45 protein-coding genes, 1 pseudogene and 1 riboswitch (1 of these 47 running past the window's edge) are annotated in these 57671 nt (G+C 49.7%); of the genes and pseudogenes, 13 read left to right on the forward strand and 33 right to left on the reverse strand.

Translation table 11 applies throughout. The annotated features are described in order from the left end of the window. Positions 1–1432: 1432 nt before the first annotated feature. Positions 1433–2785, reverse strand: coding sequence for a nucleobase:cation symporter-2 family protein (locus ACXX53_RS14345; protein WP_458569344.1), 1353 nt, complete (start codon positions 2783–2785; stop codon positions 1433–1435). A 254-nt stretch (positions 2786–3039) separates the two neighbouring features. Between ACXX53_RS14345 and ACXX53_RS14350 the strand changes: the two are divergent. Beyond that, positions 3040–4021 (forward strand): annotated as a pseudogene (locus ACXX53_RS14350) (Rieske 2Fe-2S domain-containing protein). A 142-nt stretch (positions 4022–4163) separates the two neighbouring features. Then, on the forward strand, positions 4164–4583 hold the full coding sequence (locus ACXX53_RS14355) for a hypothetical protein (RefSeq protein WP_458569345.1): 420 nt from the start codon (positions 4164–4166) through the stop codon (positions 4581–4583). A gap of 95 nt (positions 4584–4678) precedes the next feature. Here ACXX53_RS14355 and ACXX53_RS14360 read toward each other — a convergent pair whose 3' ends face one another. The 4 genes from ACXX53_RS14360 to ACXX53_RS14375 all read right to left on the reverse strand — a co-directional run bounded on the left by ACXX53_RS14360 (position 4679) and on the right by ACXX53_RS14375 (position 10149). After that, the gene (locus ACXX53_RS14360) at positions 4679–5167 is read right to left on the reverse strand and encodes a CcdC family protein (protein WP_458569346.1); all 489 of its coding nucleotides are present in this window, start codon (positions 5165–5167) and stop codon (positions 4679–4681) included. 282 nt (positions 5168–5449) lie between these two features. Continuing rightward, positions 5450–8011: an ATP-dependent helicase HrpB gene (gene hrpB / locus ACXX53_RS14365; protein WP_458569611.1), complete on the reverse strand. Its 2562-nt coding sequence runs from the start codon at positions 8009–8011 to the stop codon at positions 5450–5452. An 89-nt stretch (positions 8012–8100) separates the two neighbouring features. After that, the gene (locus ACXX53_RS14370; RefSeq protein WP_458569347.1) at positions 8101–8259 is read right to left on the reverse strand and encodes a hypothetical protein; all 159 of its coding nucleotides are present in this window, start codon (positions 8257–8259) and stop codon (positions 8101–8103) included. A gap of 96 nt (positions 8260–8355) precedes the next feature. Continuing rightward, positions 8356–10149, reverse strand: a complete 1794-nt coding sequence (locus ACXX53_RS14375; protein WP_458569348.1) for a prolyl oligopeptidase family serine peptidase — start codon at positions 10147–10149, stop codon at positions 8356–8358. Between the two features lie 292 nt (positions 10150–10441). Between ACXX53_RS14375 and ACXX53_RS14380 the strand changes: the two genes are divergently transcribed. Continuing rightward, positions 10442–11320, forward strand: a complete 879-nt coding sequence (locus tag ACXX53_RS14380; RefSeq protein WP_458569349.1) for an NAD-dependent epimerase/dehydratase family protein — start codon at positions 10442–10444, stop codon at positions 11318–11320. 22 nt (positions 11321–11342) lie between these two features. Here the strand turns inward: ACXX53_RS14380 and ACXX53_RS14385 are convergent, their stop codons facing one another. From ACXX53_RS14385 to ACXX53_RS14420, 8 genes are all read right to left on the reverse strand, one after another. Continuing rightward, on the reverse strand, positions 11343–11852 hold the full coding sequence (locus ACXX53_RS14385) for a VanZ family protein (RefSeq protein ID WP_458569350.1): 510 nt from the start codon (positions 11850–11852) through the stop codon (positions 11343–11345). A gap of 137 nt (positions 11853–11989) precedes the next feature. Continuing rightward, on the reverse strand, positions 11990–12340 hold the full coding sequence (locus ACXX53_RS14390) for a GIY-YIG nuclease family protein (RefSeq protein WP_458569351.1): 351 nt from the start codon (positions 12338–12340) through the stop codon (positions 11990–11992). 17 nt (positions 12341–12357) lie between these two features. Then, positions 12358–13119, reverse strand: a complete 762-nt coding sequence (locus tag ACXX53_RS14395; protein WP_458569612.1) for a DUF2087 domain-containing protein — start codon at positions 13117–13119, stop codon at positions 12358–12360. Between the two features lie 186 nt (positions 13120–13305). Continuing rightward, a complete protein-coding gene (locus ACXX53_RS14400; protein ID WP_458569352.1) occupies positions 13306–14736 on the reverse strand; it encodes an amino acid permease in 1431 nt (476 codons plus the stop codon). Between the two features lie 190 nt (positions 14737–14926). Further along, positions 14927–15505, reverse strand: a complete 579-nt coding sequence (locus ACXX53_RS14405; protein WP_458569353.1) for a GNAT family N-acetyltransferase — start codon at positions 15503–15505, stop codon at positions 14927–14929. 36 nt (positions 15506–15541) lie between these two features. Beyond that, on the reverse strand, positions 15542–16240 hold the full coding sequence (locus tag ACXX53_RS14410) for a DUF4166 domain-containing protein (protein ID WP_458569354.1): 699 nt from the start codon (positions 16238–16240) through the stop codon (positions 15542–15544). Beyond that, a complete protein-coding gene (locus ACXX53_RS14415; RefSeq protein WP_458569355.1) occupies positions 16237–17172 on the reverse strand; it encodes a DoxX-like family protein in 936 nt (311 codons plus the stop codon). The genes ACXX53_RS14410 and ACXX53_RS14415 overlap by 4 nt, the downstream gene beginning before the upstream one ends. A 1008-nt stretch (positions 17173–18180) precedes the next feature. Then, the gene (locus ACXX53_RS14420; RefSeq protein ID WP_458569356.1) at positions 18181–21390 is read right to left on the reverse strand and encodes an efflux RND transporter permease subunit; all 3210 of its coding nucleotides are present in this window, start codon (positions 21388–21390) and stop codon (positions 18181–18183) included. A gap of 172 nt (positions 21391–21562) precedes the next feature. Between ACXX53_RS14420 and ACXX53_RS14425 the strand changes: the two genes are divergently transcribed. Further along, entirely contained in the window at positions 21563–22438 is an 876-nt protein-coding gene (locus ACXX53_RS14425; RefSeq protein WP_458569357.1) for a TetR/AcrR family transcriptional regulator, read from the forward strand. 119 nt (positions 22439–22557) lie between these two features. Further along, positions 22558–22659: riboswitch (purine riboswitch) on the forward strand. 65 nt (positions 22660–22724) lie between these two features. Then, positions 22725–24491, forward strand: a complete 1767-nt coding sequence (ade, locus tag ACXX53_RS14430; RefSeq protein ID WP_458569358.1) for an adenine deaminase — start codon at positions 22725–22727, stop codon at positions 24489–24491. 137 nt (positions 24492–24628) lie between these two features. On the opposite strand, the gene ACXX53_RS14435 is transcribed toward ade, so the two are convergent. From ACXX53_RS14435 to ACXX53_RS14450, 4 genes are all read right to left on the reverse strand, one after another. Continuing rightward, complete coding sequence (locus ACXX53_RS14435) at positions 24629–25483, reverse strand: polysaccharide deacetylase family protein (RefSeq protein WP_458569359.1); 855 nt, start codon at positions 25481–25483, stop codon at positions 24629–24631. A 196-nt stretch (positions 25484–25679) separates the two neighbouring features. Beyond that, entirely contained in the window at positions 25680–27548 is a 1869-nt protein-coding gene (locus ACXX53_RS14440; RefSeq protein WP_458569360.1) for an ABC transporter ATP-binding protein, read from the reverse strand. Beyond that, complete coding sequence (locus ACXX53_RS14445) at positions 27545–29272, reverse strand: ABC transporter ATP-binding protein (protein WP_458569361.1); 1728 nt, start codon at positions 29270–29272, stop codon at positions 27545–27547. The genes ACXX53_RS14440 and ACXX53_RS14445 overlap by 4 nt, the downstream gene beginning before the upstream one ends. Beyond that, the gene (locus tag ACXX53_RS14450) at positions 29269–29757 is read right to left on the reverse strand and encodes a MarR family winged helix-turn-helix transcriptional regulator (protein ID WP_458569362.1); all 489 of its coding nucleotides are present in this window, start codon (positions 29755–29757) and stop codon (positions 29269–29271) included. The genes ACXX53_RS14445 and ACXX53_RS14450 overlap by 4 nt, the downstream gene beginning before the upstream one ends. A gap of 362 nt (positions 29758–30119) precedes the next feature. On the opposite strand from ACXX53_RS14450, the gene ACXX53_RS14455 reads away from it, so the two are divergent. Further along, complete coding sequence (locus ACXX53_RS14455; RefSeq protein WP_458569363.1) at positions 30120–31409, forward strand: MFS transporter; 1290 nt, start codon at positions 30120–30122, stop codon at positions 31407–31409. A 95-nt stretch (positions 31410–31504) separates the two neighbouring features. On the opposite strand, the gene ACXX53_RS14460 is transcribed toward ACXX53_RS14455, so the two are convergent. The 11 genes from ACXX53_RS14460 to ACXX53_RS14510 form a co-directional block, all read right to left on the reverse strand. Next, complete coding sequence (locus ACXX53_RS14460; protein WP_458569364.1) at positions 31505–31723, reverse strand: hypothetical protein; 219 nt, start codon at positions 31721–31723, stop codon at positions 31505–31507. A 100-nt stretch (positions 31724–31823) separates the two neighbouring features. Next, entirely contained in the window at positions 31824–32492 is a 669-nt protein-coding gene (locus ACXX53_RS14465) for a DUF2642 domain-containing protein (RefSeq protein WP_458569365.1), read from the reverse strand. 186 nt (positions 32493–32678) lie between these two features. After that, entirely contained in the window at positions 32679–33725 is a 1047-nt protein-coding gene (locus ACXX53_RS14470) for a hypothetical protein (protein WP_458569366.1), read from the reverse strand. Between the two features lie 177 nt (positions 33726–33902). Next, positions 33903–34478 (reverse strand): spore coat protein, encoded by a 576-nt coding sequence (locus tag ACXX53_RS14475; RefSeq protein WP_458569367.1) that lies wholly within the window; start codon positions 34476–34478, stop codon positions 33903–33905. A 256-nt stretch (positions 34479–34734) separates the two neighbouring features. Beyond that, entirely contained in the window at positions 34735–35196 is a 462-nt protein-coding gene (locus ACXX53_RS14480; protein ID WP_458569368.1) for a zinc-ribbon domain-containing protein, read from the reverse strand. 66 nt (positions 35197–35262) lie between these two features. Then, positions 35263–37137, reverse strand: a complete 1875-nt coding sequence (locus ACXX53_RS14485) for an ABC transporter ATP-binding protein (RefSeq protein ID WP_458569369.1) — start codon at positions 37135–37137, stop codon at positions 35263–35265. After that, complete coding sequence (locus ACXX53_RS14490; protein ID WP_458569370.1) at positions 37112–38863, reverse strand: ABC transporter ATP-binding protein; 1752 nt, start codon at positions 38861–38863, stop codon at positions 37112–37114. Before ACXX53_RS14490 ends, ACXX53_RS14485 begins: the two co-directional genes overlap by 26 nt. Positions 38864–39736: 873 nt before the next feature. Beyond that, positions 39737–41488 (reverse strand): thiol reductant ABC exporter subunit CydC, encoded by a 1752-nt coding sequence (cydC, locus tag ACXX53_RS14495; RefSeq protein ID WP_458569371.1) that lies wholly within the window; start codon positions 41486–41488, stop codon positions 39737–39739. Then, positions 41485–43212 carry a thiol reductant ABC exporter subunit CydD gene (gene cydD, locus ACXX53_RS14500; protein ID WP_458569372.1) on the reverse strand — a complete coding sequence of 576 codons (1728 nt, stop codon included), beginning with the start codon at positions 43210–43212 and terminating at the stop codon, positions 41485–41487. The genes cydC and cydD overlap by 4 nt, the downstream gene beginning before the upstream one ends. Next, positions 43212–44231 (reverse strand): cytochrome d ubiquinol oxidase subunit II, encoded by a 1020-nt coding sequence (gene cydB, locus ACXX53_RS14505; protein WP_458569373.1) that lies wholly within the window; start codon positions 44229–44231, stop codon positions 43212–43214. Before cydB ends, cydD begins: the two co-directional genes overlap by 1 nt. After that, on the reverse strand, positions 44224–45636 hold the full coding sequence (locus ACXX53_RS14510; RefSeq protein WP_458569374.1) for a cytochrome ubiquinol oxidase subunit I: 1413 nt from the start codon (positions 45634–45636) through the stop codon (positions 44224–44226). Before ACXX53_RS14510 ends, cydB begins: the two co-directional genes overlap by 8 nt. Before the next feature lie 745 nt (positions 45637–46381). Here ACXX53_RS14510 and ACXX53_RS14515 point away from each other — a divergent pair. The 3 genes from ACXX53_RS14515 to ACXX53_RS14525 all read left to right on the forward strand — a co-directional run bounded on the left by ACXX53_RS14515 (position 46382) and on the right by ACXX53_RS14525 (position 49911). Continuing rightward, the gene (locus ACXX53_RS14515) at positions 46382–47590 is read left to right on the forward strand and encodes an MGDG synthase family glycosyltransferase (RefSeq protein ID WP_458569375.1); all 1209 of its coding nucleotides are present in this window, start codon (positions 46382–46384) and stop codon (positions 47588–47590) included. A gap of 322 nt (positions 47591–47912) precedes the next feature. Further along, positions 47913–49178, forward strand: a complete 1266-nt coding sequence (locus tag ACXX53_RS14520; protein WP_458569376.1) for a Glu/Leu/Phe/Val family dehydrogenase — start codon at positions 47913–47915, stop codon at positions 49176–49178. A 187-nt stretch (positions 49179–49365) separates the two neighbouring features. Beyond that, positions 49366–49911 carry a GNAT family N-acetyltransferase gene (locus ACXX53_RS14525; protein ID WP_458569377.1) on the forward strand — a complete coding sequence of 182 codons (546 nt, stop codon included), beginning with the start codon at positions 49366–49368 and terminating at the stop codon, positions 49909–49911. A gap of 62 nt (positions 49912–49973) precedes the next feature. On the opposite strand, the gene ACXX53_RS14530 is transcribed toward ACXX53_RS14525, so the two are convergent. Together ACXX53_RS14530 and ACXX53_RS14535 are read right to left on the reverse strand one after the other, a co-directional pair. Further along, positions 49974–50492, reverse strand: coding sequence for a putative ABC transporter permease (locus tag ACXX53_RS14530; protein WP_458569378.1), 519 nt, complete (start codon positions 50490–50492; stop codon positions 49974–49976). Between the two features lie 122 nt (positions 50493–50614). Continuing rightward, positions 50615–51562: a 1,4-dihydroxy-2-naphthoate polyprenyltransferase gene (locus ACXX53_RS14535; protein WP_458569379.1), complete on the reverse strand. Its 948-nt coding sequence runs from the start codon at positions 51560–51562 to the stop codon at positions 50615–50617. Between the two features lie 211 nt (positions 51563–51773). Here ACXX53_RS14535 and ACXX53_RS14540 point away from each other — a divergent pair, with 211 nt between their 5' ends. After that, positions 51774–51905 (forward strand): DUF4023 domain-containing protein, encoded by a 132-nt coding sequence (locus tag ACXX53_RS14540; protein ID WP_458569380.1) that lies wholly within the window; start codon positions 51774–51776, stop codon positions 51903–51905. A 62-nt stretch (positions 51906–51967) separates the two neighbouring features. Here ACXX53_RS14540 and ACXX53_RS14545 read toward each other — a convergent pair whose 3' ends face one another. Then, on the reverse strand, positions 51968–53158 hold the full coding sequence (locus ACXX53_RS14545) for an MFS transporter (RefSeq protein ID WP_458569381.1): 1191 nt from the start codon (positions 53156–53158) through the stop codon (positions 51968–51970). A 309-nt stretch (positions 53159–53467) separates the two neighbouring features. Here ACXX53_RS14545 and ACXX53_RS14550 point away from each other — a divergent pair, with 309 nt between their 5' ends. Together ACXX53_RS14550 and ACXX53_RS14555 are read left to right on the forward strand one after the other, a co-directional pair. After that, positions 53468–54760 (forward strand): MFS transporter, encoded by a 1293-nt coding sequence (locus ACXX53_RS14550; protein WP_458569382.1) that lies wholly within the window; start codon positions 53468–53470, stop codon positions 54758–54760. Positions 54761–55471: 711 nt separating this feature from the next. Continuing rightward, on the forward strand, positions 55472–56389 hold the full coding sequence (locus ACXX53_RS14555) for a lipoate--protein ligase family protein (RefSeq protein ID WP_458569383.1): 918 nt from the start codon (positions 55472–55474) through the stop codon (positions 56387–56389). 60 nt (positions 56390–56449) lie between these two features. On the opposite strand, the gene ACXX53_RS14560 is transcribed toward ACXX53_RS14555, so the two are convergent. Then, positions 56450–56881 (reverse strand): EamA family transporter, encoded by a 432-nt coding sequence (locus ACXX53_RS14560; RefSeq protein WP_458569384.1) that lies wholly within the window; start codon positions 56879–56881, stop codon positions 56450–56452. Between the two features lie 112 nt (positions 56882–56993). On the opposite strand from ACXX53_RS14560, the gene ACXX53_RS14565 reads away from it, so the two are divergent. Next, positions 56994–57440, forward strand: coding sequence for a hypothetical protein (locus tag ACXX53_RS14565; protein ID WP_458569385.1), 447 nt, complete (start codon positions 56994–56996; stop codon positions 57438–57440). Between the two features lie 85 nt (positions 57441–57525). Here the strand turns inward: ACXX53_RS14565 and ACXX53_RS14570 are convergent, their stop codons facing one another. After that, a protein-coding gene (locus ACXX53_RS14570; RefSeq protein ID WP_458569386.1) for a cold-shock protein crosses the window boundary here: on the reverse strand, positions 57526–57671 show its 3' portion. 73 nt of this gene lie beyond the right edge of the window; 146 of the gene's 219 nt are visible here — the last part of the coding sequence; its start codon lies off the right edge, out of view — the gene reads right to left on this strand; its stop codon occupies positions 57526–57528.

A 57671-nucleotide genomic window follows, 5' to 3' on the forward strand; every position in this document is an offset into this window, starting at 1 on the left:
CCCTTTCGCTCAGGTTGGATTTCTTCGCTCCGGCTTCTTGTCGTTCAATGCGCTTCCTGTTTACTTACCTCTCCGCAGTCCGTTTCACTATTCTCCCTTTCGCTCAGGTTGGATTTCTTCGCTCCGGCTTCTTGTCGTTCAATGCGCTTCCTGTTTACTTACCTCTCCGCAGTCCGTTTCACTATTCTCCCTTTCGCTCAGGTTGAGTTACTCTTTCTCATGAAATTTAGATTCTTACAAAAGGCATGCTTAGTTCAAAGTGATAAAATGCGATTCGTGTAATTCTCTTATATATCTGAAGTAATGTAGTGCTATTTATGAAGTTATAAAATTATTAATGCAATAGAGGAAATATTCATGAATATCGATGAGAAGAAGCTCTAACTACTAATACATTGCCTACCTGACTTTAGGGGATAGTACGCAAATGGACTCTGGGACAGATACTGCACTAACTTGAGTGAGAATATTCTATATTGCAATTGCTACTTTACTAGAGGATCGATCAGATCTTCCTGAACACAGGGGATAATACTCAGATGGACTCTGGGACAGATACTGTGCTGGCTTGGGTGAGGATAATTTATATAGCGACTGCTACTTTACTAGAGGCTCGATCTCATCTTCCTGACCACAGGGGATAATACTCAAATGGACTCTGGGGCAGATACTGCGTTGGCTTGAGTGAGGATGTTCTATATAGCAACTGCTACTTTAATAGAGGATCGATCTTAGCTTCCTGACCACAGGGGATAATACTCAGAAGGACTCTGGGATAGATACGGTGCTGGCTTGGGTGAGGATATTTTATATAGAAACTGCTACTATACTAGAGGTTCGATCTTAGCTTCCTGACCACAGGGGATATTACTCAGATGGACTCTGGGACAGATACTGTGCTGGTTTGGGTGAGGATATTTTATATAGCAACTGCTACTTTAATAGAGGATCGATCTTAGCTTCCTGACCACAGGGGATATTACTCAGATGGACTCTGGGACAGATACTGCGCTGGCTTGGGTGAGGATATTTTATATAGCAACTGCTACTTTAATAGAGGATCGATCTTATCTTCCTGTCCACAGGGGATAATACTCAGATGGACTCTGGGACAGATACTGTGCTGGCTTGGGTGAGGATATTTTATATAGTAACTGCTACTTTACTAGAGGATCGATCTTATCTTCCTGACCATAGGGGATAGTACTCAGATGGACTCTGGGACAGATACTGCGCTGGCTTGAGTGAGGATATTTTATATAGCAATTGCTACTTTACTAGAGGATCGATCATTTCTACCTGAACTTAGGGGATAATACGCGGATGGGCTTGGAAACAGGTGTTGAGGATGACAGTAAGATGATAGAGAGATGGTAGACGCAGAAAGGGCGTTCCGCGGTCAGTATGACCTATAGGAACGCCCCAACCCTATTTACGCTGATAATTGTTCGGCTTTGGCCTTAGCCTTAGCGTTGGCAGCAGATTTGTCTGGGATGATCAGATTCAGAAGCAGTGCAGATAATGCGCCGATCGTGATACCCGAGGACAGCAGGTAGGATACGAAAGTTGGCACGCTCTTCAATGCATCCGCCGGCAATACTGTAACTGCCATGGTAAGCAAAATAGGAACGCCGATAATCATCATGGCGCGTTCGTTCAGCTGTACGAGCTGTATGACCTTCATGCCGTTAATAAAGATGGCCACGCACACGACACCGAAGATACCGTTAATGACCGGCTCTGGAATACAAGTTATTGCTGTAGAGAGCTTAGGAAACAGACCAAGCATTACTAACAGAACTCCGCCCGCCATAATCGCCATGCGGCTGCCTACACCCGTAATTGCAACCAAGCCCGCGTTAGAGGAGTAGCCCGTCATTGGGGTACCACCAAACAATGCCCCCACGAAGCATCCCAGTCCTTCACCCATAGCCGCGCGATTCAGACGATCATCCGATAATTCCTCGCCTGTTACTGATGAAACTACGAACCAAGTACCGGTTGTTTCAATCAAGATAATAAAGTATATAAACACCATCGTCAGGATGGCACCCCAGTCGAACACGGGCGCTCCAAACGGGAAAAATGATGGCAGTGAAAAGATAGGCGCAGCTGCCACTGGCGAAAAATCTACTGTGCCGAAGTAAGAAGCTACAGCTGTACCAACGACAATCGCTACTAATACGGAGATGAGGCGCGACATCGTGCCAAGACGACCACCTTTGCTGCCGAGCAGCATACAGAGGATAAGCACTCCAGCAGAAACAGCCGCTATCATCACATTCGTCCAGAGATCTCCTTCAGAACGGTATATGTTGCCCATACCGACTGGCATAAGTGAAATGCCCACGATCATAATAACTGTTCCGCCAACTAACGGCGGGATGAATCGACGAACTGCCTTTGCGAATATTTTCAGAGGAACGCCAAGTAATGCAATCAATAAAGCTCCTGGAAGAAGCGCACCTGTCATCGCGCCGAGACCAAGCTTGCCACCAATCGCACCAATCGCGCCTATTGGAACATATGATGGTCCTTGTACAACAGGCAAACGCAAGCCAAAGCCTGTCTGAATCAGTGTTGCCAGTCCGGTACCTAGGAAGCACATTTGAATAAAGAAGGATGTGTCCTCTATACTCAGAGACAATATACCCGCAATAATAATAGGTGCAATATACAAGTCCATTGCCAATACATGCTGCAATCCAAGCAGAAACGCCTTACCTACGCTAATCTTCTCATTAACACCGACTACAAGACCATTGGACTTAGGTGAATGTTCCATTGGTGTAAAGTTCCTCCCCTGTTCATCTCTCACTGTGATGCATCTCACACTCGATTATAGTGAGCAGCACCTGATTTGTACACCCTATTTTACGAATAATTCAAAATTATTTCATTTTAATGTTCGTATTTAGCCTTGACTATCGCGGTATTGTTTCCTAAAATTAGCCTTGTCGATGCGAAATGTACGAAAAATGAATTCTCATCATTTCTAAAAATTTACATTGTTATATGAAAAAGGAGACTGCACAGCTCATGGTTATTAACGACTCTGTATTGCGTCAAGAATGGATTGTTGCTTGTCTAGCTTCAGAACTGACTGATCAACCAAAGCAAGTTTATATAATGGGTAAACGTGTGGTTTTGTTCCGCACGGAGGAAGGCGTGCATGCTTTTTATAGATTTGTGCGTGCACCGTGGAGCAGCTCTATCACTTGGATGTGTAAAGAATGGGCAACTTGTATGCCCTTATCATGCATGGGAGTACGAGCCTTCAGGAGCATGCACGAAGATTCCGCAGCTGCCTGCGAATCAAGCTATCCCTACGAAAGCACAGGCAACTGTCTATGGCTGCAAGGAACAGTATGGCCTCATTTGGGTTAATCTCGAAGGTGGTGAACATACACCAATGTTTCCACTGCCGGAATATGAGGATGACAGCTTCCATAAGGTCATGTGGGGACCTCAGGTCGTAGCTGCGAAACCGCCGCGCATTATCGAGAATTTCCTCGATGTCGGTCATCTTGCTGTCGTGCACGAAGGTTACTTAGGGGTGTCTGATCATACCGAGATCGGCGATTACCGCGTCATTCGTGATGACAATGGCATCCATTCTGAAGAAATAGAAGTATTTCAGCCTGATCCAGACGGCTCTGGACAAGCAAAAAATGTGTACTACACCTATGCAATTGATCGACCACTGACTGTTCATTTTACGAAGCGTGATAAAGAGACGGGCAACTTGATGTCCATTCTGCTGACTGTACAGCCGCGCGATGCGGAAACTTCAGTAGCCTACGGCATTATGTCATTCAATTATGAAACAGGAAACAGTGATCAGGACACAGTGAAGTTTCAGGATATGATCTTTGCGCAGGACAAGCCGGTAGTTGAGAATCAGAAGCCTGAGGACTTGCCGCTTGATCTCCAAGCGGAGCTCTCCTTAAAGTGCGATCGAGTAAGCATCGCTTACCGTCAGTACCTGAAGGAACTCGGTGTTCAATGGGGTACGGCATAGACTTTACAGGACAAATAGGATACCTCTTTACCGTTATTGGTTAAGGGGTATCCTTTGTCGTTTATATATCAAAATTAATATTGTCAATATGACGCAACTTGTTTAAACTTAACCTCGTATTCTGTACGGGGAGGAATTCATCATGTCATTCATATCAATCATATTCCTTTGTATTTCTATTATCCTAGTTGGTGTAATTCCTTATGTGTTATGGAGAGGGCTAGAGCGAGGCAAGAAGTGGATCGATATCTTCACATCAACAATTATATTACTACTGCTCTTCTTCATCTCCGTCGGCGAGGTTATGCGTTCATTTCTGAACGATGCAGGTATGGATCTTTATATAAAGTTCGTACTTATTTTGTTTATATTTATCGGCGTTATACCGTTGATTGTTATTACTATACGGAATATGAAGCACAGCGGGCAGAAGTGGCAGGATCCCGCCACCTATAAGTATGTATGGCTGTACAAGATTCGCCACACCTTGCTAGTATTGCTTGTGTTAGTCCTGCTTCTCGGGATATACCAATTATTCTATTTAATCAAATATTTATATTAATCTTTTACATAATTAAATGAGTTACATATATTAATCATTTACATATTAGAAAATCAAAGTCCCTGCATTCTCTAGAAGAAGCAGGGACTTCTTTATTATGACGCTACTGTGCGTTCAGTTAGCTTACGATACTGTGCAAACATGGCAATCCGCCAAGGCAGCAACATCCCGAATGCTAGGATGAAGAATATGCCGGCGCTTTGAGACACGCTAACATATTGTTCAACTACATCATGCATGAGGAGACGAATGATCAGCAATCCGATAATAACGATGATAAACATATTAGAACGCTTTAAATAAATTTCTTCACCGATCCGCTCAAATTTCGATGTCCGAATCAAAGGATAAGAAAATAAGAGAGCACCAAAGAGAAAAGCACCAATTGCATAGCTCCATGGTATACGCATGGCCGGTACAATAAACATGGAAAAACCGGTCGCCATGCCGATTGGAGGCATAATAATCTTCTTTGCAGATGTAGGCTTATTGGTCGCTTTCAATCTAAGTATAATTACTGTCACTCCCATAAACAGCGACATAAGAATGGACATAAGTTGTGCTGTGCTTATCGAAAATGTCATGAGGTTACACCACCAGTTAATATGTTAATGACCCACGGGTCATTTTCTTGATGTAACCTATCTTACACCTAAATGAGCAAAATGACAAATGGTTTTCATTCACATTTACATCTATTCGACAATATCGCTACCTGTAAGCCGCGATCGAGGCGGAGGAGGAGCAGCCCTATGAGCTGCCAGCTCATTGCAATCCCTATGACTCAGGCAGTGCATGGCACGCTCTGAGTCAGGGATAGCATATGGTTGGAGATTATGAACCTGAGCTTAGTGGTGCTTAATACGTCAGTTCGACGTTCCAGGTGGACGCACGCGGCGAGTTGCCACCGCCTCCGTCGGATCTTCCGGCCAGTAGTGCTTCGGATACCGGCCTTTGAGGTCTTTTTTGACTTCAAAGTAAGTATGACGCCAGAAGTTGTCCAGGTCCTGCGTCACCTGCACCGGTCGGTGCGCAGGTGAAAGCAGTTGTATCGTCAGCGGGACGCGCCCGCCCGCTATGCGCGGCGTGTCCCGCATCCCGAACAGCTCCTGCAGGCGCACCGCCAGCATGGGCTGTTCGGGGTTGGTGTAGTCGATGCCGATGCGCGATCCGCTCGGCACGACTAGATGCGATGGCGCATCGCCATCGAGCTGCTGCCGCTGTGCCCATGGCAGCAGCCCCTCGAGGAGCGAGGCCACCTGCAGCTTCTGCAGGTCGGCCTTGCTCCGCAAGCCGTACAGATGCGGCGCGAGCCACTCATCCGCTGTCGCGGTGAGCGCCGCATCTGAGACGTCCGGCCATTCCTCTGGCCGGTGGACGTGCATGAACTGCAGCCGCGCTTGCATTTGGCGCGCGGCTTTGGTCCATGCCAGCATCCCGATGCCGTCGGGATGTGCGGCGATGCCTGCGAGCAGTGCTGTAAGCACGGCATCAGGATCTGGGCTGGCGCATGTCCGCTCCTGCAGTACGAGCGCGCCCAGCCGTATTTGTTCGCGGGCGCGAACCGCTTCCGCGCCGCGATCCCACGCGACTGCTTCAACTTGTTGAATCTGTCCCGCTAATGCGCTGCGAAGCACAGACAGCGAGATGGGCGTAGCCAATCGTATCCGGCTGTCCGTTCCCTGATCATCCAGCTCTGTCGCCACAATATAGGGCGAGTATGCGATCTGATGACGCGCTGCGTGCGGCGCAAACGCGGCTCCGCGTCCATTGCTAAGCAAATACCTGCCGTCTGCTCGACGTTCTCCTATACGATCGGGATAAGCCATAGCTAGCAGCAGCCCTGCTCGCTCTTCATCTGGTGTGAGCGAGGATGGTGCAGCCGTCTGGGTGTGATCGAGGGATGAGGCTTCTTGTATGACTCGTGTTAAGCGGCGCGTTTCCTCTTGAACACGATGGAACGTGCCGCGATCTATATGTGGCATGTCTAGGACATTCGAATGCTGACGGACAGCTTCAAGTCGTTCGCGAATATCTGGGCTCGGCTCAGAGTGGCCGTCCACACCGCTACGGAACAGATCCCGCTCCTGCAGCAATGCCGCCAGGCTGCAAGCGTCCTCGCGCATGCCGAACCCAGCTGCCGCGAGCAGCATGTGCGCAAGTCGCGGGTGCAGCCCAAGCCGCGCCATGCGGCAGCCATGATCTGTTAAGCTGCCTGCGCCGTCGAGCGCATCAAGCTTCTGCAGCAGAGCGCGAGCCTGCTCCAGCGCTGCTGCTGGCGGCGGCGTCAGCCAGCTAAGCTGGGAGGCATCCTGCGCGCCCCATGCGGCAAGCTCCAGCGCGAGCGGCGCAAGATCGGCGTCTGCGATCTCTGGCGTGCGATGCTCCGCCAGGCTCCCGTGCTCCGTCTCTGACCAGAGACGGAAGCAGACGCCGGGGCCGAGCCGCCCCGCACGGCCGTGCCGCTGATCTGCGGCGTCGCGAGTGACGCGCTCCGTCACCAGCCGCGTCATTCCCGTCCGCGGCGAGAAGCGCGACACGCGCATAAGCCCGCTGTCGATAATGACGCGCACGCCCTGCACCGTTAAGCTCGTCTCCGCGATGGAGGTCGTGAGCACGACCTTGCGCTCGCCTTCGCGGCCTGGCGCGATCGCCGCGTCCTGTGCTTCCTGAGCGAGCTGGCCGTATAACGGCAGCACGCGCACTTCAAGCCCGCTCGCATCCCGCTTCACTTCGTGTCGTCGCAGCTCACCCTCCACGCGGCGGATCTCACCTGCTCCCGGCAGGAACACCATGAGATCGCCTTCCTCCGATTGGAGCGCAGCGATCACCTGCTTCGCAACCGCCGCTTCCAGCGGTTCGCTGGCCAGCTTCGGCGTGTAATAGGTCTCCACGGGATACGTTCGTCCCGTACTCGTGATCACCGGCACGCCTCCCATAAGCTCGGCCACAGGCTCCGCGTCCAGCGTCGCAGACATGACGAGCAAGCGCAGATCTTCGCGCAGCACTGCTTGCGCTTCCAGCGCTAATGCCAAACCTAGATCCGCATGCAGATTCCGTTCGTGGAACTCATCGAATATAACAAGTCCGATCCCTTCCAAGGACGGATCATCCTGCAGCATGCGGGTCAACACCCCTTCCGTGACGACTTCGATCCGCGTCTCACGGCTCACTTTCGTGTCCTGGCGGACGCGGTACCCGATCGTCCCGCCTACGCGCTCGCCAAGCGCTGCCGCCATCACCTGCGCGGCCGCACGAGCCGCCAGCCTCCGCGGCTCCAGCATCACGATGCGCTGGCCCGCCAGCCATGGCGCATCGAGCAGCGTCAGCGGCACGCGCGTCGTCTTGCCCGCTCCCGGCTCCGCGACCAGCACCGCTCCGCCCTTCGCCGCCAAAGCGTCTGCCACGGACGGGCATACCTCGTCCACTGGCAGCGGCGCTTTCGCCTGCAGGGCTGAAGACAGCCCCCCAGGCGCCCGCCCTTCGTTGCTCTCATTGCCAATCGTATCTCTCACGCTCAAACCTCCGCTATCCGTTCAGGGTTTGTCCCCGACATGATGAAAGTAGCTGCATTATACCCGCTCTGTCCGGTTCGTGCAACTTCTGCCGCATGCGCTGATAGCATCCCCTCTGCCTGAGTGACGGGAAGAATACCCCAATGCGCTTCACGCTGCAATATACTGCCGCCCCCATTTCCGTACCATCACAAATGAAAACCGCCCCCGCCTCGGTCGTACCTGACAGAGGAAGGAGCGGCAGCATGAGTATATAATTACTTGCAGCGTTCCAGGAACTCGACCATGCGGCGATATGCAATCTTCTCGTTCGCTTTCTTCGTAATGCCGTGGCCTTCATCGTCGAAGACGAGATATTCAATATCGCGGCCCTTCGCGCGCAGAGCCTCGACGATCTGGTCGGACTCTTCCTTCACAACGCGAGGGTCGTTCGCACCTTGAATGATCAGCATCGGATTGACCATGTCATCCAGATAGGTGATCGGAGAATCTTTGATGAAGCGTTCACGGTCCGTCTCTGGATTGCCGATCCAGAGCTCCATCATCGGCTTCCAATGCTCAGGAACCGAATTGTAGAACGTGATTAGATTGCTCACACCGACGATGTCGATCGCAGCGCGGAAATATTCCGGATTGCGGCCAGCAAGCAGCAGGGTCATGTATCCGCCGTAGCTGCCGCCCATAACGAACAGCTTCTCCCGGCTTGATATGCCTTGCTCGAACAACCAATCCATGCCCGCTAAGCAGTCTTTACGCGGACCTTCTCCCCAGTCCTGCTCGACCAGTTTCACGAACGAGCTGCCATAGCCCGAACTGCCGCGGAAGTTCGGGCAGAAGATGTTATATCCCTGTGCGATAATGTACTGGAACATCGCCCGGAACTGCTTGCGCTCCGCAGCTTGCGGTCCGCCATGCGGCCAGAATACCGTGTAGCCGTTGGCCGTCGCTTCCTTCGCGCGGTACAGCATCGCCTCGATCTCCATACCGTCAAACGACTTGTATGTCAGCACCTCCGGCGCAACCATATCATCCTCCGTTAAGCCGACCATGACGTTCTTGGTCACCATATTCCATTCGTCATTTGCATAACGGTAGATGTTATACGGCTTCACGGCGCCCCGCATCAACAGGTACAGGTTGCCCGCACGTGTCACTTGGATCTGCTCCACGATATCAGATGGCAGCGGAATCGACTTAAGCTCGCCGCTATCCAACGAATAGGCATACAGCTTATCGGCCACGCCCGGATCCGTTACGATGTACAAGGTGCGTGATTCCTTGTGCCAGCGCAGTGCACTAACGCTTTCTCGATCGATATGACATAACGGCTTAAAGCTGCGGTTCGCGATATCGTACTGTGCTACATAAGCGAATTCAGAATCATAGTCTGTTGCAAACAGCAATAGATTGTCTTCAGCAAATACAACCTCACTCGCCAAATGCACCGTTTCAGGCGACGGCGTTATGCACTGATCCTCTTCCCCTTCACGGCGAACATAGCTGACTCCGTAGGTGTTAGCGTATATCTTCGAATAGACGATCGTCTTCTCGTCCGAGCTCACGGCAGTAAGCTCCGTCAATGCATCTTTGCCTTCCAGCACCAGCTTATCTTCCTTCGTCTCCAGGTCATAGACCCGCGAGTTCAAGAAATTTGGATTATCCTTAGAAGTAACGTAATAAATACGCTTATGATCATCAGACATATGTACATAATGGTGTTTGTCTTCCGGTGATGCTTCTATCAATGGCAGCGGTTGACCGCCGTTCCAAGGCAGCGCATGGAACTGGTAATTTTCATTGCCGTCGCGATCAAAAGCTGTCAATATATAACGACCTTCAGGATCCAGCTTGATCGTATTACACAATTGATCATTGTAAGTCAGCGGGAACGGGTAGGCTGTGTCTCCGTTCAGATCCATGGCCCATAGGTTAAACTTGCCGTTCATGGTGCTGCTGAATACGATCCTCGATTCATCTGCATTTACACCAAACTGACGAATAAGATAAGTCTGAAAAAATTGCTCTACATCCGACTTCGGAAATGCGATCATTTACTGCTGCCTCCCCTATTCATTTCTATTATCCATAGGTTAATAAACGCTAGTAGATTTCCATGGATTCCCTCCATTATATTCCTAATATAGGAAGAAATAAATCAACCCGAAGGCCGATCTTATGTCAGCCCTTAAGTGGACGCAGAATCTCTATTCCGTCATTGCGCCATCAATAGATGCGTTTGAGTAACTAACACGAAGGAGAATAATGAAGATAACAAGAAGATAACATGTAAAGAAGCGATGAATCTGCAATAGCTGCTGTTCTATTCAATAGAGGAGGATGATCATGGGGAATGTATTAGTATTGGGTGGTACGCAGTTCTTTGGTAAACGACTTGTGCAGAAGCTGATCGATGCCGGCGAGCAGGTTACAATCGCGACACGAGGCCAAAAAGCAGATCCGTTTGGCGATAAAGTTAACCGCATCGTGTTGGAGCGCGAAAGCTATAAATCCATGCGGGCAGCAGCCTCTTTAGCAAAATGGGACGTTGTCTACGACAACATCTGTTTCGCGCCGGACGACGCAGTTCACGCCTGTAACGCATTCGCTGACAGAACGGCGCGATATATTATGGTGTCGACCTTATCCGTATATCCATGGGGCGATTCTCTAAGTGAAGATGCCTTCAATCCATATGACTACCCTGTTGCATACGGGAATCGCCACGACTACAGCTACGGTCAAGGCAAGCGTTTGGCAGAAGCGGTATTCTTCCAAGAGGCACCCTTCCCTGTAGCTGCTATGCGGATTCCAATCGTCATGGGAACTGACGATTACACACAGCGTCTTGTTCTGCACATTGACCGAATCGCGCAAGGTCAGCCGATCGGCCTGCCCGCTCTGCAGGCGGCCATGTCGTTGATCACTTCGGGCGAAGCAGCACAATTCTTATTCTGGCTTCGGGATCAAGAGCTTACAGGTCCTGTTAACGCTTGCTCGGTTGGCGCGATTACGATCGCTGATATGCTCGCGGAAATCGAGCGCAATGTCGGTAAGCAAGCGATCATTGAACATGAAGTAACAGAGGCTAACAGCTCTCCGTATGGTATTGCGAACGATTGGATCATGGACCATACGAAGGCTGTAGAAGCAGGCTTCCAATTCTCGAAAATTGCGGATTGGTATCCTGTATTAGTGAAGGTGCTTACGCGGCAGCATAAGTAATCCGCCTATAGTCAGCTTAATATCAGTAACTTATACGACCGCGATTGCGCCGTTTTGTAAATAAACCGACTATAACGTAGCAGAGCACGACGAGCGAGATACCGATACTGTCGACCCCGACATCAATCGCATGGCCTGTCCGCCCCGCGACAAAGCTCTGATGCCATTCATCAGACATCGCATAAACTAACGCAATGGACGCGCCCAGCGTGACTGCCTTGGCTCGATTCCAGCCAAGAACCCGGAAGGAATGGATCACAAGAAAAGCAAGCAATGCGAATTCGGCCACATGCCCCCCCTTGCGGATAAAGAATTCAATAAAGTCGTACGGCAGCTCAGATGTTACAAGCTCCCCATCATAATAAAATTCCACGTTCGGCAAATAATTCACTACCGACTGCGGAAGTGTGGATGCAAGCGATGGACGCAGATCTTGTTCAATATAGGGCTGTGAGGATTTATAGAATATAAATGCCATCCAAACAAGTGCTATAACAATCCATAACAGGAATTTCTTTTTGCGATAAGTCATTAGAGTAGGTCCTCCTGCTTTTTTATCCTAATTCTATCTATAGTACACGGAAAATGAAAGGGATCCAGACACGCTGAACAGCAAATGTCCCCACTTTGTAAGAAAGTGGGGACATTATGGTCGTCTATTTTAGCTGCTTATGCCTGTAACTGATCCTTCCATTGATCCAGCATCTTCTTCAGCACGGGTTTATATTTCATGCGATCCGCGTCACTGGCCAAGTACTCTTCCTCAGGCTTGATCTCTTCCAGCTCGATCAGCTCAAACGTTTCCTCGCCATACTCGTTCCAGTCCTGCTGCAGCTTGCGATCTACGAACCCACCCGAGTTCAGCTGAACATGCAGCCTGTTCCAGATCTTATCCAAGTCCATGCTGCTGTTTACATAGTAAGAACCCGTCACTTTGTTGCGCAATTGGAAGATCCCCATTCTGCGGTGCGTATGCGCATACTCGTGCGCGATTTCCTTCAAGCGTTTGCGATTATCCATCTCGATATTCCTCCTCATTAAGTGAGCCAATACTGACTTCCGTCATCCTTGCGGCTCATCAGTCCATATTCAATCAAATATCGCCGCAGCGTGACATAATCACTCTGAGCGGTCTTCAGAATCTCATTAGCTTCCTTCTCCGTATATACCCGTCCCCGTTCGAAGCGGTTCAGGAGATGACGCAGAATGACGACCTTGCGCTTCTCTTTCTTCGGAAAAGAAGACAGCTTGCCGTCCAATCCATCCTTAAAATATTGCTGCAGAATCGCTCCCTGCTCTTCCTCAGTCACCGCAAACCGTTCATCGACGAGCGGCGCTGCTTGATATACAGGGACCCATTTCGGCTCATGCTTATTGTGATCTTCCAGCATCTCCATCATAGTCAAGAAGAGCTTAGCCTGCTTCATCTTCTCACGAAGTGTAAAGCGGTGATTGCGAATGGTGGAGCCGCTGCCGGCACCCATGCGCTTCACTACCTCGTTGTCACTCAGCCCTTCATAGAACATGCCCATAAGCTCCTTCTGAAGCTCAGTCAGACCTGTCTGCTTCTTGCTCATTCCAAGCAGCACATGGAACATCGATTGATGCTCTTCATGAACATGGAGCTTCATCTTCTTCTCAGCAGTGAGCCCTAACCCCTCTTCCGCGCCAGGATAAATAACCCCTTCTTCATAACACTGTCCGCATGCAAGGCACACATACTGCTCATTATCGTAGACATAGCCGCGCTTCAGCTCTGGGATCGTTGCTTCGACAAACAGCTCTGTAGTATCTATAATCATAAACATAACCCACTCTCGTTTGCAATAATATAGACATATTATCAAATTGTTTAGTAATCATCAATGATGCAAACATTTATATTTGTTCTTTCCACGGCTTGTGCCCGTTCACAGTACAATAAAAAAGCCTGTTTCGCGCAAATGCGCTTATCAGGCTAATAACTAAACAATCGAGGGTTTTGTTTATGATGGTTTGCGTTTTCCCCTTGCCAAGGACGGAAGAATCAAGCCTAGTCCGATCAAGATGAAGGGTGTTGCGACGTTTAGCGTAAGCTGGAAATACCATTCGCTTGTGAACATTTCGACCTTCGGAAACATGCCCATGAGGCAGGCAAATGCGGTGAACACGAAACACCATAAGCCAATGATGAAACCAAACGTGTTGTTCTTGACGAATTGGTAGTTGGAAGTAAACTTATGCGATAGCCGCATCAATGCCATGAAAGCAGCAAATACCCATAAGTATCGCAACGGCATGACGATGGAGTTCAGATCGAGCAGCCAGTTGAACAGCGAGTTCATCTCTCCGATCCCGAGTGCGGGAACGATGATAAGAATCCCGACGAGCACTGCCGTCATAAGATATCCATTGATTGGTGTGCCGTGGTCGTTCATCTTCAAGAGCGACTTCGGTACGTAGGTCTCATCCGAGTCAGACAGCAGCACGCGCAGCGGCGCATCGATGGAGAATGCTAGGGCTGAGATCTGAGCCAGCACATTAGCCAGCGCGTAAATGACCATGATCCAGTTGCCTACTCCATAGTACTCGCCAAGAATCTGGAAGGCGTAATACTGCCCATTCATCTTCAAGTCGGGCGGGATATTGTTCGCATTGAACATCAGCCCCATGGCGTACGATCCGAGCAGAGCGCATACTGCGACCATTACAGCCAGCGTGAGCATGCCGCGCGGAAATTCTTTGGCCGGGTTATAGGTGTTGTTGACGTACGGAGATATCTTCTCCGCTCCGCCCACGGCGAACACGAGCATCGACAGAGTTGTAAAGTATGCAAAGTTAAAGTCAGGTATGAAGGTGTTGAATGTGATATTCGGAGTGGCGACTTCTATACCTCTTAATGACGGCGCGGCAAGAGCCAGCAGAATATATAGCAGCGACATGACAAAGATGGACATCCCTGCGAACGTCCCTATTCGCCTTAATGAGGTAATCCCCCGTGAAGCCATCGCTAAAAAGATAAGAAAGATGATTAAGCACAGCGTTTGAACCATCAGAGTAGACATCTCTTTTACCAAAGAGCCGTTACCCTTCCACGCCCAACCAAATGCAATCAGGATCGCTTGCGGCTTCTGTGCCAGGTAAGGGATATGTACTACCCAATAGGTCCATGCCGCCAAATAAGCGGTGCTTGGTCCCATCGTTTCCTTGATCCAGCTGCTCACTCCACCCTTGCCGTGTATGAAAGTTGAGCCTAACTGACCCACCATCAAGGCATATGGAATGAAGTACAGCGCAATGATGAGAATCCATGACGTGATGACCGTCAGCCCTTGGTTGGCGTAGTTGTTAACGACATTGCCGAATCCCCATACGGAAACGAAGGCCATAAGCGCGACGTTGTACCATCGCAGTTTCTTGATTTGATTGTCATTCATAAATGCTTGATCTCCCCTTCAGTCACAGCATGCGCCCAAAAAATGTTTACTTTAACTTTTCCAGTTCTGCGCAACTTCATGCGTCGGGAAGTGATCAAACATATTCTATACCTCATAAGTAAAGGCTCACTCCCCCTGCAAAGGTGGAGCAAGCCTCTATGGTTTGTAGCCGCTTGTATATCGTTGTCGATTATAGATCAGCTGGAGGGGCAGGATCATCTGCATTTTTCACATAAATCAAATTATCAGTCCACGCGCCAAACTCATAGATGAAGCCCTTGCGAGTACATTCGAACTCCATGCCGATGCTCTTCGCAAGCGCGATCGAAGCCGGATTGTCTATGTTAATATGCGCCTCAATCCGATGAAACTTCAGTTCCATGAGGGCAAGCTCCAACAGCTTGCTCGCCGCTTCCTTCCCATAGCCCTGGCCCCAGTGCTGGTTGTGCAGCGCGTAGCCCATCCTTGCCCACTGGAACTCGCCGCGTATGAGCGTCGCCACATCCACCCCGCCCAGACTAACCCCATCTTTCTTACGGAATATGCCGAACACGTAAGCGACATCGTCTGCAGCCAGCTTCTGAAAATGTTCAACTCTAGCCTGGTACTGCTCCTCCGTATATCCACTCATGTTCTGCCATCCCGAGTCATGCTTATGGACTGCTAGCTTGCGTTTGTGCAGCTGTTCAAGCCAGTTGGAATAGTCCCCTAGCTCATAAGGACGAATGATTAATCGCTCCGTCTCTCCTGCAATGTTAAATGGTGTCATGCTGTATCCTCCTGTATCGATGATCGTTGGTCGTGGTCATTCTCTGCGTTCCTCTCGAACAGGCTTGACATGAGCAGGGATATCACCCGAGTTCACTTGCTCATAGACAACATCAAAGGTTCCAGCATAGCCAAACAGCCTGCCGAATACAGGGTTTGCCACCTGCACATTGATTCTGAATCGTTCGATGCTTTCATCATACCACTCACATACTTCGGCATAGCCGGAGAACAGCATCGGAAACTTAAAGCCTACCCAGCCTTCATAAAAATACTGATTGCCCGATCTTAGCTGAATTCCACCGTTATCTGCGACAGACAGCTCAATATCGACCGCCAAATGCTGATGTGTCCCCATATAATCAATAACTTGCTGCTTAGCCTCACTATAGATCATCGTAGCATCAAAGCGCCGCTTCCGATTCGGGAACTGAAAGGTCCGCACCCAAGTGACGGTTTCGCGTCCGAAGCCATCTACATAGGCATAATTCTCGATCGTAAATGGTATATTCTCGCCCTGCTGAGGAAACATGATGTTCCGCCACGTTCCAAGATAGAGGAAGGGCAGCGTATAGGGCTTGCCATGCCATACCTGCTGCATTACCCCACGTCCTATGGAGGCGCGCTGATCCGCGCTTGTGAACCCGAAGCGCTGCTGAATCTTCGGATGCAGTTTATAGAAATCATCACCAAGTACACGTTCATAGATGGATGAGTTAGAGGTCAGAGTCGTCATAACACCTGCTCCTTTCCACGATGACGGATCGGCTTGCGCAAACAGACGCCCGCAGATGCGAGATCAGGCAAGCTTAGCAAACCAATCGCGGATAAAGCGATCATCCCGATATTCAGCGTGATCGGATTGAATGGCTCTACGTACAGCTGCGGCTGGGATATCGTTCCTACGAATAAGCCTATAAGCAGCAGGATGTTAAGCCCGTACAGCCACCTTCGCCAAGTAGGTCTCGAACATATAAATAACAGACCAAAGACGATCTCTGCTGCGCCGACTATCCCTAACACAATAGGCTCGAAGCCTGGAAACAAGCCCGTCCCCTGCAGAATAGCAAGCTCTCCCGCATCAGGATAGATGAGCTTGGGGAACAGCCCCTGATAGATCCAGATGAAGCTTAGTACGCACCAGCACAGAAGTTCAGTGATGGACTGTCGTAGTGACTGCTTGGGGTGAATACCCTTCTCCAGCCAGAGTCGTAGCGCATCGAAGCTCCAGGCTGTCGCATAACCCATAATCGGGCGGAATAGACACCGATCCAATAGGCGGCCGAGCAGGCCGAATCTCGTATCATAATCATATCTCGTAAAAAATCGGATACCGCCGCATTCGTCACAGGGGACGTATTTCCAGTAACCAGCGCCTTCCTTGATCAAAGAAATCGGGTTGTCCGACCAGAACTTCAAGACGGAGGTCTTCGTACCACCTCTTTCACTCGTGCCGACAGATTCCCCTTCTCCAGCAATCGATAAGCCAAAGCCTATATTGGTCGTATACAAAAAGCGTTGAGGGTCCTCCTCCGCCTGCTTAGGCAGATATTCTATCGTGGTAAAACGCAAGTCCCACTGCTGGTGGATGTCGGGGGTCTGGGTGTAGGTCCACAAAGTGTCCATATCGGTGTGCAGGTTTGTTTCTACGTAGATAGGCTTTGCCATAGCTTTTGCTTTTGCTTTTGCCTGAGCCATCGAGTTAGATCACCACCATTTTTGTAAATTCTGAGCTTTGCTGCTGAATGTTTCGTGTATCCGATCGGGGGCACCACGTCGGGTTTCTTAGAACTAGTTTAAATAGCCGATGCCCAATCGAGATTGAACCGGGGCAAATCCCCCGTTACGGAGTGTGGAGTGGGCATGTGATGCGCGATTACAGGGTAAAACCGTGTTACAAAAGCCATTCGGCTTGCGTAGTGAACCCAGCGCGCGAGTTAACGGGGAATATACCCGTTACGGAGTATGGAGCGTGCTTGCTGATGCGCGATAACTGGGTAAAACCCTGTTACAGAAGCGATTCGGCTTGCGTTACGAGCCCCACGCGCGAGTTAACGGGGAATATACCTGTTACAGAGTGTGGAGCGTGCTTGCTGATGCGCGATAACTGGGTAAAACCCTGTTACAGAAGCGATTCGGTCTCATATTCGCAAAATAATGTTCCCTGTATCCGGCGGTATTTACATAATATGTATAGGATACTATTTCGACGATCGGCTCCTTCACTCCTCCACCGTCTAAATATTGACATTCCAACTGTTGTTGTGCTATAATACTGAGGTTGTATTAACTAACCCCATATGTTCCTCAAAGAAAACCAAAGATATACTATCTTAGATTCCCGTAGCAAATGATTGTTTTCATACGAGAGTTGCGTTACTTATCCTGTCGTTGCAGATTTCAGATTCACACTGGAGCGGTCATTGGAGCCGCAAGGACGAAAGAGAGGCAGGGCTTTTGTCGGATTGGAAAGAGGTTTAGGTATCGTAGCATTCTCCAGCAAGGAACCAGTCCCCGTATCGCGGCTTAGCCGGGCAGGGGTTAAATACATGATAAAGAGGCGTGGCTCAGTTACGAGTCACGCCTCGTCCAATATTACGGCCCCCTTATCGTAACACGACCAGCGGGGCCATTAAGGGCTGCTCCGGTTATCATTGACCAGAGCAGCCCTCTTACTTATGCAGCCGCTCGTTGCTGCTTATCCTTGCGGCGCAGCTTCATGAGGCTCTCGTACACGATCGGCACGATCACGAGCGTTAGCAGCGTGGAGCTCGCCAAGCCGCCGATGACCGTCACGCCGAGGCCACGGGAGATGATGCCGCTGCCTTCTATGCCAAGCGCCATCGGAATGAGCGCGCCGATCGTTGCGATGGCGGTCATCAGGATCGGGCGCAAACGAGTTCCACCCGCTTCCAGCAGCGCTTCACGCGTGGACATGCCCTCGTTCTCCTTATGGATAACGCGGTCAATCAACACGATCGCGTTCGTCACCACGATACCGATCAGCATCAGCATACCAATCATGGCGGAGATGCTGATCGTTTCGCCCGTGATCAAGAGCGCCACCAGCGCGCCGATAACAGTGAACGGCAGCGAGAACAAGATCGCGAACGGCGCCAAGCCGCCGCCAAACGTTACAACAAGAATAAAGTATACGATTGCAATTGCCGCAGCCATTGCGACTCCAAGCTGAGTAAACGATTCTTGAATGTCGGCTGTTACACCGCCAGTCGTAATCTCAACCCCCTTCGGCAGCGACATGGCATCCAATTGAGCTTGAACCTCCTTGGATGCAGCCGATACATCCGCCGAAGTAATCTCCGCACTCACGTCGATCACTAATCTGCCGCCACGGCGTGTTACCGTATCCGCTGTCGTTCCCTTTTTCACCTCAACAACATCTTTAACCGCAACAGGCTGACCCATTCGGCTCATGATCTGGCTTTCTAGCATTTCGTCGATCGATCCGTACTTGGCTTCTTCTACCTTGATATATACATTCATTTCTTGGCCGTCCTTCTCGACGGTCGTCAGCACTGGACGCGTACGCTGCTGGCTCAGCGTCATGCCGACTTCAGCAGTAGTTAAACCAAGCTTGCTCAGCTTCTCTTGATCGATAACGAGCGTATATTCATCATAAGCTTCGCTTAAGCTGGACTTTACATTTTTCAGATCCGCGATTCCCGAAAGTTTCGATTCGAGCTCTTCAACCACTGGCTTGATCGTCTTCAGATCTTGACCATACACATAGAGCTTCATGCCGCTGCCGCCGACTCCACCCATTGCGAAGTCCATCGTGCCCCATGTGCCCATTTCTGTCTCTGCTTGAAGGTCCTTCAGCACCTGACTCTGCTCGTCCGCAAAGTTCTTCGTGTCCTTGTTGTAGACAACGAAGAAGAGCGCTTGATTAGAACGTCCCGGACTGAATGGATTCTCGCCGCCCAGTGAATATTGAACCGTCTCGACACCAGGACGATTCATAAAGAATTGCTCTGCTTGCTCGGTAACCTTAGCTACATTCTCCAAGGTTTGTCCTGGCGCTGGTTTATAGGTAGCGACCACCATCTTCTCCTGATCGGACGGGATAAAGCTGACACCGATCAACGGCGTCAGGAACAAGCTGCCTACCAACAGAATAACCGCAGCAGATGAAGTTATAATCTTATGATTCAGGCACCACTCCAACAAGCGCTTATAGGAGCGGCTCAAACGGCTTGGGTGCTCATCATGGTGGTGCTGCTGCTTAGACTTAACGCCATTCTTGAACATGGAGTGCGCCATCACAGGCACGACCGTAATCGCGACGAGCAGAGAAGCCAGAAGCGCGAATACAATAGTCAACGCAAATGGCATAAACATCTCGCCGATCATTCCCTCAACTAAGCCAAGCGGCAGGAATACAGCGATAGTGACGATCGTCGAGGACATAATCGGCATGAACATTTCCTTGGTTGCTTCACGGATTAAGTCTCTGCCCTTCAACGTTTCCTGACGCAAGGTCATGCGGCGGAATATGTTCTCTACGACAACGATGGAGTCATCGACTACGCGGCCGATAGCGACCGTCATAGCCCCAAGTGTCATCATGTTCAACGTAATATCCATCTGATTCAGCAGAAGCACTGCGATCAGCAGCGATAGCGGAATCGATACGATGGAAATGAGTGTCGTGCGGAAATTCCGCAAGAACAACAGGATGATCAGCATCGCAAAGCCTGCACCGAACAGCGCTTTGCTTAACATCGTGTTAACGGAATCTTCAATCGGCTTGCCTTGGTCTAACGTTGTAACGAACACCATATCAGGATAAAGCTCTTCAAAGTCTTTGGTCAGAGCTTTCACATCATTAACGACCTCAACCGTATTCGCATCAGCGCCCTTAATGATCTGCAGGCCAATGGCATCCTTGCCATTGGTGCGCGAGATCGATTCTGCCTTGCCGATCACTTCAATCTTAGCCAATTCACTAAGCTTAACCGTAGGCAAAGAAAGGTTGACAGGCATCTGCTGCGGCGGCACTCCGGCTGGAGGAATAGCAGCTCCAGTTTCTCCAGCTGCACCACCTGGAGCTGCGGTCTGACCTCCTGCCGCACTGCCTGCCCCAGGCATCGCTGGCATACCGCCTTGACCGCCTGCGGCAACAGGGCTATACGGAATTTCTAGATTGTTCAGATCTTCAACGGACAGCACTTTGCCGTCTACGACTACCGATTGCTCTGTGCTGCCAAATGTATATATCCCTAGGGGGAACTGCAGATTCGAGGCTTGAATCATGCCTTTGACTGCCTCTTCCGTCAAGCCGTACTGCTTAAGCTTCTCAGGGAGGAACGTGATCTGGCCTTCATTTACATATTGACCTGTGATCTGCACCCCGCCGATGCCATCCACGCCTTCCAGCTTCGGCTGAATGACCTCTTCGACCTGCTTCGTCAGCTCCGCAAGCGATTCTTGATCATTCGAGATACTCATCCCGATTACCGGGAAGGCATTGAAGCTCAACCGCGATACTTGCGGCTCTTGAACATCTTTCGGAAGCTTCATGTTCGATATTGATCGCTTAACTTCATCTTCCGCCTTCTCCATGTTGGTCGAATAGGAATATTCGATCTGAAGCTGCGATACATTCTGAAATGATGACGAATTGACTACTTTGACGCCATGCAGATTCTGCAGCTGCATTTCCATCGGCTTCGATATCTTCTCCGCCACTTCTTCAGGTGTCGCGCCGGGATAGATGGTTGTCACCGTGACGAGCGGCACCGTGATGTCGGGAAGTGTCTCCATCTTCATTTGCGTACCGGAATACAGTCCGCTGGCTATTATAATAATCGTCAATAGCCATACAGCGAATTTGTTCTTCAACGTAAAGTTAATTAATCCATTCAATACGCTCTCTCCTCCTTGAATCTCTACTCCTGGATAAATAGTCCCCACCTTGACTGACTGGTCATAACATTCCATAATATAACTGACTAGTTAGTTTCAGTCAACAGCCTAAGGGCTGATTATTGTGCTTATAAGATTTAATGAAGATCGTATTGTTGAAGGAGCGTATTCTGTGAAAGAGAAAGAGAAGCTGATCATTGAAACAGCCATGAAGCTGTTTGCCCAAAAGGGTGTCATGGCGACTTCGATTCAAGAGATTGCTACCGAGTGCGGGATCTCCAAGGGGGCCTTCTATCTTTATTTTCCGTCAAAAGAGGCTCTCTTGCTTGCCATTCTGCAGCACTACAGCCATCGGATTGAGGAGCGAGTGATGGAAGTGGAAGCCATGGGTCTGCCTATTCGGGAACAATTCCAGCGGCAGATTGAGGTGCAGTTAGATGAAATCAAGCATCATAAGGACTTCATCATTATGCATTCTAGAGAGTTTGCCATACCCTTCAACCAGGATATAGCTGTATTTGTTCATCGTTTGCGGGCGGATACCAATCAATTCTACCGAACCAATTTGCTAAAGGTCTATGGAGAGAACATCACTCCATATGTACATGACCTCACGCTAATGATAAATGGAATGATGTCCGCTTGCTTTGAGCTGATCCTATTTGATAAGGGCGATCTCAATATGCAGCATATGACTGCCTATATCATGAATCGAATGGATAGTCTTGTAGAGGGATTGTGCCGCTCGAAAGAAGAACCGCTGCTGATGAACGATGTATGGATGGATATGCACTGTCTGAATGGGGCAGCAACTGAACAAGGAGACACTTCAGCTATACTGTTGAAGCTCGTTGAGCAGGCGATTGATTCGGCCGTTCATAAATCTGCCAGCGAACATCTAGTTATGACGCTTGAGCTTCTGCAGCACGAGATGGAGGCAGATAAGCCCCGTCTTCCCCTGATCGAGGGGATGCTTCATAATTTAGGAGCATATCCTCAGCTGCATGCGCTTCGTGATCACATTCGAACGTATTATCAATTGAATTAGCATAGCACCAACAAGCGCGCGAGGATCGCCGTGGTGAAGTTGAGGATAGTTGATGTTGAATAATTCCATTGGCTTGACGAGGTGCGCGCTTCCCGATAAGATGTAGTACAACTCAATACCTTTATTTGTTACAACTGCTTCGTATAATACCGGAAATATGGTCCGGAAGTCTCTACCAAACTACCATGAATAGTTTGACTACGAAGAAAGGTTTCTTCACGCGAACTCCGCACTATTCAGCCTTTCTTCTCCTACTGATCATACTAGACAAAGGAGAACGCATCTTATGAATTCAACCAACCAGCAGCTTCAGCATTGGATCGCTGCGGCCAACAAGCGCCAGCCAGCAGATCTTATCATCCGCAACGCGCGGATCATTGATGTATTTAATCTAGACATTATCGAAGGCGATATTGCGATCGCAGACGGCCGCATTGTGGGCATCGGAAGCTACGACCAGGCGGCGGAGATCGTCGACGCCAATGGCCGCTACGTCTGCCCATCCTTTATCGATACCCATGTTCATATCGAGTCCTCCATGGTGACTCCGCCCGAGTTCGCACGCGTGGTGCTGCCGCACGGCGTCACTACGGTAGTAACCGACCCGCACGAGATCGGCAACGTCTGCGGCGAGGCCGGCATCCAGTACATGCTGGATGCCTCTGAAGGGCTGCCGCTTGATGTGCGCGTTATGCTGCCGTCCTGTGTGCCATGCACACCGTTCGAGCATGCTGGCGCACAGTTGACCGCCGAGAAGCTGCGACCGTTCTACAGCCATCCGCGTGTGCTCGGCCTTGCCGAGGTGATGGATTATCCCTCGGTGGCGAATGGAGACGCGGACATGGTGCGCAAGCTTGCTGACGCCGCGGATGCACAGTGCTTCATTGACGGGCACGGCGCCGGACTCAACAGCGACGCGATCAATGTGTATCGCGCCGCGGGCATCCGCACCGACCATGAGTGCGTGAACGCCGAGCAAGCGCTGGAACGGCTGCGCCGCGGCATGTACATCATGATGCGCGAAGGGTCGGTGGCGAAGGATGTGAAGGCGCTCGTCCCAGTCGTGACGCCGCACAATGCGCGCCGAGTCGTGTTCTGCACCGACGATAAGCATCTGGACGAGCTGCTCACGGAAGGCAGCGTCGACTACAACGTGCGGCTCGCGATTCAGTGCGGCTTATCGCCGCTAACCGCCGTACAGATGGCGTCGCTGAACGCAGCCGAATGCTTCGGCTTCACAACCAAAGGTGCGATCGCACCAGGTTACGAAGCCGATCTGCTCCTGCTCGATGACCTGGAGCAGGTGCAGATCCACCGCGTATACCGCGGCGGCCGGCTCATCGCCGAGGACGGCCGCTATGTCGGGCCAGAGCTGCCCGCGACCGTGCCGCCAGCTCCGCTCACGGCGACGGTGAACCTGCCCGGCGACATTAATGCCGAGCAGCTCCAGCTGCCGATAATCGCGGCGCCAGGCACAGCTGCCCGCGGCCACATCATCGGCATCGCGCCGAACAGCCTGATCACGTCCCACCTCATCGAGGAGGTGGACACGGCTGATGGCTGCTTCCTGCCTTCGACGGCTAAGGATCAGCTCAAGATCGCCGTGTTCGAGCGCCATCAGGCAACCGGCAACGTCGGCCTCGGCATCGTGAAAGGCTTCGGCCTCTCATCTGGGGCCATCGCCTCTACCGTGGCGCACGACTCGCATAACCTCGTCGTCACAGGCACGAACGACGCGGATATGCTGATCGCGATTGAAGCGCTGCGCGAATCGGGCGGAGGTCTCACCGTCGTGAAAGATGGCCGCGTGCTCGCGTGTTTAGAGCTGCCGCTTGCCGGCCTGCTCGCAACCACTCGTTACGAGACGGTGCTCGAGCAGCTCGCGACGCTGCATCAGGCGCTGCACGAGGTAGGGGCATCGACCGAGTTTCATCCTTTTGTGACACTATCCTTTCTCTGTCTGCCTGTTATTCCGGAACTGAAGCTTACCGATATGGGGCTGTTCCATTTCGGAGATTTTACGCATATGGATGTTAACGCACGAATGGACTAATCCCATTAACATGATCAGGATTACGGTAGATCCACAGCTTCTGCTGAAGTAACAACATAGATGATCGAAACGCCAACAACCGCGCTGCATTTCTTGGACTCTTCCAAGACTACAGCGCGGTTGTTTAATTTAGCGGTTCACTTCTGCTCATCACCCAACAAGACCGGCACCGTCACAAGTTCATAGCCTTGATCCTGCAGCTGCTTAATGATTCGCGGCAGCGCTTGAACCGTTCCGCTAAGATCTTCGCCCACACCGCCAGCGCCATGCTGCAATATGATGGAGCCCGGCTTTACATGGCTAATAATATTAGCCTCCACCTGATCAGCGTTCAGCCCTTTCCAATCAAGGGAATCCACGTTCCAGTTAACCACCTTCAGCTTCTGGCTAACAAGCCACTTGAGCTGCTCCTCATTAATGTTGCCGTATGGCGTACGAATGTACTGCATCCGATAGCCGCCTGTAATTCGTTCCACTGCCTGCTGCGTCTTCAGCACTTCCTCATGGAATACCGCATCCGACTCCTTCGGAAGGTTGCGATGTGAGTAAGAATGGTTGCCTAGCACATGTCCTTCATTAACCAGACGCTGGATCATGTCCGGATTCTTCTCCGCTCTATTGCCCACTACAAAGAATGTCGCGGGCACATGGTACTCCTTTAAGACATCCAGCACCTGCGCTGTAAAGTTTCGATCGGGCACATCATCAAATGTCAATGCTGCCCGTTTAGGGTAGCTCGGGCCCTCAAATGCAATGTTGGATTTGTACTTGACCCGAAGCTGCTCCAACGTTAGCGGCTTCACCACCTTGCGTGTCGTCGCTTCATTGCCCCCCGATAGTGGTGGCGTCGCCGCATTATACACCTTAATCATACTAACATTGCCTTTATCTTGAGCTGTCGAGCTAGATGAACCGGATGAACTTGCAGCACAGCCAGAAACACTAACCAGTAGCAGCATCATCATTACCAATATGAGCTTATGTTTAATCATTCTGCATTCTTAGCCTCCTATGTAGAAACAGAATGCAGTGTTAAGCAGCATCGATTCGAAGCTAATACAGCTCAAGCTGACCTGTTAAACAGTGTCTTGTCATCATGCCCGCTTCCGATTGCCCGCAACAGCCGCACCGTTTCATAATCAAGCAGCGCTGCATTTAGAATGCCTAAACACATGGTTCTTTATCCCTTTATATCGCCTCAGATTCCTGACTGAATTGACTGTTATACAAGTCCGCATAGAAGCCATGCTGTTTCATCAGCTCATCATGCGATCCCTGCTCAATAACTGTACCTTTGTTCATAACCAGGATCAGATCCGCATTGCGAATGGTCGATAGACGATGGGCAATAACAAAGCTTGTACGCCCCTTCATCAGTGTTTGCATCGCTTCTTGAATATGAGCCTCAGTCCGTGTATCCACGCTGCTTGTTGCTTCATCCAGGATCAATATCGCGGGATCCGCCAGGATGGCGCGCGCAATCGTCAACAGCTGCTTCTGGCCCTGAGATATATTCGATGCTTCCTCATTCAGCACCGTATTATAGCCTTCAGGTAACGTACGAATAAAGTGATCTGCCCGCGCGGCCTTCGCTGCGCGCACGATATCGGCATCAGAAGCATCCGGACGAGCATAAGCCAAGTTATCATGAATTGTGCCGTTGAACAGCCACGTATCCTGCAGCACCATACCGAACATGGTACGCAGATCACTGCGTTTCATGCGGGTTATGTCTACTCCATCAATGGAGATACTGCCGCCATTCAGCTCGTAGAAACGCATCAACAGATTGATAAGCGTAGTCTTGCCTGCGCCTGTTGGACCTACGATGGCGATCGTCTGGCCTGGCAGCACATGAATATTCATGTCCGTTATGAGCAATTCTTCAGCCTTATATCCAAACTGTACATGGTTGAACTCAACTTGTCCGAGCGGCTCCTTAATGACAACTGGACTTGCCGCTTCCGCAACCTCTTCCTCCTCATCCAGCACTTCAAAGATACGCTCAGCCGAGGCTATCGTCGATTGAATCAAGTTCGCGATGTTTGCTGTCTGAGCGATAGGCTGAGTGAACTGACGCGTATACTGAATGAAAGCTTGAATATCACCGATCTCGATCGATCCGCGCGTAACCAGAATACCTCCGACTACACTTACCAGTACGTAGCCGATATTCCCGATAAAGTTCATCACTGGCATAATAACGCCGGAAATGAACTGTGCTTTTTGACCCGAATTGTACAGGCGTTCATTAATAGCCTCAAATTCCGCCTGCGATCTTGGCTCATAGCCGAACGCTTTAACAACCTGATGACCTGTGTACATTTCCTCAACATGTCCGTTCAACTCACCCAGCGAACGCTGCTGACCCGCGAAATGCTTCTGTGATGTCGAAGCAACCTTCTTCGTTGCAATTACACTGAGCGGAAGCGTCAGTACCAAGATCAGCGTCAGTATCGGACTGATCGTCAGCATCATGATGATAACACCAATAATCGTGACGATAGACGTTATAAGCTGCGTTAAACTCTGCTGCAGCGTGGTGCTGATGTTATCTACATCGTTTGTTACGCGGCTCAAGATCTCGCCATGCGTCTTGGAGTCGAAGTACTTCAACGGCAGACGCGACAGCTTCTCATTAATCTGCATCCGCATATCATATACGATCTTCTGCGCAACACCCGCCATCACATACTGCTGCAGATAGCTGAACAATGCGCTAACAGCGTACAGAGCAATAAGGATCAGCATAATATTTGCGATATAACCGAAGTCGAAGGCTTCCTCTTTCGGCACACCCCGCATCAGTCCAATCATGCCTTCAAACAGCTTTGTAATCGCTTTACCCATAATCTTAGGGCTGACGATTGAGAACACTGTACTGAGAACAGCCGCGATAAATACAATAGTCAGCTGTACTTGACGGGGCTTCAAATAACCCAGCAACCGCATCAAAGTACCCTTGAAATCCTTCGCTTTATCTCCGGGCATTGCCATCCTGCCCATTGGTCCGCCGCCCATCGGCCCCCGATTCCCCTGCCCTCTACGCTCACTCATGCGATCTCCTCCTCTGACAATTGGGATCGCACGATTTCGCGGTATACTTCGCTGCGCTGAATAAGCTCATCATGTGTACCGATATCTGCAATTGCGCCTTCATCCAGCACGATTATCTGATCCGCATCCATAACGGTGCTAACCCGCTGCGCCACGATAATGACCGTGGTATCCGTCGTTTCTTGCTTCAATGCCGCGCGAAGCTTCGCGTCTGTCTTAAAGTCCAGCGCGGAGAAGCTGTCATCGAACATAAAGATCTCAGGATTTCGCACGATCGCCCGCGCAATGGAAAGACGCTGCTTCTGACCGCCGGATACGTTCGTACCGCCTTGCGAGATGGTTGAATCGAAGCCATCCTGCATGCTGGAGATAAAGTCATTTGCTTGTGCAACTACTGCAGCATGCGCTACCTCTTCATCGGTAGCATCTTCCTTACCAAAGCGAATGTTATCCGAAATACTTCCCGTAAATAAAACAGCCTTCTGAGGCACATATCCGATCTTGGAGCGCAGGAACTGCAGCGACATATCACGAATATCAATACCGTCAACGCGTATGCTTCCTTCGCTGACGTCATAGAAACGCTCGATTAGATTCAGAATCGTCGATTTACCCGACCCTGTGCCCCCTATGATTGCCGTCGTCTGACCTGGACGCGCAGTGAACGATATATTCGATATCGCCGCTTGCTCCGCGCCTGGATAATAGAAGGAAACGCGGTCTAATTCTACAACGCCGCGTACATCTGCCTTCGTAATAGGCGCTGTCCGTTCCGTCAAGGCTGACTTCATATCCAGCACTTCGTTAATCCGAGCAGCAGACGCAGCGCCGCGCGGCACCATTACGAATATCATCGACAGCATAACGAGCGAGTACATAATTTGTATCGCATATTGAATGAATGCCATCAGATCGCCGACTTCCAGGTCCATATCGCTGACCCGCAGGCCGCCAAACCATAGGATAGCTACCGTAGATAAGTTGAATGTAAGCATCATGATCGGCATAAGCGAAGCCATAATCCGGTTTACTCTTACTGCCGTATTCGTCAGATCTCCATTCGCCTCATTGAATCGTTCCTTCTCCGCATCCGTGCGGTTAAAGGAGCGAATAACCCGAATCCCGATCAATCCTTCACGAACCACGAGATTAAGCTTGTCCAGCTTAATCTGCATAGCCTTGAAGAGCGGAATACCTTGGCTCGCTATGATATAGATCGACAATGCCAGAATCGGTATCGATACAGCCAATACAAGTGTGAGCTTCGCATCCTTAGATAAGGCCATAAGGAGCCCGCCGATACACATCATCGGCGCCATAACCATAATGCGCAGCATCATGACCAACACCTGCTGCACTTGGTTAATGTCGTTAGTTGTACGTGTAATTAATGAAGCCGTGCCAATCTGATCAATTTCCTGCATCGAGAAGTGTTCAACTTGGTCAAATACCTTGGCTCGCATCAGCCTGCCAAACCCCATCGCTACCTTAGATGAGAAATAACTTCCTCCTATAGCACACATCGCCCCTGCTGCCGCGACCAGCAGCATGAAGCCGCCAACCAGCCATATATATGGCAGGTCTCCGTTCACAATACCGATATCCACGATATCTGACATTAATGTCGGAAGATACAATTCTGATAAGGATTGGGCAAATACAAGTACTAACACAGCTGCTATTGACCATTTATACGGCTTCAAGAACTTAAACAGCCTCGTCATGCCTTTCCACACTCCTTGACATCCTCTTCACCTTGAAACTGCTCCCTCATACTGCTGTGATAGTCAAACAGCTTATTCAGCAACTCCGCCAGCTTCTGCGCGTCCTCTTCACCTAAGTAATCGATGAGCCCTTGAGTATGCTCTCTTGCTCTTTGCTTGCTGACCGCTGTTAATTGCTTACCAGCGTCTGTAAGACCTACTCGAACAGCGCGGCGATCATGAGAATCGCTTATTCGTTCGACTAATCCCTTCGCTTCCAGCGCGTTAATCAGCTGTGACACTGTAGGTGATGTCACCCGCAGCAAGCTGCTGATATCCGAAACACGCATTGCAGGTTCTTCTTCATTCGCTTGCTCCTGAATTGCAAATAACACCATCATCTCGCTGCGCTTCTGTCCGGCGAGCATTCGCTGCTGCCACTCCGCGCGATTGAACTTCACGAATGTCTCAATTAATTCCCTGGATAACGGATGTTCTTCCGACACAACCGATCACCTCTTCGTCATAGTCATGAATATTTTTAGGTGTCGTGAAACACGCTCTCATTCTCCATACAGCTTTCCCCATTATTCGTACAATGAATAGCGATTGACCGCTTCATCCTGCACACAAAAATAGCCAACCAGGTCAATCAACCCGATTGGCTATAAGCTCCTTTCTTTTTGGTTTTTACCTCATTTCCCCTCTCTTCATCGTTAATCGCCATTTATCCTGACAAGTGTATCGCTATGTTCAAATATCGCTTGTTAACTGCATTAATCTACGAATTCCCCTCCTTCCTCTTTTTTACAAGGCAGTATACAATATAACAGTCCTTATTGAATGAATTATGGAGGAAACCGCCATCATGCAATTTGCTCACAATTTGATGACTGAAATAAAGGGCTGGAACCGGAATATCCAGTTATTTTTTATATCGAATATCCTCTATCAATTCGGCAGCGGCCTGTTCTCGGTATTGTACAACCTATACATCAAGTCGCTCGGGTACGATCAGGTGATGAACGGCAGCATCGTCAGCATACAGTCGTTGGCGACGGCCCTGCTATTCATTCCAATCGGACTTCTCGGCGATCGATTGAGCCGCAAACCTTTTCTCGTAACCGGTGCATTATTCACAGGCATACTGTTTATCAGCCGCGCATTCGCACAAGGAGAGCCCTATCTGCAGCTGCTAGCGATCGGAACAGGGGTATTTGCTTCTTTCTATCAAGTATTGGCTGTCCCGTTCTTAGCAGAGAATTCAGGCATAGAGCGCCGCTTGCGCATGTTCAGCCTGCACTTCTCAATGGTTCTGGCATCTCAAGTGCTTGGCAATATCAGCGGCGGCATCATAGCAGACAGCTTGCAAGCAATCGGCATTGATCATACACAGAGCTTGCAGACCGCCCTGCTGTTTGGCGGCATAGCAACTCTCTTCTCCTTTATTCCGCTGCTGTTCGTGAAGGAGAAGAAAGCAGAGTCCGTACTAGAAGCTTCTGTTTCCACAGTTGCCGAAAAATCTATACACACAGCCGATAATGCTAGGGACGATTGGCGCAATATCGGCAAGTTCACAATAGGCCAGCTTCTAATTGGGTTCGGTTCAGGCTTGGTCATCCCTTACCTGAATCTGTACTTTACCGATCGGTTCGATATCTCGTTGACCTCAGTCGGCTTGCTCGTCTCTCTCGGACAAGTGATGACGATCATCTCCATGATGATCGGTCCTAAGTTAGTTGGACGTGTCGGTCAAGTAAGAGCGATCGTTTATTTTCAACTGTTATCCCTGCCGTTCTTGCTGCTCACAGGGTTTACGAATATATTACTTATCGCGTCTATCAGCTTCCTATTCAGGCAAGCGCTGATGAACGCAGCGAATCCGATTCAATCCAATCTAATGGTCGACCGTGTATCGGATCGCCGCAGAGGGATCGCCAATTCTATAACACAAACCGCATTTATGCTTGGTTGGGCTAGTATGGGCAGTGTGCAATCCGCTCTAATAACGAATTACGGCACATATTGGGGCTATGCGATAACGTTCTCCATTACCGGTATTCTGTATGTTACAGCTGCTTTGTGCTTCTTCCTGATGTTCCGCGAGCCTCATCCGAGCAAGCTGCACCTTAGCGATCACAAGACCGCCTCTATGTAAAGCCGCCACTTGTAACTATAGTAAACTAGCAAAAAAGACCATGCAGGGCACATGGTCTTTCTTGCAGCTTATATACTGCCTAACTGTTAATCGGATTAATAGAAATCATCATCATCGTCGAAATCACATTCGTCTTCATGCTCGCGTTCTTCTTCACACCAGCACTTAAGGTGTTTCTTTTCCTTTTTCTCGTGCTTCTTACGGCAATCACAATCTCTTTCCTTACGCTTCTTGTGGCAGCCACAATCCTCGTGTTTCTTTTCCTTCTTCTTTTCACACTTACACTTGCATTCAAATTTTTCTCTACCTGTCATATCAGGTCACCTCCTATAAGTTATACTCTATCTTATGATTGATATTTTTAATTGACTCAGCGAATATAACTAGTCCGAAAAAGAGGTGAATGCTAGACAGCTAGATGTACGGAGAGTGAACTGTCTGTATATGCTGAATACTGCTGAACAACCGCTCTTCATCAGCAGTAACCAATTCTATTAAACTGCCTTCCAATCGATATAATAGACCTTGCTTGTGCATGTCATGTCCAAGATCAAGGACGATAATCTTCCCTTCCAGCTTCTTCATCTGCTCTTCAAACGTTCTAGCTAATGTCAGCTCAGAGGGTTGCATAGGCAAGAATCTCATATCTAGTGAGTACGGAGTTCTTCTGCTTATATCGTATGTCAGCCATTTCAGATGGATCAGAGGAATGTACATGGTCTTGTAGATCGGGGAATAGAAGACAAAGTAGTTGGTTAATACGTTGGTGATATATCCATGAATCGTTTGGTTGCTGGACACATACAGCTCAATGAACTGTCCTTTAGCGCAGCTCAATGTTTTGCGATATGAGATGTCGCGCTCACTCAACAGTTCTTCTTCTGGAGGATCCATTATACTTGCATCCTTCTCTTTCCTTAACTTCATATGCTGCACATGCAATGACGAAATGTATACATATCTGCTGCCATCGTAAATGACGATAATGTCCAGTCCATAATCCACAAGCCTGCCTGCTAATCGTTTACTTCCAGTCACTTCGATCTCAATATACTGCCCAAGATAATTGCTAATTAAGTTCATCCTAATACCCTCTTCTTGAAAATGGATTAATATACACGGCTAGTCCCACACGAAAAAGCAATAGTTTGCTTACGTACTCCGCAACCACACTCACAGGATCAAGTCGGAGTCCAGTAAACAGCTTGATGCCGACTTGATCCCATGAGCGGTCACAGAGGACTAAAAGTGAGATACAGATATCCGTTATTACTTAACGGCTCTCAACATGCGAGATCTTCTTTTACGAGGCACATAAATGCGAGGATTTACAACATACACATGAGCTTTCCGCGTTTGCGTTGTTGGTTGTGCTTCATGGCGTTTGCTTGTGCGATGGCGCAGCGCCATTGAGTTGACCGTGCGATGCTGCACATGTCTATTGAGGCTGAACTGGACCGTAAGCGGAGGGATAACTGTGTGTTCGACCTTTCTTCTTGGTCTATTTCTCGAATTCCATTTGCTCGAAAATGCCTTCTCTCGTGTGCGCCGAGTTCGCTTTCTTCTTTCACGGGTATATCGCATTTCAGGCGTAACATAGTCCTCTGTTATGAAGCCGGATAACGACACCGGCATAGCAGCGCTAGGAATAACAGGCAAAGTTGGTTCATGGAAACTGAGTTCTTTCACATGACCAGGAGCAGAAGGCTCTACTTCCTGACGGAGAAGTGAAGAGCTGTCTTGCGGGGAATCAGGGGATTGAACCAGTTGAGATTGAAGCAATGGCAACTGCGGTGCAGGATCAGGTACTGGATCGGCTGGCTGTTCGAGTGTAGCAGATACCCGAGCTTTCTCTTCGATTAGATGGCATTTACACTCAGTAACCGCCTTAACCTCCCGACTTCGGCTTATGGATACAATATGTTTAGTACACACGTTTACAATCTTGTCGTTATCCACTAGAAGCAAGAAGTCGTCAAGGAAATGAATTAAGATGCCCCGAACAGCCCCAGCACCACCGCGATTGATATCCACGACATAGTAGCGCATGTTGTAATATACATCTTCTAAGCAGACCTCATCCTCGCACCAATCACCTTCCATCTCATTAGATGACAGTGCATATCGGTCCTCACGGGCGTCCACGCCCGCACTCTCAATATTCTCGATCTGGTAATATACAGGTCCATGCTCATCAGTCTTGACGACCAGGTGATCCTCTTTAATTGCCAAGAGCCTTCCTCGGCTTGAGTACGGACCACCTCTGTTGATATTGACTTTCATACCTACTTGGCTGTGCAGAAGGGATTGTACCATGCGATTATCACCTTTCATTTGTCATAGTCAGACATTGATAATCCATATATACTCATCCCTATAGATGTCTGTACTAATCACTTCGCCTGTTTTACTAGTTCGATATCATAATAGTGAAGGAACCTAGATATACGAAATTATGTTGTATACCCAGATTCCTCGTCATCGTAAATGTAACTACTTATCGTGCTTTCGGCATTTCTTATCATATTTGTCGTCATCTTCGTATTTGCACTTTTTACGCTTTTTGCATTTCTTCTTATGGTGATCGTCTTCACAGTCTTTGTCATCATCGTCATCGTCATCGTCATCGCAGTCATCTTCATAGTCATCTTCATCTTTACAGTCATCGTTCTCCTTGCATACAACACTGATGCTGCGAACGTGGTAAGTAAATACCGTAACGACCTCGCCTTTAACGATGACAAGCAGACGATCATCACCTACTGATGTCAGAACACCTACAACCTTTTCCGGACCGCTCCGGTTAATCTGTACAGTACGATATTTCATTTTGCTAAGAACATCAATGAAGCATGGCTCATCAAACGAAGGATAACAATCTTCTTTTCCGTGATCTTCGCAATAATACCCATTCACAGTCATACTCTTGATATGTTCGGAGTTGTAATAAATGATACCCTCACGCTTATTATCGATGGCCAAGTAGTCCTGTTTCACCGCTATCAGTTTCCCAGATCTCGACTCAGGGCCGCCTCTGTCTATGCGAACGACTCTACCTATCATAGACATAACAAAACTGATTTTCTCCATGAGATAAATATCCCCTTCCATTTGTTGTGGATATGAACTTGTGATGCATAATACGTTACCTATCCGTTACTTGTACTAGTTCTACACCCATCTTGAAACAAATCCGCTAGTATACTAGTAAAAAGCGGTATATTTATCCCTGCTGAAGAAGAAATTTCAATCAGCACCTATAAAAAAAGACTGTCCCTGAGGTAGAGAAGCCTACTTCAGAAACAGTCTATAATGCATGGCATGTTCAAATATCTTTTCCGCACTTTGGACAATAATCAAAGTCCGACTCCATCTTTGTTCCGCAATACGGGCAATAATCCCCTTCGAAACGCCGATTAGCAGCTCTTGGCTCTGGTTGTTGACCGTTTCGATCGTCATTCATCTTGGAGAGTCTTCTGTCGGGCGTCATCTTCCCTCTGCCGTAACGTTCCTGCAGCGGATCTGACTCCTCCTCTTGATCGACAATGTCGAACAGCGACATCCGATCCTTACCGGTGGCATTCTTGTAATGATACACTGCATTGAATACGCCTATCGCGATAAATACAATACCGAACAATGGAAAGATAATGCCTACCATCGGAAACGGAGCATCTCTGGTCATCGAGAACGCACCGATCGTCCATATTACACCAAATATGATGGAAACAACGCTTCCCACAGCCGCCTGCGATGACGGCCCTCGTCCAGGCTTAATGCTCTTCATCGGATCACACCTTTCAGCTAATTCCATTATTATGAAATACGGTCATCTGGATGAATAGTTGCTCTATTAGGTGTAAGCCCCATGCTGCTCGTATTGCCCCTCCACCAGTTGGCTGTAATACCCCTTCTGCTGCATCAGCTCACTGTGTGATCCTTTCTCTTGAATCCGTCCGTCGAGAAGCACGAGAATCTGATCCGCTTGCCGAATCGTATTCAGGCGATGCGCAATGACGATACTCGTTCGATCCTTCATCAATCGATACAGCGCTTCTTGGATGTGGAGCTCTGTCACGGTGTCAATACTGCTCGTCGCTTCATCCAGAATAAGAATAGCCGGATCCGCCAAGATCGCTCGCGCGATAGACAGCAATTGCTTCTGTCCTTGGCTGATGCCGCTCCCTTCGGTATCTAACCGCGTATCATATCCATCGGAGAGCTTCATGATAAAAGAATGGGCATTAGCCTGCTTAGCCGCCAGCTCCACTTCTTCGTCCGAAGCTTCCAGACGTCCATATCGAATATTGTCTCGAATGGAGCCTTCAAATAAGAAGGAATCCTGCAGCACAAAGCCCATATGACCTCGGAGGCTATTGCGTGTGATCTCCTTAATATCGATTCCATCCACTCGAATGTGACCGTTATTCAGCTCATAGAAACGAGATAGGAGCTGGACAAGCGTCGATTTGCCCGCTCCAGTAGGTCCAACTAATGCGGCAGTTTGTCCTGGAGCAACATGGAATGATACATCCGAGACAGTCTGAACATCCGCATCGTACGCAAAGGATACGCGGTCGAATTCGATATCGCCTCGTAGGTACTGAAGCGGCTTCGCATGGGCTTCATCACTAGCCTCCGGCTCCTGTTCCAGAACTTCAAACACCCGCTCCGCGCCGGCAACGGCAGAGAGGAACGTATTGAACTGATTCGCCAGATCATTCAGCGGTCGTGTAAACTGCCGCGCGTATTCCGCAAACGTCACGATAACACCGATGGAGATTAGATTATAGACCGCCATCACGCCGCCTGCGCCTGCAATAAGTGCAAAGCTCAGATCGTTCAGCATATTCATCAGCTTCGGAATGAAGCCGGAATACATCTGCGCCCAATATCCCGCGTCACGCAGACGCTCGCTCTTCGCCAGGAATTGCGCAGTCACCTTCTCTTCCTGGGAGTAAGCCTTAACCAGCTTCTGCCCGGAGAATGTCTCCTCCACGAAACCGTTCAGCTCGCCGAGCGCGCGCTGCTGCTCTTTGAAATACGGGCCAGTACGGTTGGTAATCCACCGCATGCCAAGAAACAACAGCGGTACAATAATCAAGCTGACTAACGTTAGCAGCGGACTGAGCCACAGCATCATGGCGAGCATACCGATAAAGGTCAATATACTGGAGGACAGCTGAATGAAGGAGCTGTTCAACGTCTGGCTCACGTTATCCATATCGTTCGTAAGCCGGCTCATCAGCTCGCCGTGCTGACGCTTCGTAAAGTAAGCAATCGGCAGGCGATGCAGTCCTGTGAATAGATCCGCGCGCATTCGGAATACGGCGCGCTGGGCGATGTTGATCATCCATATCGATTGCAGCCATGTCGCGGCTGCGTACCCGAGGTAAGTCAAGCCGAGAGCGCCTACAAGCAGGGGCAATCCCTGATCACCCTTTGTACTTATGTAATGGTCGATCGCATAACCGAGCAGAAAGGGTCCCAGCAGCTTGAGGGCGGAGCTGAGGACGATCATAAATAATATCAGTGCTAGCTTGGTCTTCTCGCTCGATAGATACGCCCATATCTTTAATAAGGTGCCCAACATATCCTTGGGCTTCACTTTCGGCTTGCCTATGCCGTGTGGACCGCCTGGCCCATGCGGCGGGCGCGGTCCTGCATGCGCCGCTTGATGCGATGGGCTGCCCGTGTTGCCGCTAGATTGTGCCATTGGCTTGGACATGCGGAACCGCCTCCTCTCCGAGCTGAGAATGCACGATGCGGCGATACAGCTCCGAATGCTTCAGGAGCTCATGATGCTCGCCTTGCGCGAGCAGACGCCCTTCATCCATCAGCAGGATGGTGTCTGCATGCATGGCGGCGCTGATCTTCTGCGTGATGATCAGCGTGGTCCCGTTCAGCTTCGGCAGCTCTGCGAGCAGCCTTGCTTCCGTGCGCACGTCGAGCGCGCTCGTGCTGTCATCAAGCAGGAGCAGCTTCGGCTTGCGAACGAGCGCGCGGGCAATCGCAAGCCGCTGCTTCTGACCGCCGGATAGGTTGACACCCTTCTGTCCGATCACGGTATCGTACTGCAGCGGCAGCTTCATGACGGTATCGTGGATTTGAGCGGCCTTGGCCGCCTCCACGATGTCGTCCAGCGAGGCATCCTCGCGCCCCCAGCGAATATTGTCCTGCACGGTGCCGGTGAACAAAAGCGATTCCTGCGGCACGAAGCCGATGTCGCGTCGAAGCGAGTCCAGCTTCATTTTCCGAACATCGGTACCATCTATCTTCACGCTGCCTGCCGTAACATCGTACAAGCGCGGAATGAGCTGAAACAGCGAGGACTTGCCTGCGCCTGTCGCCCCCATGACCGCAACCATCTGACCTGGCCGCGCTGTAAACGAGACCGCATCCAGCACATCTTCAGCTGCGCCTGGGTATCGGAAGGAGACGTGATCGAACTCCACTTCTCCAGATGAGATGCGACGACTCGCATCCACATTCTCTTCTTCAACAATGCCTGCCTTCGTATCGAGCACCTCCTCGATCCGCTGCAGCGACGCTTTCGCACGGGAGATGGTCATGACGACCATCGATATAACGGAAAATGCCCCGATCATGCGAGTTCCATAGTTAATAACCGCAACAACTTCACCTACGTTGGCTCCGCCCCAGATATGTACCTGCTTGCTGCCGAACCATAAGATAAAGAGGATGCATGCATTCATGACTAGCGTTAGCACGGGCACTGTCGTTTCGACCATCCACAACGCTTTCATGTTGCGCTCCATTAGCTCTTGGTTCACATCTTCAAACCGCTTGACTTCATACTTGCTGCGCACAAATGCTCGAATGAGTCTAATCCCTAACAGATTCTCTCGCATTATGCCGTTGGTTCGATCCAATCGTTCCTGCACCGCGCGAAACAGCTTGAAGGCCATTTTCATCATCCATAGTAAAAATAAAAACAGCACTGGTGTTACGATAGCGAGAATGAAGGCGAGCCTGGCATTGACCAGGAGTGCCATCACGAGTCCGCCAATAAGTATAAGTGGCGCGCGCAGTATGATGCGCATCCCCATGAATACCAGGTTCTGAAGCTGTGTCACGTCGCTCGTGACGCGAGTAATGAGCGTTGATGTAGGGAATTGATTGAAGTTGGAGTACGAGAAGGATTGGACTTGTTCAAATATTTTCTTGCGGATGTCGAAGCCGACATTTTGCCCGACTCGGGCTGCGAAGAACGAGTTAATAATGCCGCAGGTGAAGCTAATCGTCGTTAGGCCGAGCATAATGCCGCCCCATAGCAGCACATGGTTCAGGCGCTGCGGCATAATGCCTTCGTTGATCACTCTAGCAATTAGAACTGGCTGCAGGAGCTCAATGCTTAATTCTACGAACAGCATGGCGATTGCAAATGCAAACGGCTTGCGGTAAGGCCTCAGCCAGCGCCACATATTGCGCATGCGGCCACCTCCATAAAGTCATCACAATATAGAAATATTAACATAAATTTCACTAATTTAAAGCATAAACCAGCGCTGTTTTACAAGTCATGCTCCGCACTTGATGCGGTATTTCCTGTGGCACTTCCTGTATTGGTCACATCCGCTTCCCCCCTCAGTCGCCTGTTCTGACTTGCCCGTCTATCTGCCTCATTACTTCTGTAACACGGTTTTCCCCCGCTATCTCTTCACTTTTGCACGTAACGCACGCTGTAACTGGGAAACAGCCTGTTATCTCACTCGCTCATGACTCTCCAGCCGCCTCATATCTTCTGTAACACGGTTTTTCCCCGCTAACTCACCACTTTGCACGTTTCGCACACTGTAACTGGGTAATTGCCTGTTATCCCACTCGCTCATGACTCCCCACCTGCTTCATTACTTCTGTAACACGGTTTTCCCCTGCTATCTCACTGCTCTTGCACGTTTCGCACGCTGTAACTGGGTAACAGCCTGTTATCCCACTCGCTCATGACTCTCCATACGCCTCAAACTTACGATGAGACAATAGGTTGTTACTCACCCATGAGGTTACGAGTTGTATGCGGACACACGAGCCCTTATTTACGGCAAAAGTCGCTATTTTGGCCTACTAGCGGACAGTAGATCCGTTATTTCAACGAAATCAACCGAAATTACCCCGTTTTGTAAGGAATAACGGCTTCTGTGTCCGCCTAACCCCAATATGTACCGTTTTTATCTAAAATAACGTCCCCTGTGTCCGGATTCATAGTCATCACGCTCCATGCCGAAGTACACACTCCCCACTCGCTCCACGCAAAAAAAAGCACAGCGGTCGGAGATAACATCTCCAGAACTGCTGTGCTTTTAGTATTAGGCAAATGGTCGATCCAGGCGGTACAGGCCGCGGTAGCGAGGATTCTGCTCCATCAGCTCTGCATGGGTGCCGTGCATCTCCACTCTGCCGTTCTCGATAAACATAATATCATTCATCTGCTCGACACCTACCAGGTGGTGGGTGATCCAGATTAATGTCTTCCCTTCCAGCGTGCGGAAGATCGTCTGCAGCAGCTCCCGCTCGGTGAGCGGATCAAGCCCTACAGTCGGCTCATCCATGATGACGATCGGGTTATCCTGCAGGAGCACGCGTGCCAGCGCGATTCGCTGGCGCTCGCCGCCCGAGAAGCGCTGCCCCGTCTCGTGCATCGGCGTGTCATAGCCTTCCGGCAGCGACTCGATCAACGCGCCGAGCTGCACTTGCTCAGCGACGCGACGGATCTCTTCGTCCGTCGCGTCTTGACGACCGAGGCGAATATTGTTCGCCACAGTCGTATCAAACAGATGCGGCCGCTGATTCAGCACGCTGATCAGCCGCGGCATCCGCTCGCCGATGGCGCAGGCTGGTGTTCCGTTAATCGTAACGGAACCACCGCCAGGCGCGACCGCGCCCTGCAGCAGCTTCATCAGCGTCGACTTGCCGGCGCCGCTGCGGCCGATGACCGCGATCTTGCTGCCGGGCGCGATGTCGAAGGACACGCCGTCCAGCGTCCAATCGCTCGCTTCCTCGTAGCGGTAGCGCACCTGCTCCACGCGAATAAACGCATTATCGCGTGCCGCCGCAATCTCTGCATCTCCAACGGATGCATAGCCTCCATCAGCAGCCTCCGCACCTTGCGTCTCGCTGATCCGGACAAGCCGCTCAACCGAATCCTTATACTGCGGGATTCGCTCAATTGCCTCAGATACTGGCAAGAAAGCATCCATTAGCGGGAAAATAACGAGCACGAACGCTGCAATCAACGTCACATCGATCTGTCGATCCGCATACTGCTCACCTGCCCAATAGATGACAGCTACCACAATCAAGCCAACAACAAGCTGACCAATAAACGTACGCCATTTCGCCCAGTTGCTTAATGTCCGCTCTACTCGTGCCAGACTCGCTTCATCTTCTTCATAAGTATCAACGAACTGCGCAGACCGTCCGCTGATTACCCAATCGCTCATCCCCAGCACCGCATCTGTCAGCTTCTGATACAAACGGTTCTTCTCCTGCTTCGCCCGGCGATTGTTGCGTTTCATGAACCATAGCGATACACCTGGAAGAACAAACACAAGCACACCGATATACAGCGCCATCAAGCCAGCAAATACAAGGTCAAACCAACCGAACACCGCAATAACGACCGCATACATACCGAGCGCAATGACGCTTGGAAACACTGTCCGCATATATACGTCTTGTAAATATTCAATATCGTCAGCCAGCGCGCCTAAGATATCACCCGTACGGAAACGAGAGCGAATAAACAAAGCTTGCGGCTCCACGATACGATACAGACGAACCCGCATATCAGAGAGGATCCGCAGGATCACATCATGGGCGATCAGACGCTGACCATAATGGATAACTGAGCGGCTGATCCCGAAAGCCCGTACCAATACAGTCGGCACGTATACCATCAGGATGTTCTCCGGGCGAAGCGCTGATTTCGAGATCAGGTACCCTGAAGTGAACATGAGCGCGCTTGCCGCGGCCACTGTGAGAATACCTAGAAGGACGACTAGAGCGAAGCGCCCGTAGTACATCTGGAAATAAGGACGGAACCACTGTTCGCGTTTCATTGCCATCCCTCCATCTCTGTCGTAACCAGCTCGTGATACGCACCGCGACGCTGCATTAATTGATCATGCGTGCCGACCTCTGCCACCTTGCCCTGCTGAAGCACGATAATCATGTCCATGTCAGGCATCCAATGCAATCGGTGCGTAGCCAGAAACACTAATTTATGTTCGAACAAGGAGAGCATCGTCTCCTTCAGCTCATATTCGGTTTCAATGTCCAAATGCGCAGTAGGCTCATCAAGCAGCATAATCGGCCGCTCCCCTAGAAAGGCGCGCGCCAAGGCTATGCGCTGCTCTTGACCTCCGCTCAGCGTGCGGCCTCCATTGCCCACAACCGTGTGCAATCCTTCTGGCAATCGCTCTACAGTAGATTTCAAGCCTGCCGCTTCTACTGCACGTGCTACATCATCTGAGCTCGCATTCGGTTGATAGAAGCGTACATTATCCTCCAACGTCGTGCTAAATAGATAAGGGTGCTGCGGAATGTACGTCACCAGTTCACGCCATGCTTCATCTGCAAGCGTCCCCAGCTTCGCATCATCAACCGTAATACAGCCTGAAGTTGGACGGAGGAATCCGCCCAGCACATCAATCAGTGTGGACTTGCCAGCACCGCTCGCGCCGATGATGCCGATCTTCTTCAATCCCTGCACGCGGAAAGTCACGTCCGTCAGTGATGCTGGACCGTCCTCTTCATGCTTTAACCCTATTTCGCGTACCTCAAGAACACTATCATTCGTCCAATTCATACCCGCAGGCAGCTCAGCTGTGACCTCAACCTCGGACGCTTTACGGATCAGGTCCTGTATAGATTGACCTGCTTCTTTGCCATTGAGCGTTGCGTGATAATCTGCGCCTACCATGCGAACAGGCAGGAAGTATTCCGGCGCAAGAATGAGCACCATGAGGGCTGTCGGAAGCAGCATTGTACCCTCAATTAACCGCAAGCCAAGGCTTACCGCCACGAATGCCACAGACAGCATCGTGAAGAAATCAAGCGCGAACGAGGATAGAAATGCAAACCGCAAGGTCTTCATCGTTGCAGAACGATACTTGTCGCTCACCCATTCGATCGTATCGCTATGAGAACGGCTTAGACCCAGCACCTTCAGTGTATCCAGACCTCGCAGCGAATCGACAAAGTGGTTGGACAAGATGCGATAAGACTTTAACTGCTTATCTACCTGCTTCTTCGCAGCCAGACCTATCAGAATCATAAATATGATCAGAATAGGTATCGTAATTGCTAAGATGAGCGCTGAGATCTTATCCTGCGTGAATATATAGATCCATATGATGATGGGGGTGAATGCCATCCCCATCATCCGCGGCAATATTAACTCTAAGTAGGTACGGAATTGAGCCACGCCATCCAGCACCATCGTTACGACATTACCCGTCCCCTCCTGCTTCGCAACCCGAGGCCCGAAACGGAACAGCTTATCCATCAGCTCCTTGCGGAGATCTCGCCCCGTCCGTTCTGCGAATCGATAGGCAATCTTCTGCATAAGGAGCGCCGTCACTTGACGGACGATAAACGCAAGCAGGAACAGGGCAATGTTATTCGCCTGTTCCTGCAGCGTATCGCCGGCAAAGAGGGCGGACACCGCGTCCGCCAGCCCTTTAGCCAGCATTATGATGGACACACTATGAATCAGGGTAAGCAACGCGAGAACCGCTATAACGGGCTTGATCCCCTTATATCCAAGTAGTGATTTATCCATTAATAAGTCAAATGCTCCTTCTCGTTAACACGTTTATGGAAGACAAAGTAGCTCCAGATCTGATAGCCCAATACAAATGGCAGCAGCGTCAACGCTACGATTGTCATAATCTTCAGCGAGTAATCGCCAGAAGACGAATTGTATACAGTCATGTTATATGCGCTGTCCAAAGAGCTAACCAATACGTTCGGGAACATGCCCACGAACACTGCAGATACCGCGATTGCAATCACAGCACCTGTCATACCAAACGCCCAGCCATCGCGCTTCTTGGACATGAAGTAGCCTGCTAATATAAAGGCTATCACACCAAGGACTGCCATCGCAATCAGAACCGCGCCGCGGCTGTCAAAGAAGTCTGTATTGAAGTAAGTCATAAGCCCGAATCCGAGCAGCAATACCGCAAGTGGAACCAACAACAGCTTCGCAAGCTTGCGAGCGCGTTCCTGCAGGTCACCTGTAGTGCGCAAGGACGCAAACATCAGACCGTGTACAAGACAGAGCAACGTAACAGCGACACCGCCAAGCACAGTGTATACATTTACAATGTCACCGAAGAATGCAGCATGCATCTCCATATTCTGATCGATAGGCAAGCCTTGCACAAAGGTCGCGAACACGACACCAAACAGGAACGGCGGCAATAAGCTGCCGATGAAGATGACGATATCCCACGTCTTCTTCCATGCTGCAGTGCTGCCTTGATGACGGAATTCGAACGCTACGCCGCGTCCGATAAGCGCAAGCAGCAGCACGACGAGCGGAATATAGAAACCGCTGAACATCGTTGCATACCAATGTGGAAATGCAGCGAACATCGCGCCGCCCGCTGTCAGAAGCCATACTTCATTGGCATCCCAGAACGGGCCGATGGAGTTGATTAATACGCGTTTCTCTCCATCATTTTTCGCTAAAAATAATGTCGACATACCTACACCGAAGTCAAATCCTTCTAAGAAGAAGAATCCGACAAACAACACACCGACAAGGACAAACCACAGTTCACTCAACTCAAACATGGAGATGCTTACCTCCCTTACTGAACGGATCGTTCGTCGTTACTTCTGCAGCGTGATCATGATCCAGCGCATCCGGACCCTTCTTAATCACTTTAACGAACAGATAGATCATGACGACTAATAGAATCGAATAGATCGTTGTAAATGCGATCAGGGAGAATAACACCTCACCTGAAGTAACGCTAGGAGAGACACTGTCTGCTGTCGTCATTAAGCCGAATACTGTCCATGGCTGACGACCAATCTCTGTCATAATCCAACCTGCTGTATTCGCTATGATTGGCAAGGAAATTCCAAATACCATCATTTTCCAATACCAAGGCTTAATTTGATCAATCTTCTTGCGAGCCATCATATATACACCGTACATAGCCAGCAAGATCATAAGCGAACCTGCTACAACCATGATGCGGAAGCTCCAGAATGTTGTCTTAACCGGAGGAATATAGTCTCCTGGACCATACAACTGTTCATATTGCGCTTGCAGTTCCTGCATCCCGATAACTTCACCGGAGAATTTACTATAAGAAAGGAAGCTCAGTGCATATGGAATCTGCAACTCCATGCTGTTTTCCTGTTTTTCGGTGTCAATCTTAGCAAATACCGTCCATGGCGCAGGGTCATCACTCGTCGTCCACAAGGCCTCTGCCGCAGCCATCTTCATTGGCTGTGTATGAACCAGATACTGTGCTTGCTGGTGACCATAAAGCGCAACACCAATTGAAGAGATCAAAGCTACTACGATAGCGATATTAAATGACTTTTTGAAGAAGGCAACGTCCTTCTTCTGCATCAAGCGCAGCGCACTAACACCTGCGATCAAGAATGCGCCTGTTGCAAATGCGCCCAATACGGTATGCGGAAACTCTACAAGTGCCTGACCGTTGGTAATGAGTGCCCAGAAGTCGTTCATTTGTGCGCGGCCATCAACAATTTCATATCCGACTGGATGCTGCATGAAAGAGTTCGCTGCCAGAATCCAGAATGCTGACATCGTCGTTCCAATCGCTACTAACCAGATACACGCCAAATGCACTTTCTTCGAAAGACGATCCCAACCGAATATCCATAAGCCGATAAATGTGGATTCCATAAAGAAAGCAGCCAATGCCTCAATTGCAAGCGGCGCCCCGAACACGTCTCCTACGAAGCGAGAATAGTCCGACCAGTTCATACCGAACTGGAATTCTTGAATAATACCTGTTACTACACCTACTGCAAAGTTAATAAGGAACAGCTTACCCCAGAACTTTGCCATCTTTCTGTACTGCTCTTCACCTTTGACGACATACATCGTCTGCATAATGGCGATGAGCAGCGCCAATCCGATCGACAACGGGACGAAGAAGAAGTGAAAAATCGTCGTTGCTGCGAATTGAATACGGGACAGCTCAACTACATCCATCCGTAATCCCCCACCTTTCTCATACTAGTACCATTTTCCATGTTTACATGCTATGTCAAGCTAAGTGGCCGCTTCCGCCTGCTTCAGTGACCATCGAAACCTGCGGTCGGCGGTATTAGCCTGTATAACGGAAGATCAAGAGTGTTGCTCGTGACCCATCATCATTCTGTCAAAAAAGTCACTCCATCGTTGTGACAATTGTCACATAGTACCCCGCTCTCTTTGAGCAATTTGAGAACTTTTTCTCAAACTTCACAAGTTTGTTGAAAATGTAGGTGAATTGTATCACAATTGTACTTGCGTTTAACTTGCGACGCCTTTTAACTTTTGTAATAGTGTCTGATGTCAAGCGTATTCTGTAAAATGGGTTCTATTATACCATTTTTCCATAAATAGGTTTACATTTCATCATTCCTCTATATAATAGATACAGATAAGCATGGCTTTCAAGATGTGGTTACAAAGTGTATCAACCGACTAGCTACCCTCAATGCTTTCAATAGCCTTGACGACACCTGTAAATATTGGCGCATCTCTTCCTATATACCCGTTGAAATTATTCCCTTCCATCTATACCTGCTCTCCATCTATGTAACAACTTCACCGGAAAGTACTCGACGAAAGTCTAGTTCGAATACCAATCCAGGGTCGGTTTTGCCACAGTCATCCATTTCATAAAATGAGAGTATAAGCCATGCAGACTTGACGATTAAACAAAAGACACAACACAAGGAGAGAGTGGAGTATGTTCGGGTGGACGACGCAAACAGACAAGACTCACAGAACCAAAGTACTGGTACTGACCGGTTCACTCGGGCATGGTCATGTACAAGCTGCTAGTGCAATCGAGGAATTAATGCGCAAACGTTACGGCAATCATATAGAGGTTCAAATTGTAAATTATCTGGAACAGATGGCACCTCACCTTCACATGGTAGGCTCCTACTGTTTCGTACAGTGGCTCAAGCATTTCCCTGGGATGTACGGCACACTCTTCGAATGGATGCGGAAAGATCGCAAGCTGGCGCAATTCATCAAGAACGTGCGCCTGACAAGCTTGCGCCCGCTGGCTAAGCTCATTCGCGAGACAGATCCAACTATCGTTGTAAGCACATTTCCAGCCGCAAGCGCTGCGATCTCTAAACTGAAAGAGCGCCGCATCATTAATTGTCCGACAGCGACAGTCATTACCGATCATACGGATCACAGCTTCTGGCTGCATCCATATACAGATATGTACTTGGTCGGATCCGAGCATGCTAGGCAGATGCTTGAGAATCAGGGAATACGCAGCAGCAAGATCGTGGTTACCGGAATTCCGGTGCGGCCTGCCTTCTATAATACTTATAACAAAGAGGAACTTCGTGTTCAGCACGGTCTTCACACAGAGAAGTTGACTGTCCTTCTCATGGGAGGCGGCTGCGGCTTGCTGGATCCAGCTATATTACACGCTTTGGAATCCGCAGCTTGGGCTAAAGACCTGCAGGTCGTCGTCGTGTGCGGCCATAACGACAAGCTCCAGCGTGAGCTCCAGCATTGGAGCGAGAAGGTGTCGCTCAACGTGCATATTAAAGGATACATCGATAATATACATGAGTATATGGCGATGGCTGATGTTATGATTACGAAATCAGGCGGTGTTACGACTGCGGAAGCAATTGCCCAGCACTTGCCGCTCATCATTTATAAACCGTTGCCTGGTCAAGAGCAGGATAACATCACCTATCTGCTGAAGACTGGACTTGCCAGCGTAGCAGAAGATGTTCCATCCTTGCTTAAATGCTTGTCCCGCTTCACAGCACAACCTGAGCTGTTGAAAGAGATGCGTCAAGCTGTACAACAAGAGCAATCAGGCACCGAGCAAGATCCAATCGATGTCATCATGCAGTTGAAATGCTTGCCAGCACCTGCTATGCGAACAGCTCCATCTTGGTTCCGACGCACGGTAGGCTAACTAGCCATATCAAGTTCCGGTCTCGTTGAGTTACGCACTCGATGAGAACCGGACTTTTTGTATTTTTTTCAGTATTTACACGTTTACCCATAATTTCTATGCATGAATAAATCCTCATACCAATGTATACGCTTGCATAATGATATTTACCATTATTTACGACTAATATCCTAGTGTTTCAGGCACCCCATGGATTTTTTTTATCAGTGTATTTTGTGATTTTTATACATAAAATACACAAAAGTCATTTTAAAATGTCGATCATCTCTTTATAATAATTAGCAAGCGTTTTGTACCAATTTAGAAGGATAGGTGAGTGGATATGATACAACATAAAACAATTACAGATGATTCGTTGAACCCTTATTTAAATGCACAACGTCAGGTGGACGCTGCAGCGGCAAAGCTACAACTGCCTCAGCATGTGACAGAGATACTAAAGAAACCTAAGCGTGTACTGTCTGTCAGCTTCCCTGTGCGTATGGACGATGGTTCAGTTCGCGTATTCGAAGGCTTCCGCTCCCAACATAACAATGCAATCGGTCCTACTAAAGGCGGTATTCGTTTCCATCCAGGCGTTACTCTCGACGAAGTTAAAGCATTATCCATGTGGATGACCTTCAAGTGCGGAGTTGTTGGCCTCCCTTACGGCGGCGGCAAAGGCGGCGTTATTTGCGACCCTAGAGAATTTAGCAAAGCAGAGCTAGAACGCGTTAGTCGGGCATTCATGGAAGCTATAGCAGATATTGTAGGTCCGGAGAAGGATATCCCCGCTCCAGACGTTTATACCACTCCGCAAATCATGGGCTGGATGATGGACACTTACAGCCGTTTGAAAGGACATTATTCACCAGGCGTTATCACCGGCAAGCCGCTTATTATCGGCGGATCGCTCGGACGCAACGCTGCTACAGCACAAGGCTGCGTTTATGCTATTGAATGTGCAATGGCTGATAAAGGCCTCCCAATCGAAGGTGCAACGGTTGCGATCCAAGGCTTCGGCAACGCAGGCCGCATCGCTGCTCGCCTCTTGAATGACATGGGAGCTAAGATCGTAGCAGTCAGCGATTCCCGCGGCGGAATCTACGATCCGAACGGCTTGGATGTTAGCCGCGCTGAGCAGCTGAAAGATCACTCCGAGCTTACAGACTACGGCCCTCAATATATCATTAGCAACAGCGAGCTGTTAGAGCTTCCTGTTGATATCTTGATTCCAGCAGCACTTGAGAATGTCATCACGAAAGAGAACGCTGGAAATATCAAAGCTAACATCATCGCAGAGGCTGCTAACGGTCCAACTACACCTGAAGCTGACGTTATCTTGATCAATAACGGCATCACCGTTATTCCTGATATCTTAGCTAATGCGGGCGGCGTTACAGTATCTTACTTCGAGTGGGTACAGAACTTGCACAACTACTACTGGTCTGAAGAAGAAGTGCTTGAGAAGCTAAGAGCTAACATGATTAGATCTTGTGAAGCTGTTCGTGATATGGCTGCGGCATATGATACGGATCTGCGCACAGCTGCATACATGATCTCAATCAAGCGTGTAACAGACGCGATGACAGCTCGCGGTTGGGTATAAAATAGAAGCCTTATAATCGGTATACAGCATGTGAAAGTGCGAAGGATCCTTAACAGTATGGAGGATTCTTCGCACTTCTGTATATAGAGCCGATACGCGCGGTCATCCGTACCGCATTCGGAACGCGCTTGTCTTTCCGCGCTTCTTCCGTTATAACTGGGAATAGATCTAAAGGAGGGATGATTTCATGAGAACTTATACCTTAATCGAGCAGCAGCTAGACAATGGATTAGAGGTTCATCAAGCAACGCCAGACGATACGTCCGATATTGTGGAGCTCCTCACGAATACTGCGAGATGGCTGAAGAGTAAAGGCTCTACCCAATGGAGCGCGCTTCTAGACGGACACGATGTCCACGGGACCGGCGACGCCATTAAGCACGGTGACGTATTCATGTTTAAGGACGGCAATATCGTAGCAGCCATGGTCATCCTATTAACAGAACCAAGTCCTTGGGATCTGGACTTATGGGGAGATGACGGACATGATCCATCCTTCTACGTCCATCGTCTGGCGATTAACCGAGATTATGCGGGTCAAGGTCTGGGCAACTCCGTCATGCAGTGGATCGAGAGCGGCATCCGCATCGAAGGCAAGCCGCAGATTCGTCTAGACTGCATCGAAAGCAATAATACGTTGTTCCGTTTCTATAGCGGAGCTGGTTATGAGCATAAAGGTGCTGTAAAAGGGTTTCATCTATTCGAGAAAGCGAGCGCCGCACATCAGAGCTAACGATATGCGGCGGTACATATGCGTTCTCCCGTTGATGTCACCCACGTCTCTTCATCGTTGAATCAGGTCAAGTCTGCGGCTCGGCTTGATCGACGATGAAGAAGCGTACTCCCTATATCCCCCACCATATACATGATTATCACCGGTTCCATGCGAAGCCAAGCTGGTTCAATCCTTCCGTAGAAAGCGGCAACAGCAGGATGCAAGATGTACAGGACACCTACCGACAACAGCAGCCAGTACAACGAGAATCTTAGACAAACGTATCCTCTCATCTGGAACCGATAGTCGGAATAGTCCCAATAGCGTTTGTAGAACATCTTATCGAGCATAAGCCCACTGACATATTCTACAAGCGAAGGAATGAAGAAGCTGAGCAGAAGCATCCCCCACCAGGACACCCCAGCATCCGATGCCATAATCAGCAGCATTGGCGCGATACCGTACATCGGCTTGAACGGCCCCAGCAAGAAGCCCTCCTGTTTGTACGCCCCTGTCGTCCATTTGCAGTACGCCTGCTCCAGCAGCCAGCCCCCACATGCATATACCATGAAATAAAAGAACAGCGCCGACCCTGTCATATTACGACCACCTTCATTTTTGAATGGGTATGTTCATATGTTCTGTAGTTTTGTGCTAGCCCGCTGTAATTATTCATTCACGTCCTTCACCTGAGGATCGGATCGCTATCATGCCCCATCGTCTAGCTAACTAGAATAGCAATAAGGAGCAGCGCAATGCGGGCTGCGTTCGTAATTATAAAGCTCCTTACAGCCAGTACAAACGTCTCTGCCTTTGTCTGCTTCTCCATGAACTGATTCACATTCTTCCATACGGGAATTACCGTCAGCAGAGGAAGGATGAGCAGCAACGGGTAAACCTGCAAATACAGATACACCGCCAAGTCCAAGTAGGAAACAATGTAGCTCACTCGGAACAAGCGCAGGGCATTTGCTTTGCCGATATAGATCGGGAGAGTGTATCGTTTGTTCAAGATATCCTCGTCCATGTCGCATATGTTGTTAGCTAGCATGATATTTGCAATGCCGATTATAGCCGGTATGGAGATAAGGAAGATGAGCACTATTTCCTTCAAGTTCATGAAGATATGTACGAATCCATGTTGATATATCAATACCATCATATGTTCGGGTCTAAGATGGATGAAGGCAGAGATAAATATGATGCCGAATCCCATAAACAATCCGGAGAACAGCTCGCCAAGCGGCATCCGCGAGATCGCGATAGGACCAAACGAATACAGGATGCCTACCATAAATGAAAGCCCGCCAAGCAGCAGCACGAGCAGACTGGTGTTCAGATACAGCAAGATGCCAGCACTTGTCGCCAGCACAAATAAGAAGATGATGGTCGCCAATACTGTGCTTTCCTTTATTTGATGCTTAACTATGGCGTTATGGACAACATAACCGTAGCCTTTGGTTTCTATTGCTCGCTTATAATCAAAATAGTTGTTCAACGCTGTGGTCATCATATCGAAGGAAAGCAGCGATACGAACATTAGTATAAAATTTCCTGCCTGAAAGTCATGAAACCGCAGCATCGCGTACAAGCTTCCGATAAGAAACGGAATGATGCTGGCGGCTTTCGTTTTGATCTCAACCAACTGCAGAAAGCTTCTAAAAGTCACGGTCATTCCTCTCCCCTACTGTAAGTTAATGGTTAATATCTGAAGTTATCCTTCGTTTCATACATACATCAGCCAGATGGTATTGGGCTGCAAGCCGCTCAACTGCTACGAAAGTGTGGTGCAGGACGCCGACCAAACTCATGATATGAGAACTTACTGGTTATTCTAAGAATGAACTAAGAATATGCGAGTACATGAAAAGGAGGCGCCCATGGACAGTACCCGTGAATTTGTTGATAAGGTGCATGATACACAGCACAAGCAAGAGCTTAACCAGAAGCATTATGGAAAGGGAACACCCTCACACAGACTGCCAGGCAAGCAGAAGAGCACCAATAAATAATATAAAGACCGTCGCGATCGCTGTGATCGTGGCGGCCTCTTGTCATACTCACGCATATACGGTTACCCCGCATGTTGAAGCGCATTATGGGAACGACGGCGGTGGTTGAACCAATAGTAAATTGGAGCAGCGAATAGAACAACAATCCCCGCTAGTACATACATCATTCTGTAACCCGATGCAGAAGCAATCGTCCCCAACACCATCGAACCTATGCCGAAGCCAATGTCAAAGAATAGGAAGTAGGTTGCAGTCGCAAGCCCAGTTCGGTTCGGCGGTGATGACTTAACCGCAATCGTCTGAAAGCTCGGCAGTATGGCTCCATATCCGAGACCGAGCAATGCCGCTAATGCCAATAGCATGAATGCCGAGTTCATCTGGCCCAATCCTATAATCCCCAATGCAAATAACAGAACACCGGGATATACAAGAACATGGGGACCCCTGCGGTCAAACATTTTCCCCGTGAATGGCCTTGAGAGGACAATCAGCAGTGCAAACACCATGAAGAAATAGCTTGAAGCAGCGCTTAACCCCAGTTCCTTCGCATAAACGGATACATATGCGGTTATACCGCTGTAAGCAAAGGCCACTAACCCCCCTGCTATAGCAATGGACACTGCATTTGGCTCAATAAACTTTCTCCAACCTGTGGCAGGCTCGATCAACTTCTGATGCACATTAGACGCAGCCGGCTTCACCATAAGGGCGCTTATGAAGGACAATGCAGTGAACAGGATACATACCATGAACATGACGCCACTGTTGTAATGCTGTATAATCGTAAGCCCCACGAACGGACCAATGACCATCGCCAGACTCATAAAGAGACCAAAGTAACCAATGCCCTCACCCTTGCGCTGCGTTGGAACAAGATCGGTCGCGATGGCTCCTGTTGCGGTCGCCGCAATACCGAAGCCAATGCCGTGAACCAAACGAAGAGCGAGCATTACCGTGTAACTGTGAACAAATGAGTATAATATCATACAGACTAAGTATACACCAAGTCCGATCATCAATATTTTCTTCTTGTCGCGATCATCCAACCATTTTCCAGCTAAAGGACGAAAGATGACAGTAGTTAACACAAAGGTTGTCATAATCATGCCCACCTGCTCTTGTCCGCCGTGCAAACTGTCCATGACAAAGATCGGTAATGTAACGATCAGAATGTAGTGGCTTATAAACATAAAGAAATTGCTCAGGCATGCGGCTATAAAATGACGAGTCCACAAAGACGTTTGATTACTCATGATACGCTCCCCTGCTCGAGCGTCCTGCATGATGGATCATAAAGCCGAGCGATGGTTCAGGATTCATGTTATCCCCCCATAAATAGTTGCTATAGCGATTATATGTTTACCAAAAAATGACTGTCAACCTTCTTCGCGTCTAACCACACGTTATGAACACAACATCGCCAGCAAAGGGCTTGCTTTAGAACAGCGCGGAATTTTTACCCACCCATGCGCGGGTAAACATTATTCAACAACTTAGTTGCATAACTAGGAAGAGGCTACTATAATGGCAATATCTTTTTTTTGCACTAAGGATGTGTTTATTTGAATATTCGTGTATTTATACTGGCTATCGCGGCCTTCGTGGTCGGGATGGTCGAATTGATCGTTGGCGGGATTCTGAATCTGATCGCAGAGGACCTCAACATCACAGTCAGCTCAGCAGGTCTGTTCATCACGATCTTCTCGATCTCCTTCGCTGTAACGGGTCCGATCATCATGAATCTGACTTCTAGAATGGATCGGAAGCGGCTGTATCTATACGCCCTAGCTCTATTCTTGCTATCCAACTTGCTCGTCGCATTTACCTCAAGCTATATGCTGATCCTGTCAGCCCGCGCCTTATCCGCCATGAGCGGATCTGTCATCGTTGTGTTGTCCATTACGATGGCTGCGCAGCTTGTACCTGCTTCCCATAAAGGAAGGGCTATCGGTATCATCTATATGGGCATCAGCGGCTCGCTCGTACTGGGCGTGCCCATCGGCATGGTCATTGGCAATGCGTATGGCTGGCGTGCGCCATTTCTCGTCATCGCCTTCCTCAGCCTGCTGGCTATGATCGGCATCGCGGTGATGCTGAAGCCTACCGCGCCTAACCCGGTCGTGCCGCTGCGGAAGCAGCTAGCGACGTTGAAAGATAAGAAGATTATAAGCGCGCAGCTTATCGGCTTATTAATGCTAACCGGTCATCTGACATTGTACGCTTATCTGACGCCATATGTGGAGGCCACCTTCAGCATCACTCCTAGTATGATGAGCGTGGTATACTTCCTGTTCGGAATCGCGGCCGTACTTGGCGGCGGTATTGGCGGCTGGGTGTCCGACCGTTGGGGAGCGGCACGATCGATTATTGTGATCGTCACCTGCTTCTCCATGTCGATGTTCTCTCTGATGCTTGCTTCGCAAGCGTCGTTCTACGTATTTCTCGTCTTCATGATGCTATGGGGCGCGCTCAGTTGGTCGCTCTCGCCCGCAATGCAGACGTATCTGATGAAGATCGCGCCGGATACGGCTGACATTCAGCTAAGCTTGAATTCATCCATGATGCACCTAGGCATTGCAGGTGGATCGCTTATCGGCAGCGTCGTTATCAAGCAGAGCTCGGTAGCGAACAACCCGTGGGTCGGCGGCTTAATCGCCTTGACCGCGCTGGGCTGCGCCGCCTATTCGCTTAGCCGCAGATCTGCGGGTTCTATCATCGAGCCAGGCGCGGAGGCGTTTGTCGCCGGCTCTGCACCTGGGGTGGGTACGAGAGCGTCAGGTGCAGAATCTGAACCTGGAGTGTGTACAAGAGCGACAGGTGGAAAATCTGTGGGACCAGTGAGTGTCCCGAAATAGCGGCGCAAAGCCAATCGTTCTAGCGTGTGCTGCTTCTATGGTGGTTGCCCTTATTCAATGCTCCCCCTTGTATTCTGGGGGAGAGTTACTGAATAAGGGCTATTTTGATGAGAGGCACTCTATGGGTGCTGTTTGTTGCGCGTGAGATTACTGGGTTTTAGCCCGTTACAGCCAGAATAGTGAGCCTGGTGAGGGCGGTAACGGGGTAATTACCTGTTACAGAGTTATGGCGGCTGTAGTGCGGCGTGGTGCGCTTGAGATTACTGGGTTTTAGCCCGTTACAGCCGGAATGGTGAGCTCAATTGGGGCGGTAACGGGGTAATTGCCTGTTACAGAGCTATGGCGGCTTAGGTACGGCGTATGGTGCATGAGATAACTGGGTTTTTACCCGTTACAGCCGGAATAGTGTGCTCAATTGGGGCGGTAACGGGGTAATTACCTGTTACAGAGTTATGGCGGCTGTGTTGCGGCGTGTTGTGCGTGATATTACCGGGTTTTTGCCCGTTACAGCCGGAATGGTAATCTCAGTGGAGGCGGTAACGGGGTAATTACCTGTTACAGAGTTATGGTTGCTGTGGTGCGGTGTGTTGCGCGTGAGATTACTGGGTTTTTCCCGTTACGGAACCGAGAGAGAGATAGTCCCATGTTGTGGGTTAAGTTCTAACGTGCTACCATGTTGGCAACTGAAATGATTTACGGAGGAGCATAACCATGGAACATGATGAGGGTATGTTGGTACTGGATCGCACAAATGAACTCACGGAAAAGGATGTGCTGTATCCATTTGCCCTAGATGAAATGCTGTGCCGCCGGACTGGTCAAGGCGGACCCGCGATCTGCCATCTCTGGCGGCATCCGCGCGCTTTCGTCATGGGGCAGCGCGACAGCCGCCTGCCTCGCGCCGCCGAAGCCGAGCAATGGCTGCAGTCGCTCGGCTATGAAACGGCGGTGCGCAGCTCTGGCGGCGCCGCCGTCCCGCTTGACCTAGGCGTAGTCAACCTGTCGCTCATCCTGCCCAAGACGAGCCAGGGGGATCTTCATTTTCATCGCGACTTCGAGCGGATGTATCAGCTTATTCGGGCGGCCTTAGAAGAAACAGGCCGTGAGGTGGATAAGGGTGAGATCGCAGGCGCGTATTGCCCCGGCGATTACGATCTAAGCATAAACGGCCTGAAGTTCTGTGGAATCGCCCAGCGACGTCAGTCGCATGCGTTCATCGTGCAGGCCTTTGTGGTCTGCAGCGGCTCGGGTCGGGACAGCGCACGGTTGGTGCGCGACTTCTATGACCGAGCGGCGAGTGAGAGCAGCCAAGGCACTGCGGCAGAGGCGCATAACGCGGCCAGTGCTGCCAACGCAAGCGCCGCGGAGCAGCTCGAGGTGCAGCCAAGCACAGCGGGCAGTCACCCGCTGGTGACGGAAGGCAGCACCGCCAGCTTGGACGAGCTGATCGGGCTCGGCCCCGACGCCGCGCGCCTTTTCGCCGACGCGGTCAAGCGTGTCATACACGCGCGGCAGACCGCAGAGGGCATAGCCGCTGCCGCCGCCAGCCTCTGGCTGCCCGAACCCGCGCAGGTGCGCGAAACTGCTGCTAAGCTGCGCAGCCGCTACGGCATATCGCCGAGTGAATAGACATAAATGATACGACCCTGCCTCTAGCTCAACTAGAAGCAGGGTCGTGTCTTATAAGACTTATGCAGCAATCGCCGTGATCAGCACGCCCACCGCAATTAGGCCAACACCGATGTATCCCCAGAAAGATAGCTTCTCGCCCAAAAACAACAGAGCAAAGCCAACAGCCAGTACGACGCTGAGCTTATCGATCGGAGCTACCTTGGACACATCCCCCTTCTGGATCGCCATAAAGTAAAACAGCCACGATAACGCACCCGCAACGCCGCTAAGAACGATGAACAGCATAGCTTTCTTATTGGCGAGCACATCACCGATCTGCGCCAGCTTGCCTTGAAAGGTCAGTACACCGAACAAGAACAACATCATAATCACAGATCGAATCGTCGTCGCCGTATTCGGATCGACCCCCTTCAAACCCAGCTTGCCGAATATGGATACCATCGCGGCCATAACAGCAGATAACAAGGCATACAACAGCCAACTTGGCATAATATCGTCACCTCTTCTGATCAAAAGCTAAAATAGAGACAAACTTGTCCGAAATATGTTGTATACTTAAACTATATAAAATTACTAGATCATTCCACGAGGTGCAGAAGCTGTGAACTTAAATGTGGGTCATTGTGAGAGATGCAAGAAAGTATTTCAGATTACGTATTCCAATTACTGTCCAGATTGCGTTGTCTTTATCCGTACAGAACTAGAACGCTGCTCCGCCTATCTGCGGGCTCACCCTGATAGCACGCTCGTCGAGCTCAGTGAAGCGACTGAAGTTCCGGTGAAGAAGCTAATTTACTATATAAACGAAGGTAAGTTGTACGTGTATGATTATCCTAATCTCACATATCCCTGCTATTTTTGTGAAATTGAAATAAAACGCGGCTATTTATGCACCGAGTGTGCATACAAGTTCAAGATGGAAGTAACGGATCTATACATCAAAGAAGGGTACGAGGTGGATCAGGTCACGCATCAGATCAAGCAAGCGCCGCGAGCATTCCCACGTAAAGACGATACTTTCACTGTACAAGGCCGAAAACGAAATTAAGGGCGGCGACCCGTGGGTCGCGCCCTTATTTCTTATTGGCAGCGATCAAATAATCGCTTGTCCGCAACATAACCCCTTGCGACGCTTATTCGCTTTTCTGGTGAGTCTTCAGATCACTATAATTGACGAGTACCGGCAGCATCTTTTCTCCCTTAATCATCGGCGAGTTGCATAACGGACAAGTGGGTTCTTCCTGGAATGAGAAATTATCTCTCATCCAGCCCTTGCATG

The organism is Paenibacillus marinisediminis, from assembly GCF_054343325.1.

What these genes read in the sequence shown, in the direction of transcription:
- ACXX53_RS14345 (WP_458569344.1), bottom strand. Translation starts at nt 2,785, where the DNA reads ATGGAACATTCACCTAAGTCCAATGGTCTTGTAGTCGGTGTTAATGAG.
- ACXX53_RS14355 (WP_458569345.1), top strand. Translation starts at nt 4,164, where the DNA reads ATGTCATTCATATCAATCATATTCCTTTGTATTTCTATTATCCTAGTT.
- ACXX53_RS14360 (WP_458569346.1), bottom strand. Translation starts at nt 5,167, where the DNA reads ATGACATTTTCGATAAGCACAGCACAACTTATGTCCATTCTTATGTCG.
- ACXX53_RS14375 (WP_458569348.1), bottom strand. Translation starts at nt 10,149, where the DNA reads ATGATCGCATTTCCGAAGTCGGATGTAGAGCAATTTTTTCAGACTTAT.
- ACXX53_RS14380 (WP_458569349.1), top strand. Translation starts at nt 10,442, where the DNA reads ATGGGGAATGTATTAGTATTGGGTGGTACGCAGTTCTTTGGTAAACGA.
- ACXX53_RS14385 (WP_458569350.1), bottom strand. Translation starts at nt 11,852, where the DNA reads ATGACTTATCGCAAAAAGAAATTCCTGTTATGGATTGTTATAGCACTT.
- ACXX53_RS14390 (WP_458569351.1), bottom strand. Translation starts at nt 12,340, where the DNA reads ATGGATAATCGCAAACGCTTGAAGGAAATCGCGCACGAGTATGCGCAT.
- ACXX53_RS14400 (WP_458569352.1), bottom strand. Translation starts at nt 14,736, where the DNA reads ATGAATGACAATCAAATCAAGAAACTGCGATGGTACAACGTCGCGCTT.
- ACXX53_RS14405 (WP_458569353.1), bottom strand. Translation starts at nt 15,505, where the DNA reads ATGACACCATTTAACATTGCAGGAGAGACGGAGCGATTAATCATTCGT.
- ACXX53_RS14410 (WP_458569354.1), bottom strand. Translation starts at nt 16,240, where the DNA reads ATGACGACTCTGACCTCTAACTCATCCATCTATGAACGTGTACTTGGT.
- ACXX53_RS14415 (WP_458569355.1), bottom strand. Translation starts at nt 17,172, where the DNA reads ATGGCAAAGCCTATCTACGTAGAAACAAACCTGCACACCGATATGGAC.
- ade (WP_458569358.1), top strand. Translation starts at nt 22,725, where the DNA reads ATGAATTCAACCAACCAGCAGCTTCAGCATTGGATCGCTGCGGCCAAC.
- ACXX53_RS14435 (WP_458569359.1), bottom strand. Translation starts at nt 25,483, where the DNA reads ATGATTAAACATAAGCTCATATTGGTAATGATGATGCTGCTACTGGTT.
- ACXX53_RS14440 (WP_458569360.1), bottom strand. Translation starts at nt 27,548, where the DNA reads ATGAGTGAGCGTAGAGGGCAGGGGAATCGGGGGCCGATGGGCGGCGGA.
- ACXX53_RS14445 (WP_458569361.1), bottom strand. Translation starts at nt 29,272, where the DNA reads ATGACGAGGCTGTTTAAGTTCTTGAAGCCGTATAAATGGTCAATAGCA.
- ACXX53_RS14455 (WP_458569363.1), top strand. Translation starts at nt 30,120, where the DNA reads ATGCAATTTGCTCACAATTTGATGACTGAAATAAAGGGCTGGAACCGG.
- ACXX53_RS14460 (WP_458569364.1), bottom strand. Translation starts at nt 31,723, where the DNA reads ATGACAGGTAGAGAAAAATTTGAATGCAAGTGTAAGTGTGAAAAGAAG.
- ACXX53_RS14465 (WP_458569365.1), bottom strand. Translation starts at nt 32,492, where the DNA reads ATGAACTTAATTAGCAATTATCTTGGGCAGTATATTGAGATCGAAGTG.
- ACXX53_RS14470 (WP_458569366.1), bottom strand. Translation starts at nt 33,725, where the DNA reads ATGGTACAATCCCTTCTGCACAGCCAAGTAGGTATGAAAGTCAATATC.
- ACXX53_RS14475 (WP_458569367.1), bottom strand. Translation starts at nt 34,478, where the DNA reads ATGTCTATGATAGGTAGAGTCGTTCGCATAGACAGAGGCGGCCCTGAG.
- ACXX53_RS14480 (WP_458569368.1), bottom strand. Translation starts at nt 35,196, where the DNA reads ATGAAGAGCATTAAGCCTGGACGAGGGCCGTCATCGCAGGCGGCTGTG.
- ACXX53_RS14485 (WP_458569369.1), bottom strand. Translation starts at nt 37,137, where the DNA reads ATGTCCAAGCCAATGGCACAATCTAGCGGCAACACGGGCAGCCCATCG.
- ACXX53_RS14490 (WP_458569370.1), bottom strand. Translation starts at nt 38,863, where the DNA reads ATGCGCAATATGTGGCGCTGGCTGAGGCCTTACCGCAAGCCGTTTGCA.
- cydC (WP_458569371.1), bottom strand. Translation starts at nt 41,488, where the DNA reads ATGAAACGCGAACAGTGGTTCCGTCCTTATTTCCAGATGTACTACGGG.
- cydD (WP_458569372.1), bottom strand. Translation starts at nt 43,212, where the DNA reads ATGGATAAATCACTACTTGGATATAAGGGGATCAAGCCCGTTATAGCG.
- cydB (WP_458569373.1), bottom strand. Translation starts at nt 44,231, where the DNA reads ATGTTTGAGTTGAGTGAACTGTGGTTTGTCCTTGTCGGTGTGTTGTTT.
- ACXX53_RS14510 (WP_458569374.1), bottom strand. Translation starts at nt 45,636, where the DNA reads ATGGATGTAGTTGAGCTGTCCCGTATTCAATTCGCAGCAACGACGATT.
- ACXX53_RS14515 (WP_458569375.1), top strand. Translation starts at nt 46,382, where the DNA reads ATGTTCGGGTGGACGACGCAAACAGACAAGACTCACAGAACCAAAGTA.
- ACXX53_RS14520 (WP_458569376.1), top strand. Translation starts at nt 47,913, where the DNA reads ATGATACAACATAAAACAATTACAGATGATTCGTTGAACCCTTATTTA.
- ACXX53_RS14525 (WP_458569377.1), top strand. Translation starts at nt 49,366, where the DNA reads ATGAGAACTTATACCTTAATCGAGCAGCAGCTAGACAATGGATTAGAG.
- ACXX53_RS14530 (WP_458569378.1), bottom strand. Translation starts at nt 50,492, where the DNA reads ATGACAGGGTCGGCGCTGTTCTTTTATTTCATGGTATATGCATGTGGG.
- ACXX53_RS14540 (WP_458569380.1), top strand. Translation starts at nt 51,774, where the DNA reads ATGGACAGTACCCGTGAATTTGTTGATAAGGTGCATGATACACAGCAC.
- ACXX53_RS14545 (WP_458569381.1), bottom strand. Translation starts at nt 53,158, where the DNA reads ATGAGTAATCAAACGTCTTTGTGGACTCGTCATTTTATAGCCGCATGC.
- ACXX53_RS14555 (WP_458569383.1), top strand. Translation starts at nt 55,472, where the DNA reads ATGGAACATGATGAGGGTATGTTGGTACTGGATCGCACAAATGAACTC.
- ACXX53_RS14560 (WP_458569384.1), bottom strand. Translation starts at nt 56,881, where the DNA reads ATGCCAAGTTGGCTGTTGTATGCCTTGTTATCTGCTGTTATGGCCGCG.